This is a genomic window from Spirosoma validum, from assembly GCF_014699035.1.
GTDB lineage: Bacteria > Bacteroidota > Bacteroidia > Cytophagales > Spirosomataceae > Spirosoma > Spirosoma validum.
In genome coordinates this window covers 115,344-173,014 of sequence record NZ_JACXAA010000009.1, presented here as the reverse complement: position 1 = coordinate 173,014, position 57,671 = coordinate 115,344, and the positions used below count along the sequence as shown (strand labels likewise).

At 48.7% G+C, this 57,671-nt stretch carries 54 protein-coding genes (2 of these 54 cut by a window edge); 22 read left to right on the top strand and 32 right to left on the bottom strand.

Features of this window, described 5'->3' with window-relative positions; all coding sequences use genetic code 11:
* Positions 1-1,028: the 3' portion of an MGH1-like glycoside hydrolase domain-containing protein gene (locus IC230_RS22750; protein ID WP_191041360.1), read on the top strand. Its footprint begins 517 nt before the window's first position; the window shows 1,028 of its 1,545 coding nt (coding positions 518-1,545); its start codon lies off the left edge, out of view; its stop codon occupies positions 1,026-1,028.
* Between the two features lie 96 nt (positions 1,029-1,124).
* On the opposite strand, the gene IC230_RS22745 is transcribed toward IC230_RS22750, so the two are convergent.
* Entirely contained in the window at positions 1,125-3,293 is a 2,169-nt protein-coding gene (locus IC230_RS22745) for an outer membrane protein assembly factor BamB family protein (RefSeq protein WP_191041359.1), read from the bottom strand.
* Between the two features lie 229 nt (positions 3,294-3,522).
* On the bottom strand, positions 3,523-4,428 hold the full coding sequence (locus IC230_RS22740) for an AraC family transcriptional regulator (protein ID WP_191041358.1): 906 nt from the start codon (positions 4,426-4,428) through the stop codon (positions 3,523-3,525).
* Positions 4,429-4,813: 385 nt separating this feature from the next.
* On the opposite strand from IC230_RS22740, the gene IC230_RS22735 reads away from it, so the two are divergent.
* The 4 genes from IC230_RS22735 to IC230_RS22720 all read left to right on the top strand — a co-directional run bounded on the left by IC230_RS22735 (position 4,814) and on the right by IC230_RS22720 (position 11,737).
* Positions 4,814-5,482 carry a DUF3826 domain-containing protein gene (locus IC230_RS22735; protein WP_191041357.1) on the top strand — a complete coding sequence of 223 codons (669 nt, stop codon included), beginning with the start codon at positions 4,814-4,816 and terminating at the stop codon, positions 5,480-5,482.
* 61 nt (positions 5,483-5,543) lie between these two features.
* On the top strand, positions 5,544-8,756 hold the full coding sequence (locus IC230_RS22730; protein ID WP_191041356.1) for a SusC/RagA family TonB-linked outer membrane protein: 3,213 nt from the start codon (positions 5,544-5,546) through the stop codon (positions 8,754-8,756).
* 16 nt (positions 8,757-8,772) lie between these two features.
* Positions 8,773-10,548 carry a RagB/SusD family nutrient uptake outer membrane protein gene (locus tag IC230_RS22725; protein ID WP_191041355.1) on the top strand — a complete coding sequence of 592 codons (1,776 nt, stop codon included), beginning with the start codon at positions 8,773-8,775 and terminating at the stop codon, positions 10,546-10,548.
* Positions 10,549-10,720: 172 nt separating this feature from the next.
* Positions 10,721-11,737, top strand: coding sequence for a zinc-binding alcohol dehydrogenase family protein (locus IC230_RS22720; RefSeq protein WP_191041354.1), 1,017 nt, complete (start codon positions 10,721-10,723; stop codon positions 11,735-11,737).
* A 117-nt stretch (positions 11,738-11,854) separates the two neighbouring features.
* On the opposite strand, the gene IC230_RS22715 is transcribed toward IC230_RS22720, so the two are convergent.
* The 4 genes from IC230_RS22715 to IC230_RS22700 all read right to left on the bottom strand — a co-directional run bounded on the left by IC230_RS22715 (position 11,855) and on the right by IC230_RS22700 (position 15,001).
* Positions 11,855-12,238 carry a hypothetical protein gene (locus IC230_RS22715; protein WP_223860782.1) on the bottom strand — a complete coding sequence of 128 codons (384 nt, stop codon included), beginning with the start codon at positions 12,236-12,238 and terminating at the stop codon, positions 11,855-11,857.
* A 412-nt stretch (positions 12,239-12,650) separates the two neighbouring features.
* Positions 12,651-12,893 (bottom strand): hypothetical protein, encoded by a 243-nt coding sequence (locus IC230_RS22710; protein WP_191041353.1) that lies wholly within the window; start codon positions 12,891-12,893, stop codon positions 12,651-12,653.
* Positions 12,894-13,110: 217 nt separating this feature from the next.
* Positions 13,111-14,271, bottom strand: a complete 1,161-nt coding sequence (dnaJ, locus tag IC230_RS22705; RefSeq protein ID WP_191041352.1) for a molecular chaperone DnaJ — start codon at positions 14,269-14,271, stop codon at positions 13,111-13,113.
* A gap of 109 nt (positions 14,272-14,380) precedes the next feature.
* Positions 14,381-15,001, bottom strand: coding sequence for a nucleotide exchange factor GrpE (locus tag IC230_RS22700; RefSeq protein WP_191041351.1), 621 nt, complete (start codon positions 14,999-15,001; stop codon positions 14,381-14,383).
* Positions 15,002-15,220: 219 nt separating this feature from the next.
* On the opposite strand from IC230_RS22700, the gene queG reads away from it, so the two are divergent.
* Complete coding sequence (gene queG / locus IC230_RS22695) at positions 15,221-16,168, top strand: tRNA epoxyqueuosine(34) reductase QueG (RefSeq protein ID WP_191041350.1); 948 nt, start codon at positions 15,221-15,223, stop codon at positions 16,166-16,168.
* Here queG and kynU read toward each other — a convergent pair.
* The gene (gene kynU / locus IC230_RS22690; protein ID WP_191041349.1) at positions 16,144-17,454 is read right to left on the bottom strand and encodes a kynureninase; all 1,311 of its coding nucleotides are present in this window, start codon (positions 17,452-17,454) and stop codon (positions 16,144-16,146) included. The two genes, queG and kynU, sit on opposite strands and share 25 nt — an antisense overlap.
* A gap of 158 nt (positions 17,455-17,612) precedes the next feature.
* Between kynU and IC230_RS22685 the strand changes: the two genes are divergently transcribed.
* The gene (locus IC230_RS22685) at positions 17,613-18,779 is read left to right on the top strand and encodes an alpha/beta hydrolase fold domain-containing protein (protein ID WP_191041348.1); all 1,167 of its coding nucleotides are present in this window, start codon (positions 17,613-17,615) and stop codon (positions 18,777-18,779) included.
* Between the two features lie 96 nt (positions 18,780-18,875).
* Here the strand turns inward: IC230_RS22685 and IC230_RS22680 are convergent, their stop codons facing one another.
* The 8 genes from IC230_RS22680 to IC230_RS22645 form a co-directional block, all read right to left on the bottom strand.
* Positions 18,876-19,694 carry a hypothetical protein gene (locus IC230_RS22680; protein WP_191041347.1) on the bottom strand — a complete coding sequence of 273 codons (819 nt, stop codon included), beginning with the start codon at positions 19,692-19,694 and terminating at the stop codon, positions 18,876-18,878.
* A 170-nt stretch (positions 19,695-19,864) separates the two neighbouring features.
* On the bottom strand, positions 19,865-20,500 hold the full coding sequence (locus IC230_RS22675; RefSeq protein WP_191041346.1) for an HXXEE domain-containing protein: 636 nt from the start codon (positions 20,498-20,500) through the stop codon (positions 19,865-19,867).
* A 206-nt stretch (positions 20,501-20,706) separates the two neighbouring features.
* Positions 20,707-22,605 carry an Ig-like domain-containing protein gene (locus tag IC230_RS22670; RefSeq protein WP_191041345.1) on the bottom strand — a complete coding sequence of 633 codons (1,899 nt, stop codon included), beginning with the start codon at positions 22,603-22,605 and terminating at the stop codon, positions 20,707-20,709.
* 377 nt (positions 22,606-22,982) lie between these two features.
* On the bottom strand, positions 22,983-24,191 hold the full coding sequence (locus IC230_RS22665) for a hypothetical protein (protein WP_191041344.1): 1,209 nt from the start codon (positions 24,189-24,191) through the stop codon (positions 22,983-22,985).
* 63 nt (positions 24,192-24,254) lie between these two features.
* Entirely contained in the window at positions 24,255-24,416 is a 162-nt protein-coding gene (locus IC230_RS22660) for a hypothetical protein (RefSeq protein ID WP_191041343.1), read from the bottom strand.
* A complete protein-coding gene (locus IC230_RS22655; protein ID WP_317171820.1) occupies positions 24,376-25,677 on the bottom strand; it encodes a serine hydrolase domain-containing protein in 1,302 nt (433 codons plus the stop codon). The genes IC230_RS22660 and IC230_RS22655 overlap by 41 nt, the downstream gene beginning before the upstream one ends.
* Positions 25,678-25,741: 64 nt before the next feature.
* Positions 25,742-26,959 carry a serine hydrolase domain-containing protein gene (locus IC230_RS22650; RefSeq protein WP_191041342.1) on the bottom strand — a complete coding sequence of 406 codons (1,218 nt, stop codon included), beginning with the start codon at positions 26,957-26,959 and terminating at the stop codon, positions 25,742-25,744.
* A 138-nt stretch (positions 26,960-27,097) separates the two neighbouring features.
* Positions 27,098-27,529, bottom strand: coding sequence for a cupin domain-containing protein (locus IC230_RS22645; RefSeq protein WP_191041341.1), 432 nt, complete (start codon positions 27,527-27,529; stop codon positions 27,098-27,100).
* Between the two features lie 86 nt (positions 27,530-27,615).
* Here IC230_RS22645 and IC230_RS22640 point away from each other — a divergent pair, with 86 nt between their 5' ends.
* Entirely contained in the window at positions 27,616-28,227 is a 612-nt protein-coding gene (locus IC230_RS22640; protein WP_191041340.1) for a TetR/AcrR family transcriptional regulator, read from the top strand.
* A 293-nt stretch (positions 28,228-28,520) separates the two neighbouring features.
* On the opposite strand, the gene IC230_RS22635 is transcribed toward IC230_RS22640, so the two are convergent.
* Positions 28,521-28,820, bottom strand: a complete 300-nt coding sequence (locus tag IC230_RS22635) for a helix-turn-helix domain-containing protein (RefSeq protein WP_223860798.1) — start codon at positions 28,818-28,820, stop codon at positions 28,521-28,523.
* Between the two features lie 15 nt (positions 28,821-28,835).
* Between IC230_RS22635 and IC230_RS22630 the strand changes: the two genes are divergently transcribed.
* On the top strand, positions 28,836-28,991 hold the full coding sequence (locus IC230_RS22630; RefSeq protein WP_191041338.1) for a hypothetical protein: 156 nt from the start codon (positions 28,836-28,838) through the stop codon (positions 28,989-28,991).
* A 412-nt stretch (positions 28,992-29,403) separates the two neighbouring features.
* On the opposite strand, the gene IC230_RS22625 is transcribed toward IC230_RS22630, so the two are convergent.
* The 3 genes from IC230_RS22625 to IC230_RS22615 form a co-directional block, all read right to left on the bottom strand.
* Positions 29,404-29,817, bottom strand: a complete 414-nt coding sequence (locus IC230_RS22625) for an ester cyclase (RefSeq protein WP_191041337.1) — start codon at positions 29,815-29,817, stop codon at positions 29,404-29,406.
* Between the two features lie 123 nt (positions 29,818-29,940).
* Entirely contained in the window at positions 29,941-30,381 is a 441-nt protein-coding gene (locus tag IC230_RS22620; protein ID WP_191041336.1) for a cupin domain-containing protein, read from the bottom strand.
* A 150-nt stretch (positions 30,382-30,531) separates the two neighbouring features.
* On the bottom strand, positions 30,532-34,662 hold the full coding sequence (locus IC230_RS22615; protein WP_317171818.1) for a hybrid sensor histidine kinase/response regulator transcription factor: 4,131 nt from the start codon (positions 34,660-34,662) through the stop codon (positions 30,532-30,534).
* A gap of 225 nt (positions 34,663-34,887) precedes the next feature.
* On the opposite strand from IC230_RS22615, the gene IC230_RS22610 reads away from it, so the two are divergent.
* Positions 34,888-35,274: a hypothetical protein gene (locus tag IC230_RS22610; RefSeq protein WP_191041334.1), complete on the top strand. Its 387-nt coding sequence runs from the start codon at positions 34,888-34,890 to the stop codon at positions 35,272-35,274.
* 33 nt (positions 35,275-35,307) lie between these two features.
* Here IC230_RS22610 and IC230_RS22605 read toward each other — a convergent pair whose 3' ends face one another.
* The 9 genes from IC230_RS22605 to IC230_RS22565 all read right to left on the bottom strand — a co-directional run bounded on the left by IC230_RS22605 (position 35,308) and on the right by IC230_RS22565 (position 43,780).
* Entirely contained in the window at positions 35,308-35,673 is a 366-nt protein-coding gene (locus IC230_RS22605; RefSeq protein ID WP_191041333.1) for a heavy-metal-associated domain-containing protein, read from the bottom strand.
* Positions 35,674-35,739: 66 nt separating this feature from the next.
* Entirely contained in the window at positions 35,740-37,212 is a 1,473-nt protein-coding gene (locus IC230_RS22600; protein WP_191041332.1) for a hypothetical protein, read from the bottom strand.
* 85 nt (positions 37,213-37,297) lie between these two features.
* Positions 37,298-37,654 carry a four-helix bundle copper-binding protein gene (locus tag IC230_RS22595; protein WP_191041331.1) on the bottom strand — a complete coding sequence of 119 codons (357 nt, stop codon included), beginning with the start codon at positions 37,652-37,654 and terminating at the stop codon, positions 37,298-37,300.
* A 172-nt stretch (positions 37,655-37,826) separates the two neighbouring features.
* Positions 37,827-38,393, bottom strand: a complete 567-nt coding sequence (locus tag IC230_RS22590; RefSeq protein WP_191041330.1) for a helix-turn-helix domain-containing protein — start codon at positions 38,391-38,393, stop codon at positions 37,827-37,829.
* Positions 38,394-38,409: 16 nt separating this feature from the next.
* Positions 38,410-40,674 carry a TonB-dependent receptor gene (locus IC230_RS22585; RefSeq protein ID WP_191041329.1) on the bottom strand — a complete coding sequence of 755 codons (2,265 nt, stop codon included), beginning with the start codon at positions 40,672-40,674 and terminating at the stop codon, positions 38,410-38,412.
* 75 nt (positions 40,675-40,749) lie between these two features.
* Complete coding sequence (locus tag IC230_RS22580; protein ID WP_191041328.1) at positions 40,750-41,196, bottom strand: HYC_CC_PP family protein; 447 nt, start codon at positions 41,194-41,196, stop codon at positions 40,750-40,752.
* 178 nt (positions 41,197-41,374) lie between these two features.
* Positions 41,375-41,893 (bottom strand): DUF4494 domain-containing protein, encoded by a 519-nt coding sequence (locus tag IC230_RS22575; protein ID WP_191041327.1) that lies wholly within the window; start codon positions 41,891-41,893, stop codon positions 41,375-41,377.
* A gap of 135 nt (positions 41,894-42,028) precedes the next feature.
* Positions 42,029-42,910: an SDR family oxidoreductase gene (locus IC230_RS22570; RefSeq protein ID WP_223860781.1), complete on the bottom strand. Its 882-nt coding sequence runs from the start codon at positions 42,908-42,910 to the stop codon at positions 42,029-42,031.
* Between the two features lie 30 nt (positions 42,911-42,940).
* The gene (locus IC230_RS22565) at positions 42,941-43,780 is read right to left on the bottom strand and encodes a crotonase/enoyl-CoA hydratase family protein (RefSeq protein WP_191041326.1); all 840 of its coding nucleotides are present in this window, start codon (positions 43,778-43,780) and stop codon (positions 42,941-42,943) included.
* A gap of 175 nt (positions 43,781-43,955) precedes the next feature.
* Between IC230_RS22565 and IC230_RS22560 the strand changes: the two genes are divergently transcribed.
* Positions 43,956-45,074 carry a trans-sulfuration enzyme family protein gene (locus tag IC230_RS22560; RefSeq protein WP_191041325.1) on the top strand — a complete coding sequence of 373 codons (1,119 nt, stop codon included), beginning with the start codon at positions 43,956-43,958 and terminating at the stop codon, positions 45,072-45,074.
* 98 nt (positions 45,075-45,172) lie between these two features.
* Here the strand turns inward: IC230_RS22560 and IC230_RS22555 are convergent, their stop codons facing one another.
* Positions 45,173-45,496, bottom strand: a complete 324-nt coding sequence (locus IC230_RS22555; protein ID WP_191041324.1) for a hypothetical protein — start codon at positions 45,494-45,496, stop codon at positions 45,173-45,175.
* Between the two features lie 140 nt (positions 45,497-45,636).
* Between IC230_RS22555 and IC230_RS22550 the strand changes: the two genes are divergently transcribed.
* The 4 genes from IC230_RS22550 (at position 45,637) to IC230_RS22535 (ending at position 47,619) form a co-directional block, all read left to right on the top strand.
* Positions 45,637-46,233 (top strand): NAD(P)H-dependent oxidoreductase, encoded by a 597-nt coding sequence (locus tag IC230_RS22550; RefSeq protein WP_191041323.1) that lies wholly within the window; start codon positions 45,637-45,639, stop codon positions 46,231-46,233.
* A 213-nt stretch (positions 46,234-46,446) separates the two neighbouring features.
* Positions 46,447-46,704: a dihydrofolate reductase family protein gene (locus IC230_RS22545; protein WP_191041322.1), complete on the top strand. Its 258-nt coding sequence runs from the start codon at positions 46,447-46,449 to the stop codon at positions 46,702-46,704.
* Positions 46,705-46,740: 36 nt separating this feature from the next.
* On the top strand, positions 46,741-47,013 hold the full coding sequence (locus tag IC230_RS34825; protein ID WP_191041321.1) for a dihydrofolate reductase family protein: 273 nt from the start codon (positions 46,741-46,743) through the stop codon (positions 47,011-47,013).
* A 144-nt stretch (positions 47,014-47,157) separates the two neighbouring features.
* Positions 47,158-47,619 (top strand): VOC family protein, encoded by a 462-nt coding sequence (locus IC230_RS22535; protein WP_191041320.1) that lies wholly within the window; start codon positions 47,158-47,160, stop codon positions 47,617-47,619.
* A gap of 144 nt (positions 47,620-47,763) precedes the next feature.
* Here IC230_RS22535 and IC230_RS22530 read toward each other — a convergent pair whose 3' ends face one another.
* Complete coding sequence (locus IC230_RS22530) at positions 47,764-48,927, bottom strand: cysteine desulfurase family protein (protein WP_191041319.1); 1,164 nt, start codon at positions 48,925-48,927, stop codon at positions 47,764-47,766.
* A gap of 105 nt (positions 48,928-49,032) precedes the next feature.
* Between IC230_RS22530 and IC230_RS22525 the strand changes: the two genes are divergently transcribed.
* From IC230_RS22525 to IC230_RS22515, 3 genes are all read left to right on the top strand, one after another.
* Positions 49,033-49,899 (top strand): mechanosensitive ion channel family protein, encoded by an 867-nt coding sequence (locus IC230_RS22525; protein ID WP_191041318.1) that lies wholly within the window; start codon positions 49,033-49,035, stop codon positions 49,897-49,899.
* A 107-nt stretch (positions 49,900-50,006) separates the two neighbouring features.
* On the top strand, positions 50,007-50,852 hold the full coding sequence (locus IC230_RS22520) for a DUF2490 domain-containing protein (protein ID WP_191041317.1): 846 nt from the start codon (positions 50,007-50,009) through the stop codon (positions 50,850-50,852).
* Between the two features lie 145 nt (positions 50,853-50,997).
* Positions 50,998-51,591: a hypothetical protein gene (locus IC230_RS22515; protein ID WP_191041316.1), complete on the top strand. Its 594-nt coding sequence runs from the start codon at positions 50,998-51,000 to the stop codon at positions 51,589-51,591.
* Between the two features lie 68 nt (positions 51,592-51,659).
* Here IC230_RS22515 and IC230_RS22510 read toward each other — a convergent pair whose 3' ends face one another.
* Positions 51,660-53,069, bottom strand: coding sequence for a tetratricopeptide repeat protein (locus IC230_RS22510; RefSeq protein WP_191041315.1), 1,410 nt, complete (start codon positions 53,067-53,069; stop codon positions 51,660-51,662).
* Between the two features lie 113 nt (positions 53,070-53,182).
* Positions 53,183-54,208: an NAD-dependent epimerase/dehydratase family protein gene (locus tag IC230_RS22505; RefSeq protein WP_191041314.1), complete on the bottom strand. Its 1,026-nt coding sequence runs from the start codon at positions 54,206-54,208 to the stop codon at positions 53,183-53,185.
* A 142-nt stretch (positions 54,209-54,350) separates the two neighbouring features.
* Between IC230_RS22505 and metG the strand changes: the two genes are divergently transcribed.
* From metG to IC230_RS22485, 4 genes are all read left to right on the top strand, one after another.
* Positions 54,351-56,417: a methionine--tRNA ligase gene (gene metG, locus IC230_RS22500; RefSeq protein ID WP_191041313.1), complete on the top strand. Its 2,067-nt coding sequence runs from the start codon at positions 54,351-54,353 to the stop codon at positions 56,415-56,417.
* Between the two features lie 456 nt (positions 56,418-56,873).
* Complete coding sequence (locus IC230_RS34820; protein WP_191041312.1) at positions 56,874-56,987, top strand: hypothetical protein; 114 nt, start codon at positions 56,874-56,876, stop codon at positions 56,985-56,987.
* A gap of 245 nt (positions 56,988-57,232) precedes the next feature.
* Entirely contained in the window at positions 57,233-57,544 is a 312-nt protein-coding gene (locus IC230_RS22490; RefSeq protein WP_191041311.1) for a hypothetical protein, read from the top strand.
* 3 nt (positions 57,545-57,547) lie between these two features.
* Positions 57,548-57,671, top strand: the 5' portion of a protein-coding gene (locus IC230_RS22485) for a radical SAM protein (protein WP_191041310.1). It continues 920 nt past the right edge of the window; the window shows 124 of its 1,044 coding nt (coding positions 1-124); it begins with the start codon at positions 57,548-57,550; its stop codon lies off the right edge, out of view.

Sequence of the window (57,671 nt, the reverse complement as noted above, 5' to 3'; positions counted from 1 at the left end):
AACCGTTTATTCAGAAAAATCTGCTGGCGTTAGATGCTGACTACCGGAAATGGCAACAGGAGAAGCAGTTACCAAGCGGTCTGTTCTGGCAATTCGATGTGAAAGATGCCATGGAGGAATCCATCAGCGGATCTCGGAAAGATAAGAATCGTCGTCCGTCGATCAATGGTTATATGTACGGCAATGCGAAGGCGTTAGCGGATATGGCGGCTCTGGTGAAAAACGATACGTTGCAACGTCGATATGAGCAGCAGGCGACCGAGCTGAAAAAGCTGACGCTGGACAGTTTGTGGAATAAGGACGCTCACTTTTTTGAAGTAAAACATCCGAACGGTACGTTTGCCAACGCCCGCGAAGCCATCGGTTTCATTCCCTGGTATTTCAACCTCCCCGACGATAAGCCGGAGTACGCGACGCAGTGGGACCAGCTAATCGACACAACTGGCTTTGACGCTCCCTGGGGTCTCACGACAGCCGAACGTAGACATCCGGGTTTCCGGACGCACGGTTCCGGACATGGCTGCGAATGGGATGGCCCCATCTGGCCGTTCGCTACAACACAAACGCTGAAAGGGTTATCGAACCTGCTCACGGATTACAAAAACCAGGGACAGATGACAAAGTCGGTGTTTTACAACGAGTTGCTGAAATACGCTACGTCGCACACCATGAACGGCAAACTCTACCTGGGTGAATATCAGGACGAAAAGACGGGCGAATGGCTGAAAGGTGACAATCCACGTAGCAAATTTTACAACCACTCCGGTTTCGCCGATCTGATCATCAGCGACCTGGTTGGCCTAAAACCCCGCGCGGATAACCTACTGGAAATTCATCCACTCATCCCCGACAACAAATGGGACTGGTTTTGCCTCGATAATGTATTGTATCACGGAAAGACCCTCACCATTCTATACGACAAAACCGGAACGCATTACAACAAGGGCAAAGGCTTTCGGGTATTCTCAAATGGAAAAGAAGTGATACGTAGTGAAAAGCTGGTTCCTGTTACGGTTAAGAAGTTTTGACGGATTTTTGAGGTAGCGCGGCCTTTAGTCCGCATAGCCGTAGGCTAATACTCTCGTTTACAATTTAGCCTACGGCTATGCGGACTAAAGGCCGCGCTACCTTACGGTAAACGCCATGATCGATCCCGAAGGGTTTTCTTTTGTACCGCCTACTGACAGCGCTACGTATTGCCTGCCCTTCACCTGATACGTACTGGCGGTAGCATTGGCAACACCGGGTAGCGTCGTTTGCCAGAGTAGCTTGCCGGTTACTTTGTCGAAAGCTCGCAGTTTTTTGTCGTTGGTACCGCTGATGAAAACCAAACCACCCGCCGTGACGATCGGTCCGGCCGATCCTTCCTGACCGGTTTCAGGCATCCCCTGTTCCTGGCGTTTTTCATCGTTGCCTAAGGGAATCTGCCAGTCATATTCACCTGTCGACAGATTTAGCGCATTTAGCGTCCCCCAGGGTGGACGTAGCGCCGGATTGCCGTTTGGGTCCCGAAAATTGCCGTAGGCCGTTACGTTTAGGTATTTCTCAGCACCGGCCTGGGTTTTCCCCGTTTCAAACTTGGTGACTTTACTCGAATTCTGTTCCTTTTCATACAGAAATGCAAGTATCCCTTTTTCTTTCCCGTTGATGACACTGGCAAAGGCGGGCATTTTTCCCCCGCCTTTGCGTATTTTATCCAATGCGACTTCCCGGGTCATTCGGTTTTTCAACCCAATCAACGACGGATAATTAGGTTCATCACCGTTTTTATCCCGACCATGACAGGCCACACAATACGTCATATAGAGCGACTTCCCCTGATCGAAAACCGTCATATCCTTCGCTTCCTGCTCCTGATCCACTTTTTTAATAGTTTGAATTTCCGGTGAATCATTGGACTTGATGTACAAAACAGTTGTTGCCGGATCATAGGCCGCACCACCCCATTCAGCGCCACCCCGCGTACCCGGCAGCATCAGTGTTCCTTTCAAATCAGGTGGCGTAAACAGTCCTTCGTACCGCATCGACCGGAATTTTTTGGTGATTGAATCATGGCCCGCAGCTGAATAATTTGTCAAGTCTTTTTCGGTCATCCATTGCCGGGCGAAGGGTTTAGGTTTCAGCGGAAACGGCTGTGTTGGCCAGGCTTCCTCGCCGGGAAGATGAGATACCGGTACGTTACGTTCCTCTATCGGAAATAGCGGTTCACCGGTGTCGCGGTTGAAAACAAAAACAAATCCGTGTTTGGTGATCTGCGCTATGGCGTCAATAACTTTACCATCCCGACGTACTGTAACCAGGTTCGGTGGTGCTGGCAAATCATAATCCCACAGATCGTGGTGGACGATCTGATAATGCCAGATGTATTTTCCGGTCGCAGCATTCAACGCTACAACGCTATTGCCATAGAGGTTTTTTCCCTTCCGGTCGGCTCCATAAAAATCGTAGGTTGGCGAGCCGAGCGCCAGAAAAACAATGCCCCGCCGAATGTCGAGGCTCATGCCCGCCCAATCGTTTACGCCACCGGCATATTTATAGGCATCTTTCGGCCAGTTTTCGTAGCCGGGTTCGCCGGGCAGTGGAATGGTGTGAAACGTCCAAACCAACTTACCGGTTCTACAATCATACGCCCGAATATAACCGGGTTGCGCACCATACAGCTCCGACACCTCAGCACCCATAATCAGCAAATCGTTATAGACGATTCCCGGTGAGGTCGGAATCACCGAAATGGTTTCTGGCGCATCGCGCAGGCCAACGTTCAGGCTAACTTTTCCTTTTTTTCCGAACGTAGCAATAGGCTTGCCGGTATGGGCATCGAGCGCAAAGAGCTGATCGCCACCCGTAAACAGGATTCGCTTGTCCCTGCCCTTTTCCCAATACGTAACGCCCCGGCTAACCCCACCTCCTTCTGCACCATCGAACGGATCAAATGACCAGAGTTGCTGACCCGTTTCGGCATTGATCGCATATGCCCAATGTTTCGCCGACGTAGCGTACAGTACTCCATCAACAATGATCGGATTGCATTCACTACTACCCGGCCGGGAACCCGGCTTCGTATCGTTTATGGTAAACGTCCAGGCAGGTCTCAATTGGCTGACGTTTGCGGTATTGATCTGATCCAGCGGAGAGTAGCTGGAGCTGTTGGCATCTGCTTTGTAAATAGCCCATGTCCGGTCATCGTCTCTACCTGACTGATAACCCGCAAAAAGCAGGAACGTCGTTACTGAGAAAATGAAAAGAAATTTTTTATTGAAGACGAGAGTTTGAATCGCTTTTAGAATAGCCATATTCAATGGAATTCAACTTCCAGCAGTTGAGTAAGATGGGTCTGTGACAGCGTAGTTCTGTCCAGTCCATACTATTTATACTGGCTCTGGACCGAGACGGGCTAGTCGGTTTCAATTAACTAGCCGGAAAGTGTAAGTAACTGAGCGAATTTGTCCCGGATAATCCCTGTGTGACCCCACCGGGGTCGTACCGGTTGACTACTGATTAAATCTAATTCGATCTGATGGCTTAGGCTGGAACGGCTTTGGCCTGAAGTGATTTCGATTTATTCAGATACTGGCGTTTGTATTCCAGGGGCGTCAGGCCAGTCACTTTTTTAAAATGGCGATAGAAATTTGATACGTTATTGAAACCGCAATCGAAGCAGATGACTTCCGTCGGTATTTTGTCTTCGATCAACGCCCGGCAGGCATGACTAATCCGTATCTCGATCAGAAAATCGTAGTACGTTTTATTCGTCATCAATTTAAAATAACGACAGAATGACGTAACACTCAGGTTACTGATGGCTGAAATCTCTTCCAGCGTAATGTCTTTTTTGTAATTCGTTAATGTGTAGCTGCATACCGTATTCAGCCGTAACGAATCCGTTTCATTCGACTGATAGAATACAGCCCGTCCGTTAACAATGGGTTCATACTCTTCCGTTTCCGCCAGCGTTTTCAGAATCGACAGCAGAATAATGATCCGGTCAAGGTTCGTCGCGTGGACAGCTCGATGCATCAGCTCAGCCAGTTTCGCATTGGCCTTACCGTTGATTACCATCCCGCTTTTTGCTTTTTCAAACAGTTTGGGAATCAGATACGCTTCCGGTAGTTTTAACAGATCTTCGCCTAAACAATCCGGCAAAAACTGGATGACAATGACCTCAATGTTTAGATCAGGGTCATTGTAAAAATACTCTTCATTACTCCGCCAGGTATGCGGTAGATTCTCACCTACGAACACAATCTCGCCGGGCGAGAAGTTGCTGATTTTATCCCCAATAAATCGAACCCCTTCGCCCTTCAGCGTATAATGCAACTCCAGCTCAGGATGGTAGTGCCAAATGTTCTTGAAATGGGGTAAGACATCGTGGCGAACCGTAAACGATGTTTCCAGTTTAGCGGTCACTTTTCGAAATAAGGGCTTCATGTTGGTGAGTCGTATTATAGCCTGAACTCTGTCCTATTTTTTTCACCAGTCCGTATCATGGCCTCCAGATAACGTGAAGGGGGTTTTTTCTCCTTCATTTCTATCATCTCCGTATAGCCCAAAGCGCTCTGGCAATATTTATACAAACTTAACCGATTCAACGTAAATAATTCCTATTTATTCTATGATAATTTCCTACAATAAATTGACAAAAAAATGCAGTTAAGCCCATAAAATGTACTATATTTTTGTACTGCATTGTAGAAAAGTATTGTTAATTCTCAAATTCGTCTTCTTTTAACGCCCGTTTAACAGGACTTTTTCAACAATTCGGCTCAGACGATCAGCCAGCAGGAGACACCCTTTTACTCTTATCGAATTACGGATGAACATACCCCTAAAAAAACTCCTGCTGAGCAGCCTTATCGCCTTCATCAGCATGGCCCAGGTGCTGGGTCAGAATCAGGCCACGGAAAGCAAAGAAGCGACATACACGCGGGTCGTCAACGAGCGGTCAGCTAAGATTGTCGCTACGTTAGGCATCACCGATTCGAAGGCATCAGCACGGGTTCAGGAGGCTATTGCGCAACAATATCGGGGGTTAAACACCATTCACGACAGTCGGAAAGAAGCGCTGGTAAATCTGACGGATGCCGCCCAAAAAGAGACTATTACTAAGGAGGCTGACGAGAAGCTGACAACCTTACATAAAGCGTACCTGACTACGCTCGCCCGCGACTTAAATCCGCAGCAGATTGAACAGGTAAAAGATGGCATGACCTATGGCGTATTGCCCATTACGTATAAAGGGTATCAGGCCATGCTACCCGATTTAACCAGTGAACAGAAACAACAAATACTAACCTATTTAACGGAAGCGCGCGAACGGGCAATGGATGAGGGATCGTCGGAGAAAAAGCACGCAATGTTCGGCAAGTACAAAGGCCGTATCAATAACTACCTCTCTGCCGCTGGTATCGATATGAAAAAGGCGAGTAAAGAACGGGAAGAACGGATCGCCAAAGAAAAAGAGGCTACAAAATCCGGTAAATAGTCTTGACAGCTACTGAACGAATTAACTCTTATAAATCAACCATTGCCTTAATCACACACGCATGATAACGACTTTACAAACACAAAAACTTCTCACCAGAACGATAAAGCTGGTCTGCGCGCTGATTCTAAGCGGGCTTGCGGAGGAGGTCTGTTACGCCGAAAAGGAAACCCGCTTCTCCACAGCCACTGCTCCGCAGAAAGCGCCCTTGGAAAATATTTCCGGAACGGTTAAGGATGACAAGGGTCAGGTCGTACCGGGCGTGAACGTCTTAATTAAAGGCACCAAAACCGGAACGGTTACGGATATCCAAGGTACGTTTCGACTTAATTTACCCAAAGGCAATGAGACATTGATTTTCAGCTACATCGGCTTCAAAACGCAGGAGATTCCAGTAAATGGCCGTACGTCTCTGGTCGTCCAGATGGAAGAAGATGCGGCTGCATTAAGTGAGGTAGTGGTTGTAGGATATGGCGTTCAGAAGAAGGCCAGCCTCACGGGTGCGGTTGCTACGGTTGATATGAAAGCCGTCCAGGACTTACCCGTCAATAGTCTATCGGCGGCCCTGGTGGGGCAAATGCCGGGCGTAGGCGTTTCGGGTGGTACGAGCCGCCCCGGCGAAAATGCGCAGATCACCATTCGGAACCCGGTCGTACTGGCCAAAGATGGCGGTACGTTACGTCCCCTCTACGTAATCGACAACGTAGTGCGGTCGGAAGATGATTTCAACGCGCTGGACGTATCGGAGGTGGATGCGATTTCGGTGCTGAAAGATGCGGCCGCTGCTATTTACGGAGCCCGGTCAAACCAGGGCGTTGTGGTGGTTTCGACCAAACGCGGAAAAGCGGGTACGCCTAAATTCAGCTATAGCGGATCAACCGGTATTTCGGATGCTACGTTGCCGAAAATGATGAACGGCTATGAGCAGGCTACGTATCTGAATGACATGAACATTGCAGCCGGTAAACCACTCACCGATCCGGTTATTTATTCGCCTGACGAGCTGGCCTATTTCAAAAACAACAATACTGACTGGCTGCGGCAGGCCTGGAAGCCTTCGTCCGTTGTGCGTCATGCCTTAAACGTGAGTGGTGGCAACGACAGGGCTACCTATTTCGCAGGGGCGTCGTACAATGCGCAGGACGCTAACTTCGACAACATCAATTCGAGCAAATGGACGTTTCGGGCCAGCACCGACATGCAGGTAACCAAAAACCTGAAAGCAGCATTGTCATTGAGTGGCGACATCTCCAACAAGAAGATGTATTACCTGAAACAGGGTGGCGAAAACGCCGAGAACGACATGAAAAGTTTGCTGTATACGTCCCAGTTTAATCCGCCTTACGTCAACGGCCTTCCGGTTCTGCTGGCAACTGGTGGTACGAATGACTTTAATGCGTTCCATTTCTTCGAGATTCAGAACTCCAACAACTACACCCAGACTCGCGGCAGTGGTCTGAACGTAACGGCCAATCTGGATTATTCGATTCCGTTTATCAAAGGTCTGAAAGCCCGCGTTCTTTACAGCCGCACGTTCGACAACACGTTCGGGAAACAATACGGTACATGGTATAATACGTATAGCTTCTCGATGCTGGGCGACCACAAACACATTTACGGGGGTGATGTTCTGAAAATTGTTCCGCTGAACAATGGCGACCGGGTACGGATCAACCCAATGTATACCGATACGTATCAGTTTAACGGCTATCTGAACTACGACAATCAGTTTGGCAAGCACCAGGTATCAGCCATTGCTTTCTTCGAGCAGGCCGAAGTCCATTCCGATCAGGTAGCGGCTATGGCCGAAGGTGTAATCATTGGCGGTCTGGATAACATGCGCTACGCTACGGGTACGCAGTCGGCCTCCGAAACGGAAACGGAAGCGGGTTTTCTGTCGTATGCCGGACGGATCAACTACAACTACGCTAACAAATACTTGTTCGAAACGGCTGTTCGGTACGACGCGTCGACCAAGTTTGCGCCGGAATATCGCTGGGGTCTGTTCCCGTCGTTCTCGGCAGGCTGGGTGATTTCCGAAGAGCCTTTCTTCCGCAACAGCGTTCGCTGGGTCGACTTTCTGAAGCTGCGCGGTTCGTTAGGGTTTATGGGTGGCGACGCGACAAAGGCGTATAACTGGCTGACCAGTTATTCAATCCAGACTGGCAAAGGCGCCGTGTTTGGTGGTAACGCAAACCGGCCGCTGGTGGTAACGCCCAACAACGCAATGGCCAACCGGGGAGCTCGCTGGGACAACAACACGAAATACAACATCGGCCTGGATGCACAGTTCCTGAAAAACCGCCTGTCGGTTACGGTAGATGCATTCTACGATCATCGCTATAACATGTTGACCGCCCTGACTTCATCGGTTCCGCTGATCGTTGGTGCTACGTTGCCATCCGAAAACTACGCGACTGTCGACGGCTTCGGAACAGAACTTTCGTTCGGCTGGAGCGACAAGATCACCAGCGACTGGTCGTATAAAGTCAATACGTTCCTGACCTGGAGCGACAATAAGCAAATTAAGGTTGATGTTGAACGAGGTAAGATGGGTACGTACGAAGATCCGCTTGGCAACTCGTCGGATATGGGCTTCCAGGGCTACAAATACCTGGGCATGTTCCGGACGCAGCAGGACGTAGACAGCTATCTGGAAAAGAATCCGGGCTATACCCTCTTCGGCGCGGCACCGAAACCCGGTATGCTTTATTACGAAGACATTCGGGGACCTAAAGATGCAACGGGTCAGTACACCGCACCGGACGGCAAAATCACCGATGCCGACATGCAGTTCCTGACTCGCAAAGCCAGTAACCACTACGGGTTCGGCTTCAACTTCAGCACGACTTACAAGAATTTCTCACTGGCGGCTGTTATCAGTGGTTCGTTCGGCGGACAGGATGCCGTAGAAGGAACGGCGCGTTCACAAGCTACGGCCACGTCGAATCGCCCCGCCTTCTGGGCTGATCACTGGACACCAGAAAACCCAAATGCTACGTATCCGAGCCCTTATTACAAGGATACGTACACGGTTAGCTCTGACTACTGGTTCAGAAGCTCAACCCAGGTTTCCGTACGCAACGTCAATCTTTCGTACGGCCTTCCATCCCGTTTAACCAGCAAACTGGGCATGAGCAATGTTCGGGTGTATATGGTCGCTACGAACCCGCTTAACCTCTATAACCCGTACGATTACAAATCGTATTCAGGCACTTACGATGCTTATCCGGTACTACGTTCCTTCTCTCTGGGCTTAAACCTTGGTTTATAAACCTCCAACCGATCCAATGAAACTATCCCATAAATTTTTGGCTGCCTTCTGTTCGTCGCTTGCGTTGACGGGTTGTATGAAGGTTCTCGACAAAACCGATCTAAGTTCAACCAGCGGGGCGCTGATCTTCAATGATTCGACGCTTACGCAGATGAACCTCGATTATATCTACGACCAGAATCTGCCCGCCGGTATTCCAACCTTAGGACCAGGCACGCCGAGCGTTACCAGCCTGACGGACGAATCGTACGGCGAAAGCAAACTGCTGGAAGGAACGCTGCTGGTTAACGAGGTGGGCGATTTCGGTACGAAGCTTGATGCCGCCAACAACTACGGTAAGATTCGCGTCATCAACATGTTCCTGAGTGATGTTAACGGAGGGTCCCTGCCTCGGCTTACGAAAAACAAGCTCCGGGCGCAGGCGCAGTTTTTCCGGGCCTGGCGCTATTTCGATCTGGTACGTCTGTATGGCGGGGTTCCGATGGTGCTGACACCGCTGGCAGCGGTGGGCGTTGAAGCCCGTGACCAGGCATTTTTGCCTCGTAATACCACCTCCGAAAGTTTCGCCCTGATTGTGAAAGATCTGGATTCGACCATCGCTTCGGTGCCCGGCAAATGGGCTTCGACAAACGACTGGGGACGTATCACAAAAGGTTCAGCAGCCGCCTTTAAAGGTCGTGTTCTGCTCACGGCTGCCAGTCCGCAGTTCAACCCCACGGACGATGTAACTAAATGGCAGGCGTCGTACGATGCCAACAAACAGGCGTATGATCTGCTGACAGCCAATGGGTATGGTCTGAACAGTTCGTTCGATCAGTTGTGGTTCCAGGAAGTCAATAACCCGGAAGCTGTACTCATAACAGGCTATAACACATCGTCGGCCGATCAGGCCCGGAAAAACAATGGCTACGACAACGCCACTCGTCCATCGTATACGGGCACAAGCGGAGGCTCCAACCAACCCTCGTGGGAAATGGTGAAAGCGTTCCCGATGCTGGACGGCAAGAAGCCCGGCGAATCGACTAAATACACGTATACTGATCAGTCGTTCTACAAAAACCGTGATCCCCGCTTCGATAAAACCATTGCCTACAATGGAGCAACCTGGCCAATGAATGGCAATAACACTTATAAGTTGTGGACGTATTTTGCGGGCGGCAAAACCGTAGAGCCTAAAGCCACCAATACGGGTTTTTATGCCCGTAAAGCCGTTAATCCAGCACCGGCAATCAGCGAAGTACAGTATTCAGGTACCGACTGGATCGAGATTCGCTTTGCCGAAGTGCTGTTAAACCTGGCCGAAAGCGCCGTAGGGGTTAACAAGTTGGATGAAGCGTATACGCAGCTGAAAGCTGTCCGTAAACGGGCTGGTATTGAAGCGGGAACGGACAATATGTATGGGCTGAAAGCCAACATGACCCGTGCCGAACTGTTTAGTGCAATCCTGTATGAGCGTCAAATCGAATTTGCGTTTGAAGGGAAACGGTTCTGGGATCTGCGTCGCTGGAAGCTAATCGAAAAAACGCTGAACGGCACCAAACGGACGGGCGTAACGATCAACCTGAAAACAACGGGCGTACCGGCTGATTTCGCAACGACCCGCGATAACGTTAGTCTGGATAAAGCCTATACGGATTACTTTACGGTTACGTTCAAGCAGTTGGATACAAAGTATTCCATCAATTGGAAGCCAGAGTATTACTTTTTTGCCATTCCTCAACAGGCCATTGATAACAATCCCAAACTGATTCAGAACACGACCTGGGGTGGCGCTTTTGATCCATTGAACTAATGAATAGTGAATAGGTTGGTAGTATTTCTTAAACTTACCGAAAGTTTTATCTGGGCGGCTTATCAGGTACCACAGGTTTTAATCCGTTTCTAGAGCTAATTCAAAAACGGGTTAAAACCTGTGGTACCTAAGCGGCTCGGAGTCTTTCGGTAAGTTTTTTAAATTTTATGCCATGAACACCTTAGTCTGTACGACGCCCGGCCAATTCGATTATCAGCAAGGCGTTAAACCAACACCCGCTCCTGGTCGGGCTATTATTAAAATTAAACGGATCGGTATCTGTGGAACGGACCTGCATGCGTTCGAAGGTACCCAACCCTTCTTTAACTATCCCCGGATTCTGGGTCATGAACTGGCTGGCGAACTAGTGGAAGCCGACGGAGCCCCTGACTTTTCGCCGGGTGAAATTGTTACGTTCATCCCTTACTTCAACTGTGGTACATGTATTGCCTGCCGGTCGGGCAAACCAAACTGCTGTGCGCACCTACAGGTCAGTGGCGTACACATCGACGGCGGTATGGTTGAATATCTATCGGTTCCTTCCTACTCGCTGGTGCATGGAGACGGCCTTGGCGTTGATGCGCTGGCGCTGGTAGAACCACTGGCCATTGGCGCCCACGGTGTGCGAAGGGCCGCCGTTCAACCCGGCGAATTTGTGCTAGTCGTTGGCGCGGGGCCGATTGGTCTGGGTATTATGGAGTTTGCCCGCATTGCTGGCGGCAACGTCATTGCGATGGACATCAACGAGTCCCGGCTGGCTTTCTGTCAGGATAAATTGAAGGTTCCGTATACGGTCAATGCCCTTTCTCCCGACGTAGCGGAGCAACTTCGGACGATTACCAACGGCGACATGCCCACGGTCGTGATCGACGCGACGGGAAGTCAGAAAGCCATTAACAGCAGCTTTCAGTTCATGGCGCACGGTGCCCGCTACGTACTGGTTGGTCTTCAGAAAGGCGACGTCTGCGTCAGTCATCCTGAATTTCACAAGCGCGAGGGTACGCTCATGAGTAGCCGGAACGCGACCCGCCAGGATTTCGAGCATGTGATTTCAAGTATGAAACAAGGGCTGGTTGACCCAACAACCTACATCACCCATCGTGTTGCGTTCGGGCAGGTGCGCGATACGTTTGCAAGCTGGCTCGACCCCGCCAATGGGGTTATCAAAGCCATAGTGGAGCTTAACTAACATTGGATCCTCTAAATAGCTGAGGTTTAGATACACAAACAGCCCCGATTTGTATCGGGGCTGTTTGTGTTCAGTAGTGTTGTTTTTGCTTCGTTGGCAGGTATTCATTACCTGCGGCTATTGGAGCGTGATCGTACGTCGGGGTTGCACGACAGCTTGATTAGACAGGTTTAACTGCTTGCGGATACTGCCTTCACTCGACTTCACTTCCAGTTCGTATTCCCCATTTGCCAGTTCGCTAACATCCAGTTTCACCGCATACTTGGCGTCTTTTCGGGAAATGTTTTGATGGAACAGGACTTGATTATCTTTGTTACGCAACAAAACAACAACCGGTACGTCGGACGTCTTCTCGACAGCCAGCCGGACTTGATTGTTGACAGTAACATACGCGCTGGCATCAAAAGACAATCCTTTTGGATTGGTTGGGTTAATTGGGTTAATCAGTGTAGAAGCGCTTAACAGGATCGAGGCAGCTACTTTGCTCATTAGTGGTAACATGATTGTGTAGTGTTTAGTGGTTGAAATTTGTTGCTTACTTGGTTGACCTACTTAATCCAAAGTCTGTGCCAATCAAATTATCCACTGATTATCAACCACTTGTACCACGTGCCAGTTAATACCATTGTCCGTAACTGGACAAATCCTGTTCACTTGCGGACAAAATTGAGGGAAAGTAAAATCTATTTCCAAATAAGAGCCAGGATTGAGGGAAGGTTGGTAAGAGAGCTCAAATCAGCTACGATTAGCTTACGTCTTGCCTCTCTATAAGCGTTTGACATCAGCATCCGATCGTCCCACTGGGTCATGTTCAAATCCGTAGTTCATGCTTTGCTGTAATCGAAAACACATAGATTTAGTGATCGTATCGAAAAGATAAGCCCCACGCTGCGGGCACAGGCGGGGCGGGTGGCTATTCGGTTTCTAAACCCTTGGGTATAGCAACCTGAATTTTACACCGCTCAAAATGATCTTTCGCACGCTTCAGGCTTAAGAATAACTCGCCTTCCAGTTTATTAAGACCATTATAAAGGGTATAGATATGCTTTGCTTTTCCCTTCTCCTTCGTACTGACAATCGACTTAATCTTATCCTTCGCTAACGTATAATCGGTTGTGGTATAGTAAACTACATCGCCGACAAAAATTTCGAACATATTGGGCAGAAAACAGGGAAGGCTTCTAGCTGATTTTCTATAATAAAAACAATACGCTACGTCTATTAATTCGCTCCCTACGACTATTTAGCAGCTATTTATAGATAATAAAATTGTACTCTATCCAGAACAGTCCATCAAGCAAGACGGCCCGACAAGCGCCGGGCCGTAGCATTAGAAAACAGATTAATAGCTTTTCTGTTAAACAGAGGCTTACTTATCCGTGAAAGAAATCCTTCATTTTGTCGAAGAAGCCTTTCTCGTTTTTGTTGGGCTTAGGCTGGAAGTTGGGCGAGTTGCGTAACTTCTCCAGCATCGAACGCTCTTCAGCTGAAAGCGTCTTGGGTGTCCAGACGTTAACGTGAACAATTTCGTCACCCCGACCATAGCCGTTTAATTCCTTAATGCCCTTTCCTTTAAGTCGTAGCATTTTTCCACTTTGCGTACCCGGATCGAGCGTGATACGGGCTTTGCCGTCAATGGTGGGCACTTCAACACTAGTGCCAATGGCTGCGTCGATAAAGCTAACGTACAAGTCAAACACTACGTTATTGCCATCGCGTTTAAGGTCGGCATCTTCCTCTTCTTCAATCACGATAAGCAAATCGCCTGCAACACCACCGCGTGGGGGTACGTTTCCTTTGCTACCAACCGACAACTGAATGCCTTCTGCTACGCCAGCCGGAATTTTGATTGGGATAACATCCTCCTGCAATACGCGGCCTTCACCAAAACAAGCGTCGCAACGGTCAGTTACAATCTTTCCTTCGCCATTACAGGTGGGACAGGTGCTGGTCGATACCATCTGACCAAGCATCGTGTTCACCACTTTGCGGGTTTGTCCCGTTCCCTGACAGGTTGAGCAGGTTTGTACAGCCGTTCCATTTTTGGAACCGTTACCGCCACAGGTCGTGCACGTTACGTGCCGCTTTACCTTGATTTTTTTCTCAACACCGTTGGCGACTTCCTGCAAATTCAGTTTCAGTTTGATCCGCAGATCAGAACCACGCCGAACACGCTGACGGCCACCGCCACCCTGAGCGCCCCGGAAGAAGCTGCCGAACGGTGAATCGTCGCCAAAAACGTCGCCAAACTGACTAAAAATATCTTCCATCGATGGCCCACCAGCTCCGTAACCACCGGCTGCCCCGCTCATACCAGCATGACCAAACTGATCATAGCGGGCTTTCTTCTGCGGGTCATTCAGGACGTCATAAGCCTCAGCCGCTTCCTTGAATTTCTCTTCGGCAGTGGGGTCATCGGGGTTTTTATCGGGGTGGAACTTGATCGCCATCTTCCGATAAGCTTTCTTCAAATCCTCCGATGAGACGTTCTTGTCAACGCCCAAAATTTCGTAATAATCGCGCTTCGTGGCCATATCTTCTTAGTAAAGCGTGTAGAATGAAAACCAGGCCGCCGGAGCGGTGAAGAATACAGTCGACGATCGTCAATTATTCTTCACGTTTCATTCTACACGCTTTACTGCTTTAGCTTCCTACTATAACTTTTGCAAACCGAATGACTTTGTCATTCAAATAGTATCCTTTCTCGATTTCGTCGATGACTTTGCCTTTCAGATCGTCGCTTGGAGCAGGGAACTGCGTAACGGACTCGTGCAGGTCGGCGTTAAATGGCTCACCCTTCGACGCCATTGGCTTCAGCCCTTTGCTTTCCAACGTCTTGAAAAGCTTGTTGTAAATCAGCGAAACGCCTTCTTTTACAGCTGCTACGTCGTCTGTTTTATCAATGGACTGCATAGCCCGCTCGAAATCGTCGACAACAGGGATCAATGCCTGCAATACGCCTTCGTTCGCATTGCTGATCAAATCGAGTTTTTCTTTCGCTGTACGTCGGCGAAAATTTTCAAAATCAGCGTATAAACGGAGATATTTATCTTTCAGTTCAGCTAATTCACTGCCGATCTTGTTGCGGTCCGGCGATCCGGTCTCTGCCACGAAACCTTCTGCAGAATTTCCTTCTGTAGTGTCTTCGGGCTCCCCGCCGTTGATCGTTACGGCCTCATCGCGGTCCGACGGTTCGGTGGTCAGGTTGTCAGGTTGTTGGGTATTGGCAGACGCCTGCTCGTCTAAAGTGTCTTTATTTTCCATTACTGAGTTTCTATTTCGCTTCCAGAAATTCATAGACAAAGATGGACAAAAGCGCGGCCAAAACCGCATTTCCTGACAAGTTGGCACATTTGTTAGCTTATATCTAACTGATACCCTAACCAGGATTTACGTGATTTGAAAGATTTATAGGATTTAAAAAGATCACAAAATCGTTCTGTAACTCGGATGGTCGACCACCCACGTTACAGTAAATTCTCTATGCACGCACCCGCTCAACACTATACGCAGCTCGTCAAGACCAAAGCGAAGGAATTGGGATTTGATTTCTGTGGCGTAGCGAAAGCGGATTTTCTGGAAGAGGAGGCCCCTCGGCTGGAAACCTGGCTGAAGAACGGCATGCATGGTCAGATGAATTATATGGCCAATCACTTCGATAAGCGACTCGACCCTCGGCTGCTGGTCGATGATGCAAAGTCGGTGATAACGGTACTCCTGAATTATTACCCCGAGCAAAAGCTTCCCGAAGCCGACGACGATTATAAACTGTCGAAATACGCGTACGGAACCGATTATCACTTCGTCATCAAAGACAAACTCAAAGACCTGCTGTCCTACATCCATCAGGAAGTTGGCGAAGTAGGTGGGCGGGCGTTTGTCGATTCAGCACCGGTTATGGATAAAGCCTGGGCTAAACGTGCGGGACTGGGTTGGGTAGGTAAGCACACGAACCTAATCAACCGCGAGATTGGCTCGTTCTTTTTCATCGGCGAGCTCATTCTTGATCTTGAGCTGGAACCTGACGGCCCCATCACCGATTATTGCGGCACCTGCACCCGTTGCATCGACGCTTGCCCCACCGACGCCATTGTCGGGCCTTACGTAGTGGATGGAAGCAAGTGCATTTCGTACTTCACGATTGAATTAAAAGAAGCGATTCCGGAGGACGTTCAGGGCAAGTTTGATAACTGGATATTCGGCTGCGATATTTGTCAGGATGTTTGTCCCTGGAACCGCTTCGCCCGACCGCATCAAACCCCTGCCTTCGATCCTCATCCGGATTTAGCAACCTTTACAAAAGGCGATTGGGAGGAGATTACCGAAGATGTTTTTCGGGAAATTTTTCGCCGGTCCGCCGTAAAGCGAACAAAGCTGGAAGGTCTGAAACGGAACGTAGCGTTTAATCAGCCGACTTCCGATCGGTTATAAAATGCGTTCACTACATTTCCGACCTGCCAAACTTCCTCGAACGTATTGTATAAAGGCGTTGGGGCCAGTCGAATGCAGTCGGGTTCGCGCCAGTCGCCAATGACGCCCTGTTCGATTAGATAGCTAAATAATTCCTTACCCTTCTTGCGAACCAGTAACGACAATTGGCAACCGCGCTGGTTTGGATCGTCGGGCGTGAGGATCTGAATGTCATCGAACGGGGTCAGTACGTATTCCAGAAACCCGGTAAGGCGCTCACTTTTCTGTCGTAAAGCAGGCATACCCGCTTCGGCGGTAATGGTAATAGCGGCTCGGTGCAACGCCAGAGCCAGAATATTTGGCGTACTGACCTGCCAGCCATCAGCACCGGGCTCGGGCAGAAAACCGGGAGTCATCTCAAACCGCCTATCTTCCCGATAGCCCCACCATCCGGCCAGACGAGGCAAATTCTGGTCATAGTGTTTTTGATGGACAAACACGCCTGACACAGCGCCGGGACCACCGTTAAGGTATTTATACGAACACCACGTAGCAAAATCGACGCCCCAGTCGTGCAGACGTAACGGTACGTTGCCAATGGCATGGGCCAGATCAAAGCCGACCGGAATACAATGTCGCTGGGCCGTTTCGGCAATGGAGGCCATGTTGTAGACCTGCCCCGTGTAGTAGTTCAGTCCACTCAGCCAGATCACGGCCAGCGAATCGGCATGTTCGGCAATCGCTTTCTGAATATCCGTTGTGTGAATCAGGCCCGGCGTGGATTCGCTGTCGCCAGTATGTGGGGCAATTTCAATCAACGTATCGGCAGGCTTCAAACCATGATGCTTCACGTGCGTTTCCAGCGCGTACTGATCCGACGGAAAATCGCCTTTGATGGTTAGAATTTTGTACTTTTTTTCAGTAGGCCGATAAAAAGAAGCCAGTAACAGATGCAAATTGACCGTCAGCGCATTCATCGGGCAGACTTCCGACGGCTCCCCTCCTACCAGTTGCGACAAAGCGTCTTTACACGTATTGTGATAACCAAGCCAGGGTTGACCTCCACTTTCTGGCTGCGGATCGTCTGTCCGATCAAACCAGCCTTCTACCCCCAGATTTTGCCACGTAGTCAGCTCCTGGTCCAGGGCCGCCCGTGCTGCTTTGGGTTGCAGCCCCAATGAATTACCGCAGAGGTACGTTAAAGGCTTGCCATTACGTTGGGGGATGTGAAATCGGTCACGGAAATGCCGTAACGGGTCTTCCTGATCAAGTTTCTGAGCAAATGTGCGTGCGTTCTCGAAGTTCATACAAGCAACAACAAAAAACGAGAGAAGTTGTCTATCAAGATTAACAATCTGTTTTTTTTCAACAAGCGGACCATTCCCTCACAAGTAGGCCACTTAATAAATCTATGAAAACCATACTTACGTAGATAAGTAGTTATCTCAAAAAACTCAATTGTTATATGAAAAACGTTCACCCAAAACAAGATTTCCGTCCATTATCCTTAGCGGCTTTTGGACAAAAAGCAAAATCCATTTCCAATCCTGTTCGACTTGGACTACTGTTACTTATAGTACTAGGTTTGGCCCTACCTTCTTGCCAGGATCACTTAGCTCCACAACCCGGACAAGTCATTCAGGACAATGGACCTAAGCCCAGCTGGGGCCCTACGATCACCCCTCAGATGCTGGCGGTGATTAACAAACTGGGTCAGCTGGCACCCGTACCCATCGAGAACGTTACGCCTGACCAGGCCCGTAAGACCCCTTCGTTCAAGGATGCGGTGAATGCATTGCTCGACGAAAGAGGCATCTCCCGGCCAACAGCCAACGTAACAATTACCGAGCGGACAGTACCCGGCTACGGTGGTGTTCCATTACGGGCTAAAGTGTATACCCCTAAAAGTGGCTCGGGTCCATTCCCTGTCATTGTGTATTTCCACGGGGGCGGTTGGGTAATTGCCAGTGCGGACGTCTATGAATATTCAACGCTGGCGCTGGCCGAAGAAACTGGGGCTGTCGTTATATCCGTCGATTATCGACTGGCTCCTGAGAATAAGTTTCCAACAGCACACAGGGATGCGTTTGCTTCCTACAAATGGATCTCGAATAACCTGTCTCAATTCAACGGAAATGGTAAAATAGCCGTTGCGGGTGAGAGTGCCGGTGGTAATATGGCCGTCAATGTCAGTATTATGGCCCGCGATAGTAACCTGACGAACAAACCGCTTCACATTTTATCGGTGTTCCCCGTAGCTAATAACAATCTGTATACGTATTCATACAATGCTTATGCCAATGCGAAACCGCTGAGCCGGCCCGGGGTGATGTTTTTCACAAAAAACTACTTCAATTCAGATGCTGACGGTGATAGCCCCTTAATTTCGCTGGTTGACGTAGCAAACCTGAGCAACCTGCCTCCGGTAACCATTATCGGTGCAGAAATCGACCCACTGCAAACCGACGGTATGGACTTGCGGGATAAGCTGATTCAGGTAGGTAACAAAGACGTCCGGTATGAGCTTTACAAAGGCGTAACGCACGAGTTCTTCGGTATGTATTCGATCGTTCCGGAAGCACAGCAGGCACAGGCTTTGGCGGCAACCCGTCTCAAAGCGGCCTTTCAGTAATATTATTCATTGTCGTCTACAACAAAGAACCCGACACTACCAGATGTCGGGTTCTTTGTTGTTTATAAGAGTTGTACGCTAACTACTGAAAGGGATTTATAATAGCGTCGCTTGCGGTTGATACGGAAGCGGTTCCAGCGACTCTTGAATCCATTTACGAGTTGGCCAAAGAAGACGTATTAATCCAGGAATGGCCACGAACGAAGTAAGCTTTAAAAAGTATGTTATCTCACCATTTTCCAAAGGGTTGTCGGAATAAATTACCCCTAGTATGCCACCAAACCAGCCAAACAAAAGCAAAACACAGATGATCATGATGCCAGCTTGTAGGGGTAGGTTGACAATATTCAGGGTAGTATACATAGAAATCATAGTTCGGGTAAAAAATTGCCACATCAAATATGCCACCGGATAGCCTGCCAGAACAAACACCCACCAGGGCGAAATATGCAATCCACGAACCATATTGCCAATATCACCTCCAGGGGTAAACGTACGAATGGGAACGTAATCATATAAATTGCCCAGATTCATCAGGTGGAACCAAAAAACAAAATAATACAAAAAGGGGCGTTGTATTACCAGAGGGTCTTTTAAGAGTAAACTGCCCAGCACAAACATTAGTACCGTCCCAATGCCAGGGCCAGCAAATGCACATAAGGCAGCCTGAACGTCATGCCCCTGGGCGAACATTCGGCTGTAGTTTACATTCTCATCAATGTTCCAAAGCAGTAACAGGTTTTTCCAACTGGTTCCACCATAATCCAGGGCGAATGGATTTTCCATTTCTCCTAGTGACCAGGCGGTTATTGAGTGCGCGTATTCATGCGGAAAAACTGCTACATAATGGCTTAACCAGATGAAGAGGGGCGTAATGATGATAAACATGGTGGGTGAAACCGTTTGCCTGTTCATAGTCATAAAAAAATAGGTCAAGTTGCCAGACACAAGACTACCCAGGCATGTGACGCTACGTCCTCTAGGCCACAAGCATTGGTAATCAACATGGGTGTGTTAAAACTGTCCTTTGCAGCCGCTTTGGTAGTCCTTAGCCGCCAGACTTCCAGGAAGCATGATTCACCTGGTCATATCACTTTTCGATCAGCTGGCAATAAACAGCGTTGGGGGAAAATATAGGGCGTACCAGGGTCTTTAAGCCAATCGATGAGTTTCACGATGCCGACCACATTTAAAAACAAACCCAGGGGGATACCGATCAGATAATCGGTTAAGGTAACCAAGTGATGCTGGTTAATGATCGTAAAAAAATAATAACTGACGGGTACAAACAACAACCAGCTCGTGGCCATGCCCGCATTATAAAACGTTCTGCCTTTACCATTGAAGATGAACGTATGAGCCACTGTATTACCCAGGGAGACTAAGATCGTGGCAATCCCTAACCAGATCGCTTTTTCGGCCAACCAGGCCGCCAGGAAATACGATCCCCACCCAATGAGTACATTCACATACAGGGAGGTATTGGTATTCAACGGATAGCGATCTGGCATTGAGCTTTGATACATGATTTTGTTGACCATCCCCGGAAACGTGCCTACTAATCGATACTCCTCCAATTGATGCGCAAACAGACTCAGTAAACTAAGCCACATAATAACTTGATACGTCGTCAGGTGATCAAACTCTTTATAGACCCAAAGACCAATGAGTAAGCCAAGGCCAGCGCCTACATCAAACCAGTGCTTCCGTAAAAAATCCATTTGAGGATATAGTTTATTGATTGATTCTGTTGTGAAATCTGATGTATGCTGGCGCTTTGGGTGTGATTAAAATAGTATAAAACCATTACGGCCAATCCGTCAGAGCTGTTGACTATAGGGCTCCTTATTCGAGTTAACGACCATACAGGCCGTTATCAGCCGATTAAGCGTCGGTCAATGGCTTTTTAAGGCCCTTTCAATACTTACTACTGGAAGTATTCCAGCCGGTCGGCATCGACGTTGTTAAGTAGCTGCTGATCGCCCCCACCCGATAGCGTCCCGCTCACCGTCAGCCCCCCGGTAGTGCCTCCAGGACTTAAATCGCCCATCAGTCCTACGCTCAGCCGTCCCCCCGCCGGAACAACCTCACTCGTGGTCAGCGTGTAGTAGCCCCCCGCTGGCCCACTCAGTTGCCAGATACGGTTGTCGACCGACCGGTTACCCACGCTAGTGGCCCCAACGGGCAGCGCCAGTGAAAGCCGGGTATCCTGGGTAATTTTCACTATAATCGGTCCCGAGCTGGCAATCCCGGCTACCTCTACTACGTCTACCACTACCGTGACGGGCGTGGTACCGTAAAGGGCCGTGGGTCGGGCGTAGAGCAGCGGAATCAGGTCGGGTGTCGTTAACTGACTAACGCTGGTGGAGGCCACCGCCGAGCACCCGTTGGTACCCGTCACCTTGACGTAATACAGGCCCGATGCGATAACGGTAGCAGTGGGGCCATTCCCAAGCTGGGTAGCCCCTGGTCCGAATTCATAGGAGCCGCCCCCTGAGGCTGTCAGGGTGACGCTGGGCGTGGCGGGGCTTAAACTGCCACTGGCTGCTAAACTCGCCATCGGTAGGGCCAACACGTCAAGATTGAAATCCGTGGAGTTAACGCTTACTCCATCAGCCGTGGTGATGGTCACATAATAGCTGTTTTTATCGCTTATCTGTACATTCGTTAAGGTAAGGGTAGGGCTGGTTTGGCCGCTGAGTGGATTTCCACCGGAGGTATACCACTGATAGGTTAAGGACGGATTGGTAGCGGTAGCGCTAACCTGGGCCGTGACCGTTGCGCCGGGGCAGACTCCTGTGCCGGCCGCGGGCTGGCTGAGGATCACCGCCGGGTAACTATACTTCCTGACGAGATCGTGTTGCGGGTCAGTCACAAAGAGATTGCCTGAGTCATCGATATACATGCCCCCGGGTACCAGGTCCGCCAGCCCATTGCCGCCAGCAACAGTGATGCCCTCCGTGGCCGAGGTCGAGTTGGGGGGAAATTTCAGAACCCGGTAGTGTCCCTGGTCAGCCACATAGAGATTGCCTGCCCGATCCATTTCCAAATCACAGGGACCAATTACCTGATTGGCGTCAACAACGGTGATGCCCATGGTGGCCGAGGTCGAATTAGGGGGAAACTTCAGGACGCGGTCATTAAAATAATCAGCTACATAGAAATTACCCATGTCATCCACGGCCACCTTACCGAAGGGAGTATTGAATTGATTAGCAGCCGAGCCTTGCCCATTGCCGCCAGCAACGGTGATGCCCTCCGTGGCCGAGGTCGAGTTGGGGGGAAATTTCCGGATGCGCGCGTTTCCTGAGTCGGTCACATAGATATTGCCCGCCCCATCCACTACCACACCATTTGGCTGATTAAATGGACCGTCATATAAGGGGTGGTCTCCAAGGCCGCCGGCAACGATGGTGCCCTCCGTGGCCGAGGTAAAATTAGGGGGGAATTTCACGACGCGTTGTAATCCTTCCTCAAGCACATAGATATTGCCCGCCCCATCTATCGCCAAAGAAGACGGGGCAATTAGAGCATAACCATGGGCGTCAACAACGGTGATGCCCTCCGTGGCCGAGGTCGAGTTGGGGGGAAATTTCTGGACGCGGAAGTTTTGGTAATCGGCCACATAGATATTGCCCGCCCCATCCACCACCACACCAAGTGGAAAATTCAATTGATTGGCGGCCGCACCCGTACCGTTACCACCGGCTACAACGGTGCTCTTCTGAGCCAGGGCCAGACTACTGAGTAAAAGTCCCAGCATCAACCCTAGCCCAAGCGAGCGGATGATTAACATTTCAGCTTTGGTACTACTAAGTTGAGACATCGACTGATGAGTTGAGAGATAAGATGGAAAGGGACCCGAAATAGCTCACGCGCCCCTGATTCAGGCATTTCCCTAAGCGACAACGGATGGACAAGTAAGCGCTCCGAGCCAAACGGCCTATTCATGAATTCACCCCGGCAGGTTTGCTGCCGTTCCGGACCATCGACTGGTAGCCGCTGGTCCGGGAGAGTCGTTTAAACAAACCGTATTAGCTAATAAGTTGAATGCTGAGCCTGTGATGGGCACGGTCAACTACCTATCCTGGTTGAAGCCCAACCTGACCTCCTATAATTGGCCACTGACTGCACCAGCCAGAGATGTCGAAGCGCCGTTACCATGCAGTGAACGTAATGGAGCTTTGACATCTCTGGCTGGTATTATTTTTTAATTAACATAGGGAAATTCCCACCTGTGTAATCATAGTTATAGGTTGACTCATCAAAAGCAAGGCTTCCCATGCATTGTGCTACCTCTGGTTTTGCCAAATCGAAGTATCCAAAAAATTGCGTTTTGGTTGTATTGAATTGTTTAAAAACGTAGTCGCGAGGGAATAAACCCGTCAATGGTTTTGTTTTATCATTCGGGTCCGGGTTGATAAATTGACCTGGGGTATAGTCTGTAAATAATTCTTTTGCCGCATCCTCCGAAAGATATTTACCATCGAAATCAATCAGCCAGTATTCCATAGAATAGCCTTCAAAGAAGCCTTCACGATAATAGCCTCGTAGATACCCACCTGCGTACGGCTGATCACTATAAAATCTATTCATTGCCCAACTATGAACACAACCGCCCTGCTGTCCTAAATCATAAGGTGTTACATTCCCCCAGTGATAGTAATTTATGTTGCCAGCTTTCATTATCATCACATTCCAGATATGTTTTCTGAATTGATTGTATGCAGCGGTCCGTAGCGCTACGTAATCAGTACCCTGCTTTTCGGATGGGAATGCTGAATCCGCCAAATGCTTGAGGGTGTATTTTTGGCCATTAAACTCAAGATCCCCGGGCCACGCGTCCCGCAAGTTCTTGTAATTGTCTGTTTCGTCTGCCAGTGTAAGCAACTTATCCGAAATAGCTATTTGCATGGCGAGGTGCCCTAACTCAAATTCAGCAAATTGAGCTTCTAAATTTGATGGTCTATCAAATGACGTAAACTGCCTGACGATCGCAGACACAATGGCAAGTTCAGGACCAACAAGAAGGAATTTAGTACCAGTTATTGCTCCCGCTGCTTCGAACATCCCAAGCGCTATGGCCGTTAAGATGTTTATGATGAAGTCTTTCCATTGCGTTGGCTTTTGGCCTGAGTTTAACAGGTGAAATACAATTTCTTCATATTTACCCGTTTCGCTGTATACATCCGATAACCAGGCATCCATATGCAGTAAATTTTGTGCCGCACTTCTCAGCTCCGCTTCTGTTAGGGGGGTTGCGCTCCCCAGGCCACCACCTGGCTCTGGAAACACATGGTCAGTACAGCTGGTCAACAGCGAGGGCATCATAACGGCACCGGTCGCCCCAATGGCGGCATTGCGTAGCCAGTTTCGTCGGCTTAGTTTGTTTAGTGTGTTTTGTGATTGCATGGTAATCGTTGTTCGATGTAGGTTGTTAAAAAGTAAATTCGTCTGGCAAGGCTCGTATCCGTTTCACGCTACGTCCTCTTGATTATGGGGAGCATCGTCTGTGATCGACAAAACGAAGGCGTCAATCCGGTGTGAAATTTTACCGGATTGGTTAGGTGATGCCTGGCGGATGATTCGTTCTTCGTTAGGGTTTGCCGGGATAGCCCAGAGCGGATCGGGCGGCATAAGCTGCGTCGTAGAGCGCATTGATGCATTTGCCAAATGAAATCTCACCGTCTTTTCCTTCAGTTAAATCCCATAAGGGTAGATACGCCACCACCGACACATCCGTCAGCGGATCATAGGCAATCACGGCGATGTTGCCGATACGCGCGCCATTTTTTTCATACCCCAGATTGGCCCGGAAGGAGCCGCCTAAATCGTCCAGCTGCATGCGCTTTACCGTTTCGGGCATCAACACATTCTGGCCTTTCATCAGCGAGCGGATGTAGGTGTGCAGATCAGCCATGGTCCCGTAGCCGTTGCCTTCGCCAACCTGCGCACTCATGTTGTAATCACCGTATCGTTTCTGTACGTTACCCGGCAGCAATTCAAGCCCTTCTACCCGAGGGATCGGTAAGACGGTATCATCGGCTCGACCGGGAAAATGAATGCTAAGCAGCGGCACCGTGGCCGTGGCCCCGACGATATAGTCCCGCATGTAGTCCTGGTAGGTTTTTTCGCTACCACTTTTGATCGAATATACCCGCGCGATAATCTTGCCCAGTATGGAATAGCCTGTGTTGCTGTAATGATAGGCGGTGCCGGGTGCGAAATAGGAAAGTTTATGAACGATCAGCTGACGTACCATTTCCTCCGTGGTGAACTGGTGAGTCGGATCAGCCAGTTGGGTATACTCGGTATAGGATTGTCTGTTGTAGCCTGGCACCGAATCATTATCCACGTCAAAAACGCCCGCCCGATGTTGCAGAAGTTGCTCAATAGTAATCTGATTTTTATATGGGAAATCCCAGTCCGATGTGTTGGGCACATATGGCGTTTGCGTACCCGGAATCAGGTCGGTGATTTTCGCTTTATAATTGACCCATCCGTCTTCGTGCATGTTCAGCATGGCGGTGGCCGTGAAATGCTTGGTGATGCTGGCGAACCGGAAATGGTCTGTTTCGCGAACAGGCGATTGACCGCCGGGCACCGACGAGGCAAACACTCTGGTGTTGGGCGTCTGAATCAGCACATTCAGTGAAGGTACCGGGTGACGCAGACTGTCTTCCAGACCTAGACGAATTTTGTCAACGGCTTGCTGCACCGTTAACTGAGAGCCCAGTAGTGGAGGATGATCGTGGATCACGGACGAGCAGCCGAACAGAAAAGGGGTTAGTGATCCGATCAGGCCAGCCCGTCTTAGGAGTTGGCTGCTGTTGACAAGGGTCGAACGCAGCGATTGAGCAATCACCCTATTTTGTTGGGTAAAAGAGAAGGTTTTCACAGTATAATTGAAGTATATGGTGTATAATAAACAGTGCAACAGCAGGTTATAGGCTCAGCACGCATTAACGGTTTATAAGCTGGCTAGCCGCCAGAGCTGTTTTTTGCATACCAAAAGCCAATTTCAAAAAGTCCTCTCTGGATGATTCCGGGGTAGTATTGATTTTGAAAATAGTAGCCACCGCCAGAACGGTCGTTTTGGTTACCGGGTTGTAGCGCAGTGTAGAGATGTAGCTTAGATGAGCCCCATCATGACCAAAGCCAATACCCTCATTATACGTAAGGCCTAATCCGTACACCCCGTGATCGGCATCCGCCACTTGCATTTCTTTCATTTTGGCTATATTCTCCAGCGAAATACCCGCCTGACCGGTCAGCAGCTTTTCGATCCAGGTTGATATGTCGGCTGGTGTTGAAACCACGTTTCCATCAGATACCAGGACCGACATATTATCATACGAGGTTTCCTGAGCCTTCTGACCAGGTACATAGAGATAGGATTTAAGATAGGGTTCTTTCATTCGTGTGTCTGTTCCCAGATAGACGCTGTAGGTGTTGGTGAGGCCTAACGGTTGAAAGAAGGTCTTGGTGATGTACTCACTATAGGACATCTTCGAAATCTGCTCAACAATTTTTGCCATCAAATGGTAACCTGTATTGGAGTAGTGAAACTCAACACCCGGAGCGGAATTGGACAATTTGTTGCGAGCAGCCACGCCGATCATTTCATTGAGGGTAAAGGTATGGGTGGGCTGGTTGAGGTCTTCCATAACGTAACTGAAGTAGCGCTTACCCGCGTAAGGTTGATTAACGGTTGTCGGAATATCCTGATTCGTTACGTCAAAGACACCCCCCCGATGCTGGAGCAATTGCCGGATGGTAATCTGGTTTTTGTAGGGTACATCGAAGTCCGGCGAATCGGGCAGATACGTCGAAATCGGCACATCGAGCGAAATAAGACCTTCCTGATACAGGCGCATGATGGAAGCCGCCGTGAAGGTCTTGGTTATACTGGCGATGCGAAAATGAGAATTCTCCTGCACGGCGGGGTCGATGTTGCTGGAAACCAGATACGAACCGGCTGGATTGGCCACCCGGATTAAAACGCCCCCTTTGTCGACGCCCCATTCCGCTTTCATCTGCCGATAAACGCTATCGGCGAGTTGCTGGAGTTGAGTTCGGGGCTCAAGCGGTGTCAGGTGGTCCCTGAGTAGGCAGGCTTGCAGCGTAAAGCCGACCAGCGGTAAGGCAAAAACTTGAATAGTAAAAGAGGAAAGTTTCATTGTCGAATTAACGTAACAGAGATAAGTTCTTCGAAGCCTGCCGCCCAGGTAACCTATCAGAAAGCGCACTAATCTGATCGCAGATAATACAGAGGCTTTAGGAGAAAATATGTCTTTGGTGGAGGAAGGAATGAACAGCTACGGCATGACAATATGCATATCGTAGCTGGTAGCTTTTTGGATCACCTTATTAATGACCGCGCTGTCAACTGATTTTTCAAAGGCATTTCCCTCCTGGGCGTTTATACCGAATTCTTCGAAAAATGACAGAAACCCTTTGGGACTATGAATATTCAGCCACCGACAAGGCGTATCACCCGCATTCTTAAACGTGTGCAACGTATTGGGCGGTAGATCGATGGATTCACCCGTTTCAACGGTGGTCAGCTTACCATCCTTCATGAATTCCATTTTCCCCTCCAGCACCAGGAAAAGCTCATTATAGCCGGTATGGTAATGCGGTGGCGGGCCGGGCACGTTGGGCGGGGTTGTCCCTTCCACCAGATCAAAATTGCCCAATGGCTGATGTACACTGATTTTGTGCCCAAGGCATAGTAATTCTTTATTCATGATTGATACGAAGTTTATAAGACAACTGTCTCACAAATGTAAATGGACAATTATGGACTTTGCAAATTTTATGAGATATTTGTCTCATGAAAAATGAACAATTGACGACCGGCCGGATCAACCAGAAGCTCGAAACGCGCCACAAGATTCTGGATACAGCCCAGAAACTCCTGGAAACAAAGGCCCTGTTTTCGCTGGAAGATGTCGCTCAGGCGATGGGTATATCCAGGGCAACGATTTACCGCTATTATTCCACCATCGATTTGCTGTGTGCCGAAGCAGCGCTGGCGTTCCGGGTCAAGCAACCGGATGATTTTTTAGCAGACATAAAGGGTATGACTCTGTCTGAGTCTCTTCTTTATGTGCAGGACTATTTTAATAAGCATGCGGAGATTCATGAGCTGGCTTTCAGGAAGTATCTGAGTGTGGTATTAAACGAATCCGTAAAAAAGGGACAGTCAGCGCAGCTCAGAGGAGCCAGACGACCGGCTGTCCTGGAAGCCGTAATGCAACCTCATACACAACGGATTGGCGTCCAAAACTATGACCGGCTTAAACAGATCATCTCAGCCTTGTCGGGAATCGAACCGATGATTGCCAACAAAGACGTAAATGGATTGACGAACGAAGAATCCAATAAGCTGTTGAGCTGGGCGCTGGAGATGATCCTGAAAGGTATGGAACTGGATAGAGCATAGCCGCCAAACTAACCCTCTTTTCAAGCCACGTATACGCTTCGTTTTATCATAAGGTATGAAGGTTAAACTGTCCTTTTTCCTGTACACATCAACCGACAAGCTTTAATAAGAAAGTCTAGTATTCGATCTTGCCTGGTCATAGTCACTAAAAATAGGCCTTGCGAAAGCTTGCTTTGCCAGTATAGCTTCCAGCCACTACGTTCGTTGCAGACCTATTTTCTGGTGTCAAATAACTCTGCAAGTCTACAGGAAGGGCTACCAAATGAGGTGGAGAATTGTGCCGAAAAGGTGGACTATTGTTCCGTCTGGGCCAACAGGCGGAAATTAGTGGGCGAAATACCAAATTCGTCCGCAAAAACCCGGCTAAAATACCTGGGGTCCTTAAAGCCTACCCAATTGGCAACTTCGGAAATGTTGAACCGTGTCGATAGAAGCAACCCTCTGGCTTTCTCCAATCGGAGCGACCGAACGTAGTGAGTAATCGATAAGCCCGTAAGGGCCATCATTTTTCGATAAAGCGTAGTCCGGCTCATGCCCATCTGCTGACAAATTTCGTTAATGGAGAAATGGGCGTTGTTTAATTGCGGCTCCAGTACCAGCCTTAATCTGTGCAGAAACTGATCTTCCAGCGATTCACAGCTCGGATCGATTTATTTGAAGGGAAAGCTGGCTATAATGAATCTGTGGATTCCGTCTTGACTGAAGCAAATCACGAAGAACCACCTTCACTCTTCCCGCTGAAAGGATTTAGTAAGGTAGGTTAACTGAGGTTTGGGGTGCGTAAACACTTTCGGAGTAGTAGGGTAGAATAGCTAGAAGTTGGTACTGTTTGACAGCCTATAGACGCCTAAAACAACGATGTCTTGTCCGGAAATCTTTCGGACATTAAAATGAATTTTAGTCAGGTAACAGAGAAGGTAAAGTTAACCTGGAACGGTATTACTATTTTTCTGCTCGAATCACTACCATACCGCCTGTGCTGTTAAGGCTATGCGATACTAGGTTTTGCTAAGTTAGCTAACCCATCACGCTAAAGGACCGCTCCCACCAAATGGATAGGCATAAAAGTACGCTTGAATCGAACTAATACAAGACTAACAATGGGCCAGCAGGCTGTTGAAAACTAAATTTAACAGTCTGCTGGCTGTATTGCTTTCACCCGCAGTATTTATACGTCTAAGCCATCACGCCTACTTGTTGCAAAAGGCCAATTGTGTCCATGATAATCCGGCTTTCAGAAAATAAGTTGTCTCTAACCACATCGATCACTACGCCCCACACGTCAACTCGTTTATTCGTGGCCGGTATACCCATAAAATCTCCTTGGTGGGTACCCGTCCAGCTAAATCGGGTAACCACCCTTTCCCCTTCGGCAATTTGCTCGTGCACCGTCCAGTTCATGTCGGGAAATCCGATAAACATGGAATTGAGGGCAAATTTCAACCCTTCCCGTCCAGGCCCCTGACCAGGAAAGGGCAGATGTTCAATAAAATCTTCGGCTACCAGCTTGTCCGCTGCCGCCAAATTTTTCTTGTTTATGACTTCTTCAATAAAGGAATTCATAAACTGTTTGTTTTCTTCCAGACTCATGGTAATGAAATTGTTAATTGCTTTTGATAGGTCGAAATAGCTGACAAACAATCAGGGTCGTATAACCCGATTCTGTTATAGCTCTCTACAATCAATGGGTATTCATCCCATTAACTGGATTGATCAGTTAGCTTGTATTGGCTCCAGACCATACTGTTTCATGATGGACAAAATCTGATGCCGATCAGGCGGGCCACCAGCATTAATCACGACTGCCAGTTCGCGAAAGTAAGCTGGACCGATGCTGGCCGGAGACAACGCACAAAGAACGCGCGCAGTTTGGGTATGCTCATTGGTAAATCCATGAATAAGGCCGCGCTTAATAAATAACGTATCACCCGGATTTAACTGGCGGGTTTCTGTATTGTACAGCATAGTCAACTTTCCTTCCAGGACATAGAGCGTTTCATCGACTTCTACGTGAAAGTGGGGAGCTGGTACTTTAGCATTAGGCGGTACAAACATTTCAAACATAACCAGACTACCCTCGGTATCCTGGCCATCCACTAAGAAATTCAACTGTAAACCGCCAATGGTAATCTGCTCTTTATATACGGGAAACATATCGCTAAAATTTTGATTGACCAGTTTTCAACTGGTTAAAAACCGATCACACCTCCGATTGATTGCGAACAAAAAGAGGGCTAAACACGGCTTTGCAAATCTATAGGAAGAGCTGTGGAATTAGGTGGAGAATTGTGTCGAAAAGGTGGACTATTGTTTTAATTGAGCCGAACGACGAAAATTAACGGGCGAAACGCCAAATTCTTCCGAAAACACCCGGCTGAAATACTTGGGATCGTCGAAGCCGACCGAGTAAGCAACTTCAGAAATGTTCAGATTCGTAGTGGTCAGTAAGTTCTGGGCTTTACCCAACCGAAAGACTCGTATGTACTGGGTAATAGACATAGCCGTCAGGGCTACCAGCTTCCGGTGGAGTGTCGTGCGGCTCATGCCTAGCCGCTGACAAAGTTCGTCAATCGATAAATCGGCATTCGCCAACTCGGTTTCCAGCGTCGAGCGGAGCAGGAGCAAAAATTGGTCTTCCAGCGAATCATCTGTCTCACCCGCTGAAGGGCTGGTGGGCGTTAGCTGGAGCGCCAGTTGACTGTAATAGAGCTGCAACCGATGCCGGGCCTGGAGCAGGTTCGTTAATACCAACTGCAATTCTTCCCGCTGAAACGGCTTGGTCAGATACGCATCGGCACCACGCCGGAGACCGCTAATCCGGTCGCTCACGGCGGCTCGGGCCGTGAGTAATACAATGGGAATGTGGCTCGTGCGCTGATCGTTTTTCAACTCGTCGCATACGTGAAACCCGTCTTTCTGGGGCATCATCACATCGCTCAGAATCAGATCGGGTACGTTTTCATAAGCCAAATCAATACCGGTCTGTCCGTTGTCAGCACGGATGATCCGGTAATCGTCTTGAATACAGGTTATGATGTACGTGGCTACGTCTTCATTATCTTCTATCAACAGGAGAAGCGGTTTTTCTTCGGCTAAATCGGTGATCGGCTCAATGGCCTCCATTCGGTCAGAATGAATAACAACCGGGTCTTCAACGAGTTCAGAAACCGGCGTAGCCAGACGTGTCTGGCGTAAACGAATGACAAACTCCGCTCCCTGACCGGGCTGACTTCGAACCGCCAGGCCACCTTGCATCAGCATCATCAACTCCCGCACGAGTGAGAGGCCAATACCGGTTCCTCCGGTTTCAGAAACTGGCTGATTTGCTACCGCATCGGCGGACCGCTGAAAGAAGCGGTCGAAGATCAGCGGCAATTCACCTGGCTCGATTCCAGGTCCGGTATTGCGTACACGAATAGAAAACCAGGACTCATCCGGCTGCCGTATTGGTACAACGGCTTCGTAATATCCCTGACTAGCGAGTGAATCCTCATTCTTTTGCGTAATTACCTGCAGATAAACGTATCCGCCCGACGGGGTAAATTTAATGGCGTTGGTTAATAGATTAGACAGAATATCCTGCAGTTTATCCCGGTCGAAATCAGTTTCCAGTATCTTGTTGTCGGTCTGGAAATGGAGTTGGATGTCCTTGAGTGCCGCCATCGTGTGGAACGACTCGGCGACGTAGCGCGTGAAACGAATCAGATCGGCCTGGATGGGCTGCAAATACATTTCCCCCGCTTCGAGTTTCGAGAGATCGAGAATCTGATTGATCAGCCGCAGCAGATTGTTCCCGTTGCGCTCGATTAGATCACTCGCCCGCCGTACGCTACGCTCCTGCTCACCCGTGACTTTCTGTTTGACCTCAGTTGCCATACCCAGTATAACGGTTAGTGGTGTGCGAAACTCGTGCGAAATGTTAGCAAAAAAGCGCGACTTGGTTTCATTGAGCTGATGAAGGGCATACGCTTGTTGTTCAATAACCTCTTTATCCTGTTCAATACGGGCAGTAGCCTGTTTGATTTCGGCCTGTAACCGGTTTTGCTCCTGTTGGTGGTTCCAGGTACGCCACCTCAGCCATCCCCAGATACCGGCGATCAGTGCCAAAACTACCAATAGTATAAACCAGGCCTGTAGGTAAAACGGTCGTTGCACATCCACCTGAATCGTCAACGTATTGGCCGACCATCGCCCGTTGGCAGCCTGCCCTTTAATCAGTAACTGATACGTACCGTAGGGCAGATTACCCAACCGTAACGACGACTCGGTTTGCCGCGTCCAGGCGTTGTCCAGGCCTTCAAACTGGTAAGCATAAACATTCTTCTCGGCATCGGCAAAGTTCAATAAGGCAAACTCCAGCACCGCCGTCTGGTCGCCGGGGCGAATAACGATTTGATGGGTCTGAGCAAGTTCTGTCGTTTTATCGATGAGCTGATTACTTGATCTGTCGGACTGACGGAATGAAATCAGGCGCATCTGGAGGGAAACCGGAGGCTTTTCCGTTTCAAAATCCCGGGGATCAAACCAGGTAATTCCGTTCAACCCTCCGAAATAGATCCGCCCAGCTGTGTCCTGGAAATGAGCAATGCGGTTGAACTCGTTGTGGGTAATGCCATCCTGCACAAAATACGTCCGGGTAGTCAAGTGAACCGGATCGAAGCGCATTATCCCGTAATCGCTGCTGAGCCAGAGTTTGCCCCGTCGATCAGGGTAGACGGCGTAGATGTTGTCATTGGCTAAGCCTTCGCTACGTCGGAATTGCCGGTATTGGCCGTACTGTTTGTCCCAGCGGATCAGCCCCGCATTGGCTGTGGCTAGCCAGTAGGTTCCGGCCGTATCCTGATAAAGATGCTGGTAGCTATCAGCAGGCAGATGAAAAGTACCCTGACCACCACTCCAATAGCGAGCGATAACCCCCTTTGTCGGGTCAGCCATGTACAATCCGGTCGTCGCACAAATCCAGAATGAGCCCTGTCGGTCGGGAGCAATGTGCAGTATGTGTGACTGGGCGAGTTCAGTGAACTCATTATAGTTTGTAAAGGGCTTGACCACCCGGGTTCTGGTATCAGCCCACATAAGCCCCGTTTGGGTCCCGATCAGCCACCGATCAGGGCCAACAGGATGAAGCGCCCAGATCGTAGAAGCGTTGGGTAGTTTTATCGCGGTAAAGTCAACTGCCGACGGATCATAATGGATTAGCTGATTCCCATTACCCGCATAAAACTTGCCTTGTCCATCCTGCGCCAACCCGTACGCAAAGACACTATTCGTGTACAACTTTTTGAGTAATCCACCTTGCCGCGGAACCGAATAAAGGCCAAATTTCTCGAGGTTGGCAAAGACCTGATCGCCCAGAACAGCAATACCCCGAATAGCGGATACCTGATCGCCTTTGTTGTTCTCCTGATAAATTAACCGGTGAAAATGGTTTTGGGTTAAGTTGACCTGATAGACGCCAAAACTGGTGCCTAACCAAAACTGCCCGTTCGGGTCGCGATAAAAGTAGCGGTTCTCAATGGTTTCACCAGCGGTCTGGTTCGCAATACTCAGAAGGGTTCGATTGGTCGAATCCCGCAAACTGATTCCATCCCAGAGCAAACCAGACCGGTCAACGGGATAGCAGACCGGCCCCATATATCGTTTCATCGATTGCAGCAGAGCCGAGGGCCATTCCCGCCGATGACCCGATTCATCGACACTATAAAACGTATGTTTCCCACCTTTTGCCGGATTATAAACCGTGTAGAAAAATTCAATCCCCGCATTGCGCTGCCCAAAACACCAATTGACGATATCTTGTCCATGTGAAAACTGATGCAAAACCCGGCCATCGGTTGTTAATTCAACAAGTTGGTGTTCGTCTGCAATGGCCCAAACGGTATTGTGAGCGGTAGCCTGAAAAATGCCCAGTGTTTTAAACTGTGGTAAAGTAATCGTATGCAGACCCGACGTTGGATGATACGAAACCAACGTAGCCGTGTGGTAATTAGTCAGGAAAATAGTACCGTTATTACTGCTTACCAGGCTCCACAGATCGTTCAACGGCGTTGAAGGCAGTTGCCCGGCAAATGTTTTATCGAGGGATGTAGCCTTATTTGTTAATGGATTAAAGATTGTAACTTGAGACTGGCCGTTAGGTCCCATGAGCCATAAATTTCCCGTTGCATCCAGGGCAATGGAATGAATGTCATCGAAATCCAGGCCGTTGTGTTCCTTCGTGAACGTAGTGAATGTCTTGCCATCGAATCGGCTGAGGCCAAACTTGGTCCCAAACCACATAAATCCCTGCCGATCCTGGATGATCGCATTGACCTCCCGGTGGGCCAGCCCGTTCTCTGGACCATAGTGTTTTACCCAGGCCACATACGGCTGAGCTCTAACCAGATTACACAGCCCAAGCAAGAGTAGGCCAATGAAAAGACGTACAGTTTTCACGCTATTCGGTAAAGCCGACAAAAAGAGGAAACAGATTGGACTAGTTAACAAAACGAGAACCCAGAGTGAGTTCTCCATCGAATGGCTTTATAAAACCGTTTAGAAACTAGCTTAAAATCCTGCCAATATACTTTCTAATCAAATAAGTCATTTATACAATTTAACCAGGAATTTACAACGCCAGCGGATTCTGTTGGATCTACTATCAAAAAATGCCCAGGCTTTATGAAGTTACTCTTGGTAGTGATCCTGTTTGGTTTACGTTCACTTGGCTCATTTGGCCAGTCGAAACGCACGACCGATCCCTTTCCGACGTATCAACAAATCAAGCCAATTGATTCAGAAATAATCGATTACGTAGCTGAACAGGGTACAGTAGAACGTAGTAGCAGGCAACATCCCGTTAATCTGTTCAATTATCCACCCAAAACCGTTACTTATGTACTCAACGGTAAGTCCACAACCGACGTAAAATTCGTAAAGAGCTTGCTGAGTAAAAAAGAAATTCTGATTGATACCATTACCATCGAACAGGCATCAGATAATGGGAAGCGAATCATCAGAATCAACTACTCAACACAGCTACAAACAGAACAGCCCGAGATCAGATGATTCCGGGCTGTTCTGTTTACCAAAAAATTGATTTTATTGATGATCCATACCGCCACCTTTCTTGCAGCAGCTTGGTAGTTTGTTGTAGCCAACTTCATCGGCGGGTACGTCTTCAGCGTCGTAACCCGTTTTGCTGATGTTTGCTTTCAGCTTTGCTACGTCCGTTTTGGCCGGGTTGTATTTGATCGTTACGACTTTCGTTTTTACGTCTAAATCGGCTTCTTTAACGCCCTTTTCGAACGCCAGATTTCGTTCGATACGTGCTTTACACATACCACAAATGGCCGACGTTTTCAATTTAACTTCTTTCTCCTTGTCGTCGCTGGCGGATGCAGTAGCAAATGAGCTGCCCAGTAGTACTAATGAGGTTAGAGCGGTCAAGAATAGGTTACGTAGCATAACGGTAATTGGTTTATGGTGAATTGATAACGAATTTTTTATTCAGAAGGTGCCTGAATGGGCTTATTAGTGACGCATTCCTTTTGTCTGGCCATGACCCGAATGATTCATGTTTCGCATGGTCATCAGACTGGGAGAAATACGCAAATAAATTTCGCCTGAAACAGGCATTGTGCCGTAGTAGTATTGTAAAAATTTGTCGGGCATGCTGCTGGTCACCTGAGCACCTAAGACCAAGTCGGTGTTGTGCATCTGAGCAATTCGGTAGTTCGTACCGAGCGTAAGACTATGTACCGAGAAGCTGGTTTGACCAATTGGATCAAGTATCCTGATACTCAATTCTTCTAACGACTTACTGACATTCTCGTACCGACCATAAAAAGCAATTTTCTCCCACTGCAAACTACTTTCGGCCAGGAAAGAATTCTCGCCTTCTCCGTCGTGACTGTTACGTCCCCAAACAAAGGCCGACGTTATGTAACGCCCTGGACTCAAGCCCTTACTGTGCAGAACAGAAGCAGTGGTCCGCGTTACATTCTCTTCAGGATGCAAATCTTCGGGGCTGTGAATAAATCCCTGCGAGAACTGCAAAGCCAGTGACGGCGACGGATTGACGGATACTCTATAGGAATAGCTATCAAATCGGGGTTTGTCGAAATCATACCGCTTCTCGTTTGGTTCGCGGCCCGTGAATGAGGAGGCCTCTAGTTTCGCCCATTTATACCGGAATCCGGCGGTTGCTACCCCAAACAGAATATGCGTAGCATCCTGCCAATGGTGACCCAGCGGTGCTTCGGGAATACCAAACGCCGAAATTCGGTGCATGAAAGCGGGCGGTCCAAGGGCTGGTTCGCCGGGGTAGCCGACGTATCCGTACAGGTCGATGTCTTTGCTGATTGCGTGGCTATAACTTACGGACAGTTCGGAAACCAGGTCATGCGGGTGCTGTTTATCAACGAGCGGCTGGCCCTGATAGCTTTCACCCGTCTGGAACAATAACGGATAACCACCATTGCCCACTGTCAGCGGATCGAGCGAAAGCATAGCCCGCACCTGAAGCAGTCCGCGCTGCCCAATGTTACGTTGCGCCATCCCCATAACCCAGTTCGGTGCACCAAATTGCTGGGCATGTCCGCGCTTATCGGCGTTATTTGCATTCTGACTGGTATAGCGCAGATAAACAGCATAATGCAGCATGTAGCTCCATTTGCTTCCCGATGGTATACTCATGTAAGCGTACATGGGTGTATTGTCCGGGTGCCACGACGTACCCGAGCCGTTGCGGTTCATGGATAGATTGCGCGAAAGCGAATGCGTCATTCCCATAGTGGTATCCATCGTAAAGCCGTAATTCATCATGGCTCCGTCGCCCATCAGGCTGTGCTTCTCCATTCCCTGATGCATCGAATGATCCATCGGTTTGGCAGGGCTTGCTTTCTTTACCGTATCGGAGGGCATTTTCATACCTTCCTGATGCTGGTGCTGACCATAGGCTAGTCCATTCACACAAAGTAGCGTACTTACTAAAAATCTGTTCATCAGGTTGTTTCCGTTAATTAGCATTGGTGGTCAAGCATCGTCATGTATCGTGTTTGGCGACAGAATGACCACCAATGGCGAGGTATTATGCGCTGGCCGACATTGACCGGCACTCTTCGGCGCACTTCCGACAGGCTTCGGCGCAGGCCTTACAGTGTGCTACGTGGTCAGCATGTTTCTCGCATTCTTCAGCGCAGGCTTCACATACGTCAGCGCAGAGCGCCATAAAATCGCGCGAAAAATCTGACCCACGAGCATCCAGCCGACCACACATGGTGCAGAAATCGGCGCAGTCGCGGCAAAGTTTGATACAGGCGGTCATGTCGTGTCCTTTGCTATCGCTGTCGTGCATTTCCAGACAGGCTGTCACGCAACGTTCGCAGGCTTCAGCGCACTCAAAACAAGTGTCGACATGTGTGTGGTTGTGTTGTGTCGTTTCCATAACTATCGGTTTTCAGTTTAGCAGACCACCGTTGATCTATCAAAATAACTTCGTCTAGTCGATAGAGTTTTTACATAATTATGGATGAGATTTAATGGTGAATGAGTGAATGGCTGGCACATCATCTCCTAACGGATGGTATTCGCTCATTCTATCATTTACTCGTTCACCATTAAATCCTGTCCAGGCTACGTCGTCCTGCCACAGCCGACTTTTTAAACTGCCCCGGTGTCATATCAGTCACCTGCCGAAACTGGTTCGAGAGGTGCTGAACACTACTATAATTCAAGCGCCATGCGATTTCGCTCAGGGTTAGTTCGTCGTACCGTAGCCATTCTTTCACTTTCTCAATTTTAAGCGCGATGATGTACTTTTCAAGCGTCTGTCCTTCGTGGGCAGAAAACAGACCACTCAGATACGAATATTCATAGCCTAGCTTTCGCTCCAGAAAGGTCGAATAGTTCTCGGTGGCCAGTCGTTCGCCTTTCAGGTGCTGAACTTCATTGATCAGCAACACTTTCATGTGTTCCACCAACGACTGTTTTTTATCGTCGACTAAATCAAATCCGTTGTTCTGCATGGCCAGACGCACTTCGTCAAGCGTTAAGTTTGCTGGCAGATCCGCAACGTCAACTTCGCCCAGCTCAACCCGATTTACCACCAGACCCAGTTTTTCAAGCTCTTCGCGCACGACCCGCTTGCAGCGGTCGCACACCATATTTCGGATAATCAGTGTCATAGTAGTCGGAACGGCGTTAAAGTTGTGGTTTAAAGCGAAAACCTGCGTATACCATTCGGCCCGTAATCGGCCCCCACGCCTGTGTACCGGCATCGAAGTCAGGCCCGAATGGGTTCGATGCCGCGAAAATCGGATTACTCTGGCGGAAGCCCGTCAGGTTTTCACCACCCAGGTAGATCTCCCAGCCACTTCGAAACGCCCGGCTAACCTGCGCGTTGAGGTTAACGAAACCGGGGGAATACACGATTGGTACGTAGGGTGGTTGCTCATAATCGGCTCCTTCGCGTAGATAGGGAATCCGCCGGGAACCGTTCCACTGGATGGTCGCATCAAATTTCCACTTGTCGAATGGGAGCGCATAGGCTACGTTCAGCAGCACCCGATCGCGAGGAATCATCATGCGCGGTAACAGCAACGTATCACCCGAGGGCACGCTCATGCTCTGCCGAACGTCGAAGAGTCGGTACGCCAGCTTTACGTCCAGTCGTTTCATGGGTTGGTAATTCAACTCAGCCTGAAAACTATTCGCGAACGATTTGCCATAGAGATTATGGAAGTGCAGCTCGCGGGGATGTTCCAGATCGACCATCAACTGCTCCCGAAAATCCGTACGGTAATAATCCAGCACGAACGACGCTTTCTGCCCAAACAGCGCAAACTCATTCGTCAGGCTTACTCCATAATTCCACGAGATTTCAGGACGTAGTTGGGCATCGTTAAAGACGGCTCGTGAGCTAACCAAATACCCGAAGTTTTCGGCAAATAGATTCGGCACTCGGAATCCTCGTCCAGCCGACGCCCGCAACGTTACGTTCTGACTAAGGGTATATTTGAGGTGAGCTCGGGGTGTCCATTGGGCGCCAAACAGATTGTGATAATCGAACCGTCCGCCCAGTACCAGCGTCAGTTTTTCAGGATACGTATAGGTGTATTCGGCGAAAACACCCGGTACTGATTCCGTCCGATTGGTCAGTATATACCCTAATTGCTCGCGATAATCATCCAGTAGATAACTGAGACCGGTTTTGTATGCATGATTTGTATTTCCGATAATCGACTGATAAATCAGGTTTGCGTAGAGTGTTCGCTGTTGACCCACATACGGTCGATACCCAAAATTAGCGTTCTGTTCGTGATGAACGCCATTCAGAATCAGACCCAGTCCGTTGTAGGGTTTTTCGGGGTACAACTTCGCCATTTTCGAGAAGAATTCCAGGCGTTTGGTCGTGTTGCCAAAACTATACCGCGATGAACCAAAGCGCGCTAATTGACCGCCGTCGCGATCTTCGTAAAGTGCCTTTACGCCAAACTGCGCCATGAATCGTTCATTGCTGTACTTATACCGATTGATGGCGTTCACTTGCGTATATAAGGGTAAATCCCGAAATCCATCCTTATTCTGATCCAGTTCGGTACGTAGCGTGCTGGCATGCCCTAACAGGCCTACGCTCCACTTTTTGTTCAGCGCTTTCGACCAGTTGGCATTCCCTTCAATCCGTCCGAAACTGTTTACATACCCGTTGATAAACAACTTGTTCACGTCGTCGGGCTTTTGAAGTTCAATATTCATTTGCCCACTCATCGACTCATAGCCGTTTACGACTGAACCAGCACCTTTGCCAATATCAATGCTCGTAATCCAGGTTCCAGGAATGTAATTCAGGCCGAACGTCGTAGCGAGTCCACGTACCGTCGGAATATTCTCGACATTGGTTTGAACGTACTGACCGCCCAACCCCAGAAACTGGATCTGCCTGGCTCCCGTAACGGCATCACTATACGATACGCTTACCGACGCATTGGTCTCGAAACTCTCGGAGAGGTTGCAACAGGCCGCTTTCGCCAGCGTCCGTTGTGTGATGAATTCGGTATGAATCGGATTGACCTGATCAATTTGGCCGGGTGCTCCCGATATGGTTACCTCCTGTAAGGTCCGTTCGCTACGTAGCTTAATTAGTACACTGGCGGCTGGATTAGTAATGGCAAGTGTGTCAGGCTGGTAGCCTACGTAGCTCGCCACGAGTCGGTTTGTTCTCGAATGAACCGGTAGTTGAAATTTCCCGTCGGCAGCGGTCACCGTTCCGGCGGAGGTTCCCAACCACAGAAGTGTGGCGCCAACCAGTGGAACGGGTTTTCCATTGACGACCTCGCTAACACTACCCCGAATAACCGATTGAGCAGCAGACGAATCCGTTAATGGATGTATTGTTTTTGTTGAATCGGACTGAGCCTGAGCAGTCGCAACAACTGCCAGCGCAATCCACAATGAAAGAAATCGCATGAGTTTGTTGGTTTGATGAATAGGTACACCAAGCCGATATCGTAGCGACACCGGTTTGCATCATCAAACAACGTATCAAATAAGCAGACGTTGAACGAGCGTCAGAATATCGCGCCCGGAAAGCGAAGGAGGAGACGGAAAGGCCGAAACCGATGCCGATTTCTGAGTAAAAACCAGTTCGAAAAGCCACGAAAGTACAGACACGAAACCAGCGACAACGGCTTCCGTGATGTTCTTAACCAGCTTGGCAACAAACTGGCTTATCGACGACGAAATATCAACATTCTCATAACGCTGATCGTCCTGACAGCATTCAGTTTTTTTAATCACCGTTTGCTTTGATGGCATAGGCTGCTCATCCGTAGCGCAACTCTGTGACTTAACGTCGCTGAACGCGACAAGCATCGTTTTTTTATGCCCCCGCATCTGGCACGTATGTTCAACCAGACCAAAGCCGGTACTGCTCAGCAGCACGACACAGGCCATTAAGATGTTGAACAATCGGAACAGAGTGCGTTTCATAATGGGACAAATATCTGCATTTGTAGCGATTCAATGCAACTAGTTTGAGTAATCGGCCAGAATTCTGTAAAACTAAAAGGCCATTTTGCAATAAGCTTAGCCCCTAAATCCCCTGGAGGAGACTTTGTTTATGTCTAAGCCAAGTATCCTTCGGGGGATTTAGGGGCTAATTTAATTTCTAAACTGTTTCCGGCTCCGGACTCACCAATTCGCTGAGCGGTCGTAAGTTACGGGCAGCCTCTTCTGTATAGGGAAAGATGTCCAGAATTTTCGTTGTATTGACATCCGTAATTTCGAATGGATCGAGTGCCGTTTTCAGGCTCACTTCCACCCGTTCGTACGCTTGCTTGGGAGTTTCGGCATTCACCAGCATGACGCTCGGTGTTTTCTTCTGTTTTCCCGTTTTTTCGTCGTCGGTAATAAACATCGCCTTGACCTTAAACCAGGTTTCGCCCCCTTCTTCGTTGTGGAAGACATCGGCCAGTTTCATACGCGAAATGTTCGTGATCTCGAAGTCAGGCGTGTTCGCTGCAATCTCCTGATAAAGCCGAGTCTCTGCATCGGTGTAGCTAACGGCATCCACCAAATACGCTTCCGTTACAGTTTTTTGCTTGATAAACTCCTCATTTCGGCTGCCGACATTCGAGTCGTCAACGGGCTGTTGATAGCGGATTTTTCCGAGAAACCAGTTGGGCATTTTTATAAGTTTTGATACGTAAATAGAACATTTTTTGAGGGACAAAGGTGCCGAAAAAAGTGAAGAATGAAGAGCGTAGAGTGAAGAATAAACCTGTAAAATGACTTTTGTTCTTTACTCTACACGCTTCATTCTTCACTCCTTTTTACTTGCCCGATTCGCTTGTTTGATCGATTGTTCAATGTCGTCCCACTGCTCCGACGTAACGTTTTCCAGGTGACTGAACTCGCCCGCCATCAGTACTTCGCCCCCGTCGATGGTGATGGTTTCGCCAGTGATAAAGCCCGAATAGTCAGACAGCAAAAAGGCCGCGAGATTGGCCAGCTCGCCATGTTCGCCAACCCGTTTGAGTGGAATGCGGCTGACGGGGTCCATCATCTTCATCAACGGTTCGGGAAAGAGTCGATCCCAAGCCCCTTTGGTCGGAAACGGACCGGGTGCAATGGCGTTGAGACGGATACCGTATTTACCCCACTCACCCGCCAGCGATTTAGTCATGATCAGGGCTCCGCCTTTTGCTACTGCCGACGGTACTACGTAGCCCGAACCCGTTGTCGCATAAGTCGTCGAAATGTTCAGCACGACTCCCGGAATTTTGTTATCAATCCAGTATTTACCAATCGCCAGGGTAAAGTAATACGTACCGCGCAGGACGATATCAACAATTGTATCAAAGGCTTTATACGAAAGTCGCTCGGTTGGACTAATGAAGTTTCCGGCTGAGTTATTGAGTAGGCCGTCAACTTTGCCAAATTTCTCAATCGTTTGGGCAATGACGTTTTCAATCTCCGATGGATTACGTACATCGCATTGAACAGCCAGTACCTTCCCGCCCGTTTCCTGCATCAGTTCCTGAGCCGTTTCGTCAATAACTGACTGCCGACGACTGCAGATCGTTACGTTAGCTCCCAACTGAAGCAGATATCGGCTAATGGATTTTCCGAGACCTGTACCGCCCCCCGTTACAATAATCGTTTTTCCTTTCAGCGCATCATCGCGCAACATACCTGTGGTCATAATGAGTGAATAATCGAATGAGTTATGGGGTTAATAACCTCGATTTGATTTTTTATTAAACTCAGCTTGTCGCTTCTCCATCGTGGCCTGCATGGCTTCGGAGAAATCGTCGGACTGGAGTTGGCTCGAATTCCAGACCGCTACGTATTGAAGACCGTCTTCAATGGATTTATTCAGGCTATAATTCAGCACCCGTTTAGCGCCCTGAACTGCCGTGGCGGGATTATCGGCAATTTGTCGGGCCAACGTAGCAGCCGCTTCGAATAACTGATCGGGCGTATCGTATACATGATTGACCAGCCCGATACGTTCCGCAAAGGCAGTATCATAGTCAGCGCCTGTAAACGCCATTTCTCGGGTGAAACCCTGACCAATAATGGCTGGAAGAAACTGTAATCCTCCAATGTCGGGCGTGATGGCAAGCTTGGCTTCGCGTAAGCTGAATTTGGCGTCACGGGAACAGAGCCGGATATCGGCAGCAGCGATCATATTTACTCCGCCACCAATACACCAGCCATGTACAGCAGCAATGACTGGTTTTGGCGATTCGTGCATTTTTTGAAATCCCAACTGCATTTGCCGAATCTGTGCCATCAGGTCCATCCGTTGATGCGCCAGTACAGTACCGGTCGTCATCTTGCCTAACAGAGGCATCATTTGCGGTATGTTGAGTCCATAACTGAAATGATCACCACGCCCTCGAAAGACGATACAGCGAATGTCATGCATCCGGTTGATCTCATCCATTGCGTTGGGTAACTCCTCCCAAAACTCCGGCCCCATTGCGTTGCCTTTCCCAGGTCCGAGTAACGTAACGGTCATAACGCCGTTGATCTGTTCGAAGGCTAAAGCCTGATACGTTTGTTCCATAACAATAGTATGCTTGCATACAATAGCCTAAATGTAACAGACTCTATGTATTGGTCAGGCATGATGGTCAAAAAAATTACCGAACTCATTTTCCTGATCGGGTGGCACCGAGTCAACTTTCTTTCCGCTCCAACTGTTGCATTCACAACCATCCGACTCTCGTTTTATACTCGTCATGCATTTCGATACGCTCGCCCTCCGCGCTACGCACCATCCTGACCCTGACACAGGGGATGTTGTTGCACCCATTCACCTGTCAACGACGTTTGCTCGTAACGAAGCGAATGAGCTGCCCGCCAACTATACCTATGCCCGTCCGAACAATCCCACGCGCGAAGCACTGGAAAAAGCATTGGCTATGCTTGAAGGGGGCACCGTCGGTATGGCGTTTGGGTCGGGACAGGCAGCTACCATGACGTTGTTTCAGGCGTTACGTCCGGGTGATCATGTGTTGCTCTCGACTGATGCGTATTACGGCACACCGGCGTTGCTCGAACAAGTATTTCACCCCTGGGGACTTACGTATACGCGTGTACACATGAACGATCTGGATGCAGTGAAAGCGTCGATCCACGAAAATACCCGCGTTGTGTGGTGCGAAACACCGTCTAATCCGATGCTGGATATTACCGACCTATTGTCTGTCAGTCGATTAGCGCACGAGGTCGGGGCGATTTGTGTCTGCGATAATACATGGGCAACGCCCGTCCTGCAACGCCCGCTCGACCTGAACTGCGACGTGGTAATGCACTCAACCACGAAGTACCTTAGCGGCCACAGTGACGTATTGGGGGGAGCTTTGATTTTCAAGCGGGATAATGAGTTTACGCAGCGTGTACGCATGTTACAGGGATTGTCCGGAGCAGTCCCATCGCCCTTTGACTGCTGGTTAGTGAGTCGTGGGATTAAAACATTGGGCGTACGTGTGCGGGCGCAGAGTGCAACGGCTCAGGCGGTTGCTGATTTTTTAGACGACCATCCAGCCGTTGAGAAAATACATTATCCGGGCTTAGCCAACCACCCCGACCGAGCTATTATTCATCAACAGATGAACGGACCGGGCGCCATGTTATCGGTACAGGTGAAGGGTGGACAGGAAAAAGCGCTTCAATTTATCGGTAAATTGAAACTGTTCGCCCGGGCGACAAGTCTTGGTGGGGTTGAAAGCCTGATTGAACATCGGGCCAGCGTAGAGGGATTAACGTCGGCAACTCCGAAAAATCTGCTACGTGTTTCTATTGGCCTGGAACACGCCGAAGACTTAATCGCCGATTTAGCCCAAGCCTTACGATAAATCAGCGGTTAACCACAGAGCCACAAAGTAATGGAGTTTAAATTTTGCGAAAGCTCCGTGTACTTTGTGGCTCTGTGGTTAATAAAATTAGTTGTCAGTTATCGAAACCGTTTGGGGACAATACGGGGCATTGGCTTCAGAAATTGAGTCGGTGGTTCAGCAGGCTGGCGGTGGCGAAGGTACTTCTGCTCCATTATATACGTAACGGACGTATCAGGCACTTTGATCGGCATATTGTCCAGCGTAGCCCGCATCACGTTCTTGGGGTCCGAATGATACCGATAAAACGAATTGTTCGGGCGAGAATTGGGCATGTGATCTGGCGGGAATACCTCCGGTATTGAATCACGACGAATCAGTTGAGCTGGGGATTGCGCATATGCACAGCCCGAGAGAAACAGTAGGGCAAGTAATGTTTTCATAAGCCAGTCGCGTTGAATTAGCCTGCTACTAGGATGCAAAGACCCTTACAAATCCATAAACGTTGCAGTTGACTCTGCTTTACTCTTGAAACTAAAGGGTAAACGGTGTGGTTTTCTAACTGTATTTGACAATCACATTAATGAAAATTGCCCTCGTTTCCACCTCATCACGCAAAAACAGCAACTCGCTGCGTTTTGTCAATTACCTCCGGCACGTACTGGCCGAAGAGGGTCAACATGAGGTTACGATCGTTACGTTTGAGGATTACGATATACCGTTTGTTGGTCAGGGATCTGTAAAAAAAGATACATTGACGTCGTTTCAACAGGAGCTGATCAGTGCCTGGGAAGCCGCCGATCTGGTCATTTTTGCTATGCCTGAATACAACTGGACAGCTCCTCCACAAGCCACGAATGTTGTTCATCAGTTGGGAGGCCCTGCGTTTAAGCATTTGTTCGACAATAAAGTCTTCGCGATGGTTGGTATTTCCAACGGACGCGGGGGTCGTCAGCCCGCGTTGGATATGACAACGGTAGTGAACAAACTGATTAGCTTCACAAATAGCTACTCTATCGTATCGCCAAAGTTGTATGAATCACACGAAACCGACAAAAACCTGGACGAAAACGGCCATTTTGCCGGCCATGAAATTTATGAACGAACAACACGGGCGTTTTTGACGTATACGCTGAACGTAGCACAACGGTGGATGAGTCCCAGTTTGGTGGAGAAATAACCCTAAAACGAGTCTGATTAGTAAAGGGTCTGAAGAATTCACTTCAGACCCTTTTTTTATGTAAAAGTTTGTCTGATCTAGCCAAAACAAAAGAACATTACTGTCGCATTTCCCTCCTTCTATTGTCGGCCTTACCCCCCTTTAGTTAGAACGCTTTATACCATTTTTGTCAGAGAAAGGTACATCGCACATAACCGTATAAACAACGTACCAATGAGAAAAATTAGCCTGTACATGAACATGTCGCTCGATGGTATCGTGTCGGACCCGGATAAATGGATGTCATTCAGCGACGAGATCCTGGAAGAATCGCTGGCCGCTTATGATCAGTACGATGCCAGTTTGATGGGAAGTAATACGTATCCTTCCATGGCCGATTACTGGCAAAATGCGGAAAAGTCATCCCATTCGGCTCTTGAGCACTCGTTTGCCAAAAAGATAAACGAAATCCGGAAAATTGTCATATCCTAATCACCAGTCGACCTGATCTGGGCCAATTCTGAACAGTTGACGAGTAAAGACTGGGGATCTTTCGGGCAGGAAATAGAGAAACTCAAAAACAGTGACGGCAAAACGATTCCCATTGAAAGCGGTCTGAAAACCTGGCAGCTATTTTTAGAGAATGGCCTTTTCGATGAGTTACGACTCGTGATTCATCCGGTCATTGCGGTTCAAGGCGACAAACTGTTTTCTGATGAATCCGCGAAGGTAAGCTTGCATCTAATGAGTAGTAAAGCTCACAAAAATGGGGTTACCAGCTTGACATATCAACGGAGGTAAGCTGCCAAAAAACTACTACGTTCATAATTGACTCCGTATCGCTGCTGTGTCGGAATCACCCCTGTTTTTGTCGTTTTCACCCTCCCCACGCAGCTAAAAATTAGCTTACATTTAACTGATTAATAACCAATACCAGTAAACAATATGCAAAAAATTACCACATTCCTGACATTTAACGATCAGGCTGAAGAGGCTGCTAATTTGTACACCTCTGTCTTCAAAAACTCAAAAATCGTCAACGTTTCCCGGTACGCAAAAGGAGGGAATATGCCTGCTGGAATGGCAATGACCGTTACGTTTGATCTTGACGGTCAGAAATTTACAGCTTTAAATGGTGGACCGCATTTTACGTTTTCCGAAGGTATCTCGCTCTCTGTCGACTGTCAGAACCAGGAAGAAGTCGATTATTTTTGGGAGAAGCTTTCTGAAGGTGGCGAACCTGGCCCGTGTGGCTGGTTGAAAGATAAGTTTGGTGTATCCTGGCAAATTGTCCCCTCGGCATTAACCAAATTGTTGCAAGATAAAGACCCGGAGAAGGCAAAGCGAGTCATGCAAGCCATGTTGAAAATGAGTAAAATCGACATCGCTACATTAGAGCAAGCATAAAGACGTCGTTATTCGAGTTCATTGATTGTCATTTAGCTGTTATCAGTCGTTTGACTGCGAGATGGACAACTAATTGACAATCAATAGCTATTCATAATAAACATGTCGCGTCGTGAAGTGATTTCACTACGTATCAGACCAAGTCTATTTCACTAATTCCTTCTGATATAAGCCCACTAACGTATCGACGGCGTAGTCAATCTCCTCAGTTGTGTTGTATTTTCCGAACGAGAACCGAACGTAACCACGCTCAGGGTCTACTTCCGGCAAAGCGGCCAATACGTGTGAACCAACACTTGATCCGCTCGAACAGGCAGACCCACCCGAGGCCGAAATCCGGGCGATGTCCAGACTGAACAACAGCATATCGCTCAAGTCCGACGCTGGCAGACTGACGTTCAATACGGTGTACAAACTGTTTCCAACATCTGCCGAATTACCGTTGAACTGGACGTCGGGCATTTTATCACGGAGCCGCTCAATCATCCGGCGTTTCAGCGACGTAATGTGGTGTTTGTGATCATCCATATCGCGGTACGCAATTTCCAGCGCTTTCGCTAAACCGACAATACCATACACATTTTCGGTACCGCCCCGCATGTTACGCTCCTGCGCTCCCCCATACACGAACGGATGAATTTTTACGCGTTCAGCATTGACATACAGGAAACCGACTCCTTTAGGTCCGTGGAATTTGTGACCAGCGCCCACGATAAAGTCGACCGGCAGTTGTTGCAGATCGTGCCGAAAATGACCCATCGTTTGTACCGTATCGGAATGAAAAATAGCGTCGTATTCCCGACATAGCTCCCCTACCCGGTTCAGATTCAGCAAATTACCGATCTCGTTGTTCCCATGCATAAGCGAGACCAGTGTTCGTGGGTTTTGGCGTAGCAGTTCTTCCAGATGCGTCAGATCAATGTGTCCTTTGGGATCAATGTTGACCATACTTAGCCGAATGGTACCCTGTTGTTCGAGGTGTTGAAGCGTGTGTAAAACGGCATGATGTTCCAAAGGGGACGTAATGGCGTGCGTCAGACGGTAGGTTTCAATACTACTCCGAATGGCCGTATTATCGGCTTCGGTACCGCCTGACGTAAAGAAAATTTCGGCGGGCGAGGTGTTGAGTAACGATGCCACCGTTTTGCGGGCTTTCTCGATCGCTGTACGAACCGTTCGGCCATGACTGTGTATAGACGATGGGTTACCGAACTGCTCCGTCATAAGCGGCAACATAGCGTCTAAAACTTCAGAATCGAGTCGGGTCGTAGCGGCATTATCTAAGTAAACGGCAGCGGCTGGTGTCATCGCAATTCAGATTTGTCTATCCTGCAAAGGTACGGCGAATGCCGTTACTGATGAAACACTATTCAAATCTGAGTCGTTCTCGTAGCAGTACTTCTTCTCTCTACAATGGATTTTTCGCAGGCTGCCGGACTGATCTACGCCGAGTTAACAACCTGGACTCGCACCGCCATCCGCTATTTACCAAAGCTGGCCGTCGCGATTCTACTGCTGGTTATTTTCACTTTTTTATCGCGCTGGCTCAGCCGCTGGGTAATTCGTGGACTGGCTCGGGTCAGCACTAACGTATCGCTCGTTAACCTGACGGGGGCCGTGGTTCGCGTTTTTGTTGTGGCCGTTGGCTTGTTTGTCGCATTGGGGGTGTTAGGTCTGGACAAGACTGTGACTTCACTGCTGGCGGGCGCGGGTGTCATTGCGCTGGCCATTGGCTTCGCCTTTCAGGACTTGACGGCCAATTTTATTTCGGGCACTATGCTTGCGCTGGCTCAGCCTATTCAGGTTGGTGACATCGTGGAGACCAACGGCTACACGGGTAAAGTACTGGATATTAAGCTACGTTCAATTGTCATTGATAACGGGCAGGGGCAAACCGTCGAGATTCCGAGCAAGGACGTCTTTCAGAAACCAATCAAAAATTTTTCCCGCATTGGCCATCGACGGATCGAAGTAGCTGCCGGTGTGTCGTACATAGACGATCTGGCAACGGCCCAACGTGTGGCTACAACAGCTGTTTCCCAGTTACCGTTTGTGGTACAGAACCTCCCCGTCGATTTACATTATCGAAACTTCGCAGACGCTAATATTCAGTTTGTCATCTGGTTCTGGATCAATCCAACGGTGACAAATCCCCAGACCGCTTTGAGTGAAGCGATCATTGCCGTCAAGCGCGCGTTTGATGAAAATAACATTCTGATTGTCTTTGCTGGCCAAACCTTTGACCTCAAACAGAAACTGGCTGACCAAAAAGCGCAGTAACGTAATGGAGATTTGTAGCTGTCACAAATGACTTCTAGATTAAAAAGGGATTAAACATTCCCAGATTCGCATCGGTTAGCGTTTGGTGTAACTTCCCAGTACGTATCGTGAATCGTTCTTTGCTTGTCTTCTTTCTGTTGGTTACCGTATCGGTTCATGCTCAGACGTATCGGGACCAGGTACTAAATCGAACCGTTTTTTGGTCGGAGATAAATCTGGTTTATAAGACGGGTGGCAAATGGAGTTTTCAACTTGACCATCAATACCGCAGGCAGGCCGACGACAACAATGGGCGCGATCTGAATGCGTTTCGCCACCCACTCCTTCAGGTATTTCGCCCCTGGATCAGTTATCAGCTTTCAGAACCCGTCCGGCTATCGCTCTCACCCGTTGGCTTCTGGTGGAACTGGGGCCGTGTGAATGAGTATCAACCCACTACGTTCTTTCAGGAAATCCGCGTTATTCCGCAGCTTCAGATCACCAAACCCATTGGCGATGGAGAACTTATTCAGCGTTTCCGCACGGAACTTCGCTGGGCATCACTCACCGATACACTCGCCAATGCCTATGTATTCTTATCCGATGGCGAATCGCAACAAGTATTGGCCGATCGTTTCAACGTCCGACTGCGGGGAATGGCGCGCTGGATCAATCCCGTTTTCAAACGGAATAAAGAAGACAACCGCTGGTATTCTCACCTCAGCATTGAACCCATGCTGGTTTTGTCAAAATCGGGCGTACGTTTTGATCAGAATCGAACTTACGTAGCGCTGGGCCGTAAAATCCAGAAGCATATGCGAATCGAGCTCGGCTATATGAATCAGTTTACCGTACAACGGACTGAAGCGGATCTGGTACGTTTGTTTCGTTTCAATCACGCTCTGCATTTATACGTCTATCTGGAGAATGGTCGAAAATCCAAAGCAGGACTAGATTCGGGGCCAGAAGAGTAACGAATCGACAGTCTTTCGACAAAACAACATTACATCCTGAACGCTATCATTAATAGTATTAAATAAAAGAATAATACTGTTTTACTATATCAATAAATCAATTTAACTTAACGTAACAATTAACAGTTATGAAAACTTTACTGCTATGAAACGTGTCATCGTTATCAGTTTCGCTCTGCTGTATATTACTACGCTTGCCTGGTCTCAAGGCATTACCCGCACGACCCAAAGTATCATTTTTTTACCCATAGATACGGCTCCCAGTATTGATTACAAATACCGTGATGGCACGGCTTTATTAACTGACGGGCGCTTGCTGAAAGGACGTTTTCAGTACAACGGAAGAAAGATTTTTGTGTATCGTGCTTCCAGCCAGGCCGCCAAACAGCGAATTGCTCTGTCAATGATTAAACGCCTTGTTCTGGCGGGCTCCGACACCTTAGTCACGTACCGCAGCGACTCCACAGTCTTTGTCCGGCTGGGCAACCGGCTGTTACGTCAGTTGACCGATGGCTCACCAATGGTGCTGGACCGTAAATTTGCCGTTGATGAAGATCGCGGCAAAACCGGCCGTCGCATGTTCGTCCTGGATGAAGATGGAACGGTTCGTAAATTTACATCGCTACAGAAATTCAACAGATGGTTTTATGCTTACCGGGAGCGATCAGGCAAACAAACATCCGACACTTATCTGAACCAAAGTGAAATTGTTAAGGCTGTTGCCCGGCTCAATGAATAATAATCGCTATACAAAAAAAGCTCGCTACGTATAGCGAGCTTTTTTTGTATAGCGATAAACGTATCTGCTTATTCTTTCTCTTTTTTGTATTGCTGAATAATCTTGTACAGGGCCTTCTGTTTTTCCAGTTCCGGGAAGAACTCAAACAGTTGAACATGGGCATCATAATCAAGGGTAAGAGCTGCTTCCAGTTGAATCAGGGCTTCACGGTAATGGCCGGCATGAATCAGATAAACAGCAGATCGATAGTATAAATCAGCCTCCTGCGGCATATCATTTACTCCTGCCTGGATGATGTCATTGGCCCGCAAAAAATCTCCCTGATCAAACGGCACCAGCGACCAGGTTAAATAAACATCCGGGTTTTCAGCATCGACCTCAGCCGCTTTCTCGAACGCTTCAATACTCGACAATACGTTCCCGATTTTATATTCGGTTTCGGCTATAGCCAGGTAATATTCACCATTCTGATCGTTCAGCTTAACCGCTTTTTGCAAAAACGGCAGCGCTTCATACCACTTGCCGGATTCGCTCAGGCAAACGCCGATACCATACCAGGCTTCGTCCCACATGGAGTCTAACTTGATAGCCTCGCGGTATTCTTTAATTGCTTCGGGTAGGCGATCCTGCTTTTCTAAACTGGCACCGAGATGACAGTACGTATCGGCCGTAGCCTCTTCGTATTTTAGTGTTTGCCGATAGCAGGCTTCAGCCTTCTCAAACAGCCCCAGGTTCATGTACGTATTGCCCAGATTGAAATGCGCGGAAGCAAAATCTTCCTTGATAATGACCGCATAATCGTAGGCTTCAGCGGCTTCTTCGTACCGCGCTAATTTACTGTAGGCAATACCGATGTTATACCAGGCATTATACGAATACGGGTCAGCGTCAATCAGTTGCTGGTAATACGTCAGGCTATTTTCCAACTCGCCCGTTACGTCTAAGCAAAATGCTAATTCATACAGGGCGTTTTCGTTGTTAATATTCAGCGCTATCGACTTCTTATACTGCGTAATGGCCTCGGCATATTTGCCCCAGCTCTGATAACTCTGCCCCAGTTGAAACAGAATATCATCCTTATCTTCAGCGCGGTCAAGGAGTTCTTCCAGTACCTGGATCGACTCTTCATAGCGCCCGGCCATGTTCAGGACGGAGCCCTGCATAAACGGTACGTCGAGGTCACCAGGATTAAACAATGAAGCCCGTTCCAGTAACTCCAGCGATTCGTCGAACCGTTGAAAATTAGCCAGAATCTGGGCTTTATCGAGCATTAACTCCAGCGCGTAGGGAAAGTTTTCCAAACCGGATTCGGCGGCTTTAAACGCCTTGTCTAAATCACCCTGGTTGAGGTAGTGCTCAACCATTTGCTCGTAGACATCCAGGTCGAAAAACTGGCTTTGCTGCTGGTCCAGCATCTGCTCGAAACGCCGGATTGATTCTTTAATATCGCCTTCTCGTTCTTCGAACTCTTGCTCCATACTATTGCCTGAAAAATGTTTGGCGGATAGGGGCCGCGCCAATGGCGCGATTTATCCTTTGGCACTTCAATATAAATCCAAAAAAGCTAAACTCCAACCCCATTCTTAAAAATTTACAATTTGGCTAAACGGTCTCTAAAGGCGTCTGCCACACCCCGGAGGGTTTCGCTCAGCGGTCGGTATTGGAAATCAAGTAGCTGCTCAATTTTCCGCCCATCGTAGGCATATAACGAACTTGACGACCGGGCCGTTTCGCGGGTAATCAACGGTGCTTTGCCCATCAACCACGCTCGCACAGCTTCTAATGGCCAAAGCAACTTTGTTAGTACAGGTGGTATACGCATGGTTGGCGGACGCTTATCCAATACCGCTGCTATCTGTTCTAACAAGGATTGGTACGGAATGGTGCCCCCGCTCAGGATGAAGCGTTCAGCCGTTACGTCGGACTGCATCAGCCGGACAAGCGCATCCGTAACGTCGAGAACATCGACGTAATTGACTAAACCGGCGGGATAAAACGGTCGCTCGTCGTGTACGTACTTAATCAGTTGTAAGCTACTCCGGCTCCAGTCGCCCGTTCCCAGAACAATTGACGGGTTGACCATAACGGCATTTAAACCTTCGGCCACGCCCCGCCAGACTTCCAGTTCCGCCCGATACTTACTTTTGGCATACGCTGAGTTATTGGGCGACTCTTCCCACTTCAGGGTTTCGTTGATACGTATTGGCTCATTGGTATTTTCACCCTTTGCTGTCGGACGACCAATAGCCGCTACAGAGCTAACGTAACCGAGTTTTCGAACACCAGCTTTCAGGCAAACATTCACTACGTTAGCCGTACCCTCTACATTGATACGCTCCATCCTGTCGCGGTCTTTCGGCACAAACGAAACAATAGCCGCTGCGTGAATAACGTCAGCAACTGGCTGTATCGCTACTTCTAGAGAAGGAATATCCAGGACATCGCCTTCATGCCAAATGATCTGTTCTGCTATATCGTCCAGCATCCCGTAACCACTTTGAGGTCGGTACAAAACTGAAACCGGATGACCATCCGCCAGATACCGCCGGGCGATGTGTGAGCCAATAAAACCGGTTGCGCCAGTAATGAAAACCGGATTACGTAGTGATGATGTCAATTGAAGTTTTTGATTTCGACCCAGTTGAGGAAATTATTCGTATTCGACGTGTTGTTCTCCATAGCAGACCGGCTGTAGTCTTTTTGTAAACATAACAACGTTCGGGCCTGAATTGCTAATTTTGCGCACCAATTACCGGATTATGTCTCTCGAAAATCCCCAACGCTATACCGTTACGGCGGCTCTCATCTACGCCAACGGACCGATACACATCGGCCATATTGCTGGTTGTTACCTACCCGCCGACATTTACGTACGCTACCTGCGCTCAACGGGCAAAGACGTCGCCTTTATCAGCGGTACCGATGAACACGGCGTACCAATCACCATTAAAGCCAAAAAAGAAGGAATCACACCCAAAGAGGTCGTCGACAAATATTACGTCCAGATCAAGCAGGCGTTTCAGGATTTTGGCATCTCCTTTGATATTTACTCGCGCACCTCGAATCCGATTCACCACGAAACTTCGCAGGAGTTTTTTACAAAGCTTTACGATAAAGGCGATTTCGATGAGGAAGTCACCGAGCAATACTACGACGAAGTTGCCGGACAATTTCTGGCAGACCGCTATATTGTCGGTACGTGCCCGGTCTGTGGTAACCCGAACGCATATGGCGATCAGTGCGAACGCTGTGGCACGGCGCTCAGCCCAACTGAACTGATTGAGCCGCACTCTACTTTGTCTGGCTCGAAGCCCGTTATGCGCTCGACCAAAAACTGGTTTTTGCCACTGGATCGGATGCAGCCCGATATCGAGAAGTACGTTAACAGCCATACCGAATGGAAAACGAACGTATTTGGACAGTGTCAGTCGTGGTTGAAGGAAGGACTACGTCCCCGCGCGATGACACGCGACCTGGACTGGGGCATCAAAGTACCGTTACCCAATGCCGACGGTAAAGTTCTTTATGTTTGGTTCGATGCGCCGATTGGCTATATCTCCATGACCAAAGAATGGGCCGCTGAACAGGGCCGCGACTGGGAGTTGTACTGGCGCGATGAGCATACCAAGCTGGTACACTTCATTGGCAAGGACAATATCGTTTTCCACTGCATCATCTTCCCGGCGATGCTGATGGCCGAGGGTAGCTATATTCTGGCGGACAACGTACCGGCCAACGAATTCATGAACCTCGAAGGTGACAAAATCAGTACGTCGCGCAACTGGGCCGTCTGGCTGCATGAGTATCTGGACGAGTTGCCGGGTAAGCAGGATGTACTCCGTTACGTTCTGGCGGCCAACGCGCCCGAGACCAAAGACAGTGAGTTTACATGGAAGGATTTCCAGGCACGTAACAACTCTGAATTGGTTGGTATTCTGGGCAATTTCGTGAACCGGGCGGTTGTGCTGACGCACAAGATGGCCGATGGACACGTGCCCTTACGTCGCGAACTTACTGAATATGATCATCAGATACTGGACGAGTTGGCGCAATTCCCCGACCGAATCGGACAATCTATCGGAAACTATAAATTCCGGGAAGCACTGGGTCACCTGATGGATCTGGCGCGACTTGGCAATAAATACCTGGCCGAAACCGAGCCGTGGAAAGCCATTAAAACCGACCCGCAGCGAGCCCATACGATTCTGAACATCGCCCTGCAAATCACGGCAAACCTGAGTATCGTTTGTGAGCCATTTTTGCCGTTCACGGCGGAGAAGTTGCGGACTCAACTGGCCATCACCGAGCATTTCAACTGGACGAATGCGGGCCGGGCTGACTTACTAATTGAAGGCCACGCCTTGGGACAGGCGCCCGCCGGCCCATCCGACTTGATGTTTGCCAAAATTGAAGACGACGAAATCAATAAACAGATTCAGAAATTACTGAATGCCAAACGCATGAATGAATTAGAAACCAAGACTGTGCCGGAATTACGTAGTGAAATTACGTACGATGATTTTGCCAAAATGGATATACGCATTGGCACGATCACCGAAGCCGAGCGCGTACCGAAAAGCGATAAACTGCTGAAATTAAAAGTTGACGATGGTCTGGGCGGACGGCAAATTCTGAGCGGTATTGCCAAGCATTTTACGCCGGAAGAGGTCATCGGTAAGCAAGTTACGTTTCTGGCAAATCTGGCTCCCCGCAAGATGATGGGGCTAGAATCACAGGGAATGATCTTGATGGCCGAAGACCGCGACGGGAAATTATCGCTCATCACGCCGGGCGAATCCGTCTGGAACGGCGGAACGGTCAGTTAGGCAGGGCAAACCCTGTTTCGGTCCTACCTAAAAAAAGCCGGAAACGTAACTGTTTCCGGCTTTTTTGTTAACTGAGTCTCAACTATCGCTTGTTATATAACCAAAACACAATCAAAACATATGTTAAGTGGTAGAGTAAAACTTTTAGAGCATAACAACGGTCAGTATAACCTTTGTGGTACGAGAGCGAAAGTCCTGTTTAAGCCTAAGCGATACAGAACAGTCAGCCTTAGAAGATAGGGTTCGCAACTCAGCCTGTCATTGGATTCGCCAACGAAGTCAAGCCCTTTTATAGAGTCATGCAGGCAAAGACAGTAATACGATAGCAGAGCTGTATGGAACTTATCCGCCATCCAGGCAAACAATAGTGGTATCGATAACGCTTCATTCCACAAATCAGCCGATATCAAAGCAAAAATGAAGGCGTGGAAAGCGAAAAATTTATAGTTTCAATTTTTGCCTCCCTACGCTTCTGAACTCAATCTAATTGAAACGCTCTGGTATCACATCAAACATTTATGGCTCAAAATCGAAGATTATGACAGTACCAATACGCTGAAAAATAGGTGATTAACATCATTAGTCAAATAAAAATCAACTATACGATTACTTATACTTGACCACTTAATTCTCGTTTCCCACAACCCATAACTAACCAATAACACTCTTTCTCCTGTTTCTTGACTCTTGTCTCTATATTCTGTTTCCTGCTAAAATTTTTCTTCGACTAATCCTACAGAAACAATCATCGCCTGGTTGTTTCCTACGGACCCCCTGCCGTCGCTCTCAGGGATTACCTCTTAATCATTCTTTACATGGAAGATGTAAAAAGTTTTGAGACCGCTCTCCTCAAACGGCTTTCACACGCCCAATTCGACAAAGAGTTTTTACGTTCGGCTTCCAGTTCAATCATGGAATTCCGTAAAATGGGATACGACGTAAATGGAGCCTTTCCCATGGGCAAACTTGCGTTTGATTCCATCCTGATTCGCGGCACCATTAATCCGGAGGCATTTACTCGTATCAAAGACCTGTTGAAAGTGCCTACCCTTAAAACCTTCGAGGTTTTTCCAATAGGCATCATTGGTCCTGATGTATTCCAATTTAAGGCGACGTTAGGCCTGTAAGCAATGGAAACGACGGAACGCATCCGTTGTTCTGAATCGGCCCCGAATCATCCGGGCCGATTCAGAACCATTCAAATTCATCCGACCCGGAAATGCAATCTGACCTGTCTGCACTGTTATTCTTCCT

Bases quoted from the DNA above. Each gene is read 5' to 3' on its own strand.
- IC230_RS22745 (WP_191041359.1), bottom strand. From the start codon at position 3,293: ATGGCTATTCTAAAAGCGATTCAAACTCTCGTCTTCAATAAAAAATTT.
- IC230_RS22725 (WP_191041355.1), top strand. From the start codon at position 8,773: ATGAAACTATCCCATAAATTTTTGGCTGCCTTCTGTTCGTCGCTTGCG.
- IC230_RS22610 (WP_191041334.1), top strand. From the start codon at position 34,888: ATGAAGTTACTCTTGGTAGTGATCCTGTTTGGTTTACGTTCACTTGGC.
- IC230_RS22720 (WP_191041354.1), top strand. From the start codon at position 10,721: ATGAACACCTTAGTCTGTACGACGCCCGGCCAATTCGATTATCAGCAA.
- IC230_RS22640 (WP_191041340.1), top strand. From the start codon at position 27,616: ATGAAAAATGAACAATTGACGACCGGCCGGATCAACCAGAAGCTCGAA.
- IC230_RS22675 (WP_191041346.1), bottom strand. From the start codon at position 20,500: ATGGATTTTTTACGGAAGCACTGGTTTGATGTAGGCGCTGGCCTTGGC.
- IC230_RS22585 (WP_191041329.1), bottom strand. From the start codon at position 40,674: ATGCGATTTCTTTCATTGTGGATTGCGCTGGCAGTTGTTGCGACTGCT.
- IC230_RS22665 (WP_191041344.1), bottom strand. From the start codon at position 24,191: ATGCAATCACAAAACACACTAAACAAACTAAGCCGACGAAACTGGCTA.
- IC230_RS22510 (WP_191041315.1), bottom strand. From the start codon at position 53,069: ATGGAGCAAGAGTTCGAAGAACGAGAAGGCGATATTAAAGAATCAATC.
- IC230_RS22590 (WP_191041330.1), bottom strand. From the start codon at position 38,393: ATGACACTGATTATCCGAAATATGGTGTGCGACCGCTGCAAGCGGGTC.
- IC230_RS22605 (WP_191041333.1), bottom strand. From the start codon at position 35,673: ATGCTACGTAACCTATTCTTGACCGCTCTAACCTCATTAGTACTACTG.
- IC230_RS22660 (WP_191041343.1), bottom strand. From the start codon at position 24,416: ATGCCGCCCGATCCGCTCTGGGCTATCCCGGCAAACCCTAACGAAGAA.
- kynU (WP_191041349.1), bottom strand. From the start codon at position 17,454: ATGAACTTCGAGAACGCACGCACATTTGCTCAGAAACTTGATCAGGAA.
- IC230_RS22710 (WP_191041353.1), bottom strand. From the start codon at position 12,893: ATGTTCGAAATTTTTGTCGGCGATGTAGTTTACTATACCACAACCGAT.
- IC230_RS22680 (WP_191041347.1), bottom strand. From the start codon at position 19,694: ATGAACAGGCAAACGGTTTCACCCACCATGTTTATCATCATTACGCCC.
- IC230_RS22570 (WP_223860781.1), bottom strand. From the start codon at position 42,910: ATGACCACAGGTATGTTGCGCGATGATGCGCTGAAAGGAAAAACGATT.
- IC230_RS22535 (WP_191041320.1), top strand. From the start codon at position 47,158: ATGCAAAAAATTACCACATTCCTGACATTTAACGATCAGGCTGAAGAG.
- IC230_RS22645 (WP_191041341.1), bottom strand. From the start codon at position 27,529: ATGAATAAAGAATTACTATGCCTTGGGCACAAAATCAGTGTACATCAG.
- IC230_RS22565 (WP_191041326.1), bottom strand. From the start codon at position 43,780: ATGGAACAAACGTATCAGGCTTTAGCCTTCGAACAGATCAACGGCGTT.
- IC230_RS22650 (WP_191041342.1), bottom strand. From the start codon at position 26,959: ATGAAACTTTCCTCTTTTACTATTCAAGTTTTTGCCTTACCGCTGGTC.
- IC230_RS22575 (WP_191041327.1), bottom strand. From the start codon at position 41,893: ATGCCCAACTGGTTTCTCGGAAAAATCCGCTATCAACAGCCCGTTGAC.
- IC230_RS22525 (WP_191041318.1), top strand. From the start codon at position 49,033: ATGGATTTTTCGCAGGCTGCCGGACTGATCTACGCCGAGTTAACAACC.
- IC230_RS22685 (WP_191041348.1), top strand. From the start codon at position 17,613: ATGAAAAACGTTCACCCAAAACAAGATTTCCGTCCATTATCCTTAGCG.
- IC230_RS22595 (WP_191041331.1), bottom strand. From the start codon at position 37,654: ATGGAAACGACACAACACAACCACACACATGTCGACACTTGTTTTGAG.
- IC230_RS22735 (WP_191041357.1), top strand. From the start codon at position 4,814: ATGAACATACCCCTAAAAAAACTCCTGCTGAGCAGCCTTATCGCCTTC.
- IC230_RS22560 (WP_191041325.1), top strand. From the start codon at position 43,956: ATGCATTTCGATACGCTCGCCCTCCGCGCTACGCACCATCCTGACCCT.
- queG (WP_191041350.1), top strand. From the start codon at position 15,221: ATGCACGCACCCGCTCAACACTATACGCAGCTCGTCAAGACCAAAGCG.
- IC230_RS22530 (WP_191041319.1), bottom strand. From the start codon at position 48,927: ATGACACCAGCCGCTGCCGTTTACTTAGATAATGCCGCTACGACCCGA.
- IC230_RS22670 (WP_191041345.1), bottom strand. From the start codon at position 22,605: ATGTCTCAACTTAGTAGTACCAAAGCTGAAATGTTAATCATCCGCTCG.
- IC230_RS22740 (WP_191041358.1), bottom strand. From the start codon at position 4,428: ATGAAGCCCTTATTTCGAAAAGTGACCGCTAAACTGGAAACATCGTTT.
- IC230_RS22550 (WP_191041323.1), top strand. From the start codon at position 45,637: ATGAAAATTGCCCTCGTTTCCACCTCATCACGCAAAAACAGCAACTCG.
- IC230_RS22625 (WP_191041337.1), bottom strand. From the start codon at position 29,817: ATGAGTCTGGAAGAAAACAAACAGTTTATGAATTCCTTTATTGAAGAA.
- IC230_RS22715 (WP_223860782.1), bottom strand. From the start codon at position 12,238: ATGTTACCACTAATGAGCAAAGTAGCTGCCTCGATCCTGTTAAGCGCT.
- IC230_RS22620 (WP_191041336.1), bottom strand. From the start codon at position 30,381: ATGTTTCCCGTATATAAAGAGCAGATTACCATTGGCGGTTTACAGTTG.
- IC230_RS22600 (WP_191041332.1), bottom strand. From the start codon at position 37,212: ATGAACAGATTTTTAGTAAGTACGCTACTTTGTGTGAATGGACTAGCC.
- metG (WP_191041313.1), top strand. From the start codon at position 54,351: ATGTCTCTCGAAAATCCCCAACGCTATACCGTTACGGCGGCTCTCATC.
- IC230_RS22700 (WP_191041351.1), bottom strand. From the start codon at position 15,001: ATGGAAAATAAAGACACTTTAGACGAGCAGGCGTCTGCCAATACCCAA.
- IC230_RS22730 (WP_191041356.1), top strand. From the start codon at position 5,544: ATGATAACGACTTTACAAACACAAAAACTTCTCACCAGAACGATAAAG.
- IC230_RS22555 (WP_191041324.1), bottom strand. From the start codon at position 45,496: ATGAAAACATTACTTGCCCTACTGTTTCTCTCGGGCTGTGCATATGCG.
- IC230_RS22515 (WP_191041316.1), top strand. From the start codon at position 50,998: ATGAAACGTGTCATCGTTATCAGTTTCGCTCTGCTGTATATTACTACG.
- IC230_RS22580 (WP_191041328.1), bottom strand. From the start codon at position 41,196: ATGAAACGCACTCTGTTCCGATTGTTCAACATCTTAATGGCCTGTGTC.
- dnaJ (WP_191041352.1), bottom strand. From the start codon at position 14,271: ATGGCCACGAAGCGCGATTATTACGAAATTTTGGGCGTTGACAAGAAC.
- IC230_RS22545 (WP_191041322.1), top strand. From the start codon at position 46,447: ATGAGAAAAATTAGCCTGTACATGAACATGTCGCTCGATGGTATCGTG.
- IC230_RS22490 (WP_191041311.1), top strand. From the start codon at position 57,233: ATGGAAGATGTAAAAAGTTTTGAGACCGCTCTCCTCAAACGGCTTTCA.